Here is a 57,384-nt window from a genome sequence, read left to right as displayed (position 1 = left end):
GGTGGTACGACGTGACGACGAGCCGCGCCGGGCTCTGCTGACCGGCGAAGCGCGGGTATCCTGCACGAGCCACCCGACGCATTGAGGAACAGCCATGAGTTTACGGTTTGCCTTGCAGTTGAACCCGAACCCGGTGAACCCGACGCGGCGGGCCGAGATCATGGCCGACCCCGGCTTCGGCCGGCATTTCACCGACCACATGGCGCGGGCGGTGTGGACGCCGGACGGCGGCTGGCAGGATTCCGAGATCATCCCGTTCGGCCCGATACCCATGCATCCGGCGGCGGCGGTCTTGCACTACGCGCAGGAGATCTTCGAGGGGATGAAGGCGTACCGGCACGCTGACGGGTCGATCTGGTCGTTCCGGCCGGCGGCCAATGGCGAGCGCTTCGCCCGCTCGGCGCAGCGGCTGGCATTGCCGGAGCTGCCGGTGCCCGACTTCATGGCGGCGATCGAAGGGCTCGTCGCCGCCGATCAGGTCTGGGTTCCGCAGGAGGGTGAGAACAGCCTCTACCTGCGGCCCTTCATGTTCGCGTCCGAGCCGTTCCTGGGCGTCCGCCCCGCCAACGAGGTCACCTTCATGGTGATCGCCTGCCCGGTGGGCGCGTACTTTTCCGGCGGGGTCAAGCCCGTCTCGATCTGGCTTTCCTCGACGTACACCCGAGCCGCGCGCGGGGGGACCGGCGAGGCCAAGTGCGGCGGCAACTACGCCGCCAGTCTGGCTCCGATGATCGAGGCGGCCGCGCATCAGTGCGAGCAGGTCTGTTTCCTGGACGCCGCGGAGGGCCGGTACGTCGAGGAACTCGGCGGCATGAATCTCTTCTTCGTGACCGCTGACGGCCGGATCGTCACGCCCGAGCTCGGCACGATCCTTGAGGGCGTCACCCGTGGGTCGATCCTCATCCTCGCCAAGGAGCTGGGGCTGGAGGTCGAGGAACGCCCGGTGGCCATCTCGGAGTGGCAGGAGGGCGCGGCCACCGGCGCGATCACCGAGGTCTTCGCCTGCGGCACCGGCGCCGTGGTGACCCCGGTTGGCCGGCTGGTCTGGGAGGGTGGCGAGGTGACCGCGCCGATGACCGGCGCCGACGACTCGGTGGCGATGCGGGTGCGTCGCCAGCTGATGGACATCCAGTACGGTCGGGCCGCCGATCCGTACGGCTGGATGACCCGCCTCGCCTGACCGCCTGCCGGCGCCCAGTCGACCGGCGCTGCGCCTCCACGGCGGAGGGCCCACGGCGGATGTCTCCGCCGCAGGCCCTCCCACCAGCGGGGTTACTCAGTTCGGCGCGTGGATGTGATCGGCGCCCCAGTCCCTCGTCGCACCTCGGACGAAGAGCTGCGTGGCGGAGTTGCCCGAGAAGTACTGCTGGATCGAGCCGTTGAACGGTGTGCTGGAGACGTTGCGGCCGTACGCGTCGGTGTACACCGTGCTCGGGCCGCTGTTCTGCACCACGAAGAAGCCCGGCCGGAACTCCCGCAGGGTGCCCTTGAACGGCGAGCGCGAGTCGTCCCAGGCGAGCTGCTGCCCGGTCTGCTGAGTGACCCGCCGAGCCTGGTCACAGTAGTCGCCACCCGCGAGGTCCGTGTAGCACAGGTCCACGATCCGCCCCAGCCGGTCGGGCTTGGCCGGGTCGTAGTAGCGCGCCGGGTTGACCACGTAGAACAGCGGTGCAAGGCGGAAGTTCAGCCCGGAACCGGTGACCTGGAAGTCGGAGAACCAGAAGTCGTCCATGTCGGACACCGTGAACGGCACCGGGTTGGGGTAGAGCGGATCGCGGTGGGTACGGCCCTCCCGGATCGCCTGCACGCAACCCGGCTCGGTGATCAGACGGCCGAGCGACCGGCTCTCCGACGGCGAGTCCGCCGGCACCGCGGGCCCGACGTTGATGAACTGGCCGCCGAAGCCCGGGCATTCGCTGGGACTGAACCCGCCGGCCCGGCCGATCGGAATCATCAGGCTGAACCTGGCCTCGGTGACCGCCCCGCCGTTGCTCTGCTGGCACCGGCTGTTGTAGATCAGCTCGTGGATGTTGTTGGTGAAGGCGTCCTTCGAGTGGGTGCCCTGGTGGAACTTGAGTAGCACGTCGCAGACGGCGATGGTGGTGCCCTGCGGTGGGAAGAAGCTGGTGCCGTTGTCACCCTGGATGACATTGACGTTGTTGACCGTCAGCACCTTGTGCCCGACGTGGTCCTCGTGCCGCTGACTGCTCGCGGGGAGCGTCGACGCCATCACCTCGCTGGTGTAGCCGAAGGCCGGCCACCCGGCGGTGGAGAACAGGTCGGACGGTCGCGGGTCGTCACCGTGCTCGTGCCCGAAGTTGCACCCGCTCGAGTCGCGGGTCGGGTGCCAGGTGGGGTAGACCTTCCCGTCGGGACCGTACGTCCAGTAGCGCGCGTGGATGTCCGTCGAGCACTCGCCGCTGCGCGGCGTGTAGTCGGTCCCGTTGCGGATCCGGTCGTACGCCTGGCTGGTCTGCGCCCCCGCCGGCGGCAGCCCCTGTCCCCAGTTCGGGTTGCCCGGCGGGTTGCTGGGCGGTGGGGTGCTGGGCGGCGGATTGGTGGGGGGCGGGGTGCTGGGCGGCGGATTGGTGGGGGTCGGGGTCGGATTGCCGGTCGACGGCGCGCCCGTGCAGGTCGTGCCGTTCATGGCGAAGCTGGCCGGCACCGGGTTGCTGCCGTTCCACGTCCCGTTGAAGCCGAACGAGGCGCTCGCCCCGGTGGCGAGGCTTCCGTTGTGGCTGACGCTGCGTGCGGTGACCTGGCTGCCGCTCTGCGAAACGGTCGAGTTCCAGGCCTGACTGACCTGCTGGCCACTGGCGAACGTCCAGGTCAGCGTCCATGAGCTGACCGGATCCCCGAGATTGGTCAGCGTCACGTTTCCGGTGAAGCCGCCCGACCACTGGGCGTCGACCGAGTAGGTGACGCCGCAACCGGTGGCGGCGTGTGCGGGGGTGAGTGAGACGGCCATACCCCCGGTCACGGCGAGCACGGTCACCGCCGCGGCCGATAACAGCCGCGATCGATAGCGATTGATGCGCATGATCCCTCCAGGCGGAGTCGGTGGGTTACTCCGGCGGAGCTGCCTGATCCTGCCAGGTCACATACAGCACACCCGGACGAAACTCACTGCCACACACGGGCGGGATCACGTTGAGGCCGCCCTCAGCCTCGACGTCCAGCTCTGTCATTGACGATTATGAATCGGAATACGCCAGCGTGGCAACCGTACTTTGTCGGTTCCCACTCTTCGCCTCGACGCACCGGCGGGCCGCCTCAGGGCCGGAACGCGGCGGCGTGCGCGGCCGCCCACTGGGCGAAGGTGCGCCCGGGCCGGCCGGTCACCTCTTCCACGGCCGGCGACACCGTGCGTCCCTCGACGGGAGTATCGGTGAACCACGCGACCATGAAGTCGATGAGTTCCTCGGCGTAGCCCGACGCCCGCCACCGCTGACGCGCCTCTTCCTCGGTCAACTCGATGAACGGGATGTGCCGGTCGAGCGTCGCGCCGATCGTACGGATCATCTCGCGGGGGGACAGCACCTCCGGTCCGGTCAGGGTGTAGCTCCTGCCGGCGTGACCCCCGTCGACCAGGGCGATCGCGGCGACCTCGGCGATGTCGGCCTCGTGGAGCACGGCGCTCGGCCGGTCGGCGAAGGGCTCTCGGACCACCCCGTCGGCGCGGATGGACTCGGCCGCCCACTCCAGCACGTTCGTCATGATCTCCTGGGGCAGCAGGCGGGTCCACTCGACGTCACTGTGCTCGGCCGCGTGTTCCACCGGTCCGGGGTCGCCGCTGGTCAGCAGGGTGACCCGGCGGGCGCCGGCCCGGCTGATCAGGTCGACCACCGCTGGCGGGGTCTGCCCGCCGTGGTAGTCGTCACCGCCCAACGTGTCCTCGATGAAGTCGCGTGTGATCAGGTGCACGGCGGTCACGCCGCGCAGGGCCGGACCGAGTCCGTCCGGGTCGGCGAGATCGCCTCCGACCACCTCGACACCGGCCGGCAGCCGCGCCGTCTCCGGGAAGCGGGTCAACGCGCGTACCGGCTCGCCCCGGCGCAGCAGCGCGACGATCAGCTCGCGGCCGACGTGTCCGGTCGCCCCGGTCACCAGGATCGTCACCGCTTCGTCCTCTCCTCGTAGGCGGCCGGTTCGGGCTGGTCGGCGGCGTGGCCAGCCGACGCCTCACCGAGCGGGCGTACGTGGCGCAGCAGCGTCACCGTCAGCCCGGCCAGGATGATCAGCAGTACCGCGCTCACCCCGGCGGCGACGTTGAATCCGCTGGTGAAGGCCGCGCGAGCGGTGTCGAGCACGTCGGCTCCCAGCGAGCCGGGTAGCTGTTCGGCCGCCGACATCGCACCGGCGAGGCTGTCCCGCGCGGACTCCGCCGCTGCCGGCGGCAGCTCGGCCGGGAGGCTGTCCGACACCTGGTTGCGGTAGACGACGGTCCCGAGGCTACCCAGGGTGGCGACCCCCACGGCGATGCCGAACTCGCCGCTCGTCTCGGGCAGGGCTGCCGCCGAGCCGGCCTTCTCCGGCGGCGCGGTGGCGATGACCATGTCGGTGGTGAGCACCATCATCGGCGCGGTGCCCAGGAAGACCACGACCATGCCGGAGAGCAGCAGCCCGAGGCCCGGTGCGCTGTCGACCTGGGTGAGGACCAGCAGGCCAGCGGCCATGGCGAGCAGCCCGGCCGCCACCAGATACGGGGGCGGCAGCCGGCGGGCCACCAGTGGGATGAGGACGGAGACGGTCATCTCGATCAGGGCGGCGGGCATGAGGGTCAGTCCGGCGCGCAGCGGCGACAGGCCCGCGACGAGTTGCAGGTACTGGGTGACGAACAGATAGACCCCGCCGATGCTCGCCATGCCGATCAGCACGATCGCCAGCGCGGTGCTGAACGAGCGGTTGGTGAACAGCCGCAGGTCCAGCAACGGGTCGGCGAGGCTCAGCTGGCGCCGGACGAACACCAGCCCGAACCCGACACCGAGGATGACGAACAGGATCGGTACGGCGGCGAAGCCATCCTTGGCCAGCTCCTTGAAGCCGTACATGAACGGCAGGATCGCCGCCAACGAGAGCAGCACGCTGCGCAGGTCCACGGTCCCGGCCTGCGGGTGGCGATACTCCGGCAGCAGCACCGGCCCCAGCGCCAGCAGCAGGACCATGACGGGCACTCCGAGCAGGAACACCGAGCCCCACCAGAACCACTCGAGCAGCGCTCCGCCGACCACCGGGCCGAGGATGGCGCCACCGGAGAACGCCGCCATCCAGACGCCGATGGCGAAGGCACGTTGCTTGCGGTCGGTGAACATGACGCTGAGCAGCGCGAGGCTGGAAGGCATCAGGGTGGCGGCGCTGATCCCCAGCAGCGCCCGGGTCACGATGAGCATCGTCGCGCTGGTGGAGTAGGCCGCGGCAAGCGAGGCGAGGCCGAAGGCGACCGCCCCGACGAGGAGCAGCCGGCGGCGGCCGATCCGGTCGCCGAGCGTACCGAAGGTGATCAGGAATCCGGCCATCATGAAGCCGTAGATGTCCATGATCCACAACATCTCTGCCCCGTCGGGCAGGAGATCCGCGCTCAGGTGCGGTAGTGCCAGGAACAGGACGGTGTTGTCCAGCGCCAACAGCAGTACCGGCAGGAACAGGACGCCCAGACCGAGCCATTCCCGCTTCCCGGCACGGCCGCCAGGTGTGGGCGGGCTGGTCACCGACATGTCGGACTCCTTCGACTCGGCAGCTCGTGACAGCCTCGTCCGGGGTCCTGCGGGACGACTGTGGTGTCGCTGCCGGTCCGCTGTTGGTCCTGGCGGCAGGCTCGGTCGTGGCGGTCAGCCGGGCTCGGTCCTGGCGGCCGCCGGGCTCGGTTAGCGTGACAGCCATGCGCTTCGGAATCCTCGGTCCGCTGGCGGTGTGGACCGATGCCGGAGACCTGGTCACGGTGCCCGAACTCAAGACCCGGGCGCTCTTGGCCGACCTGCTGGTCCACGCCGGCCGGGCGGTACCCGCGGAACGCCTGATCGACGATCTGTGGGGCGAGCGGTTGCCGGACAATCCCGCCAACGCCCTGCAGGGGAGAGTGTCCGCGCTGCGGCGCGCGCTGGAGGCGGCCGAGCCCGGCGGGCGGGCGCTGGTGGCCTACCGGCCGCCGGGGTACGTGCTCCAGATAGCCGCCGAACAACTCGACGCCAGCCGGTTCCAGGACCTGCTCGCGGAGGCCCAGGCGACTGGCGCTGCGAGGGCCAGGGCCGGCCTGCTCGCCGACGCCCTCGCGCTGTGGCGAGGGTCGGCGCTGGCCGACTTCGCCGACGCGACGTTCGTCCGGTCACAGGTGATCAGCCTGGCGGAGCAGCGGTTGGTCGCCCTGGAGGAGCGGGCCGAGGTCCGGCTGGAGCTGGGTGAAGACCTCCTGCTGGTGGGCGAGCTGAGCGACCTGGTGGACCGGTACCCGTTGCGGGAGCGGCTGCGGGCGCTGCACATGCGTGCCCTGTATCGGACCGGCCGGCAGAGCGAGGCCCTGGCCAGCTACCGCGACCTGGGGCAACGGTTACGCGACGAGCTCGGCATCGATCCCGGCGCGCAGGTCGCCGCGCTGCACCAGGCGATCCTGCGGCAGGACCCGGCGCTGGAGCCAGCGCCGGCACCGGCATCCGCACCGGCACCGGCGGTGCGTGGCACGTCGTTGCCCGCGCCGGTCACCGCGCTGGTCGGTCGCTCCTCGGCGGTCGAGGAGGTGGCCGCGCTGCTGCGGGCGAACCGGCTGGTCACGCTCACCGGGCCGGGCGGGGTCGGGAAGACCCGCCTGGCGCTGGAGGTCGCCGCCCGGCTGGCCACGAGCGTGGCCGACGGCGTACGGCTGGTGGAGCTGGCCCTCGCCGACCAGCCGGCACAGGGCGACCAGCGGGCCCAGGGCGGCCAGCCGACCGGCGGTGGCCAGGCCAGCGTGCCCGAGCTGATGACCACCGCGCTGGACATCCGCGACGATGCCCGATCGACCGGCCCGAGCGGGCGGGGGCATACCGGCCCGAGCGAGCGGCTCGTCGGTGCGCTAAGCGACCGGCAGCTGCTGCTCGTCCTCGACAACTGCGAGCACGTGGTCGGGCCGGTCGCCGAGCTGGCCGACCGGCTCCTGGCCGCCGCACCCGAGTTACGCATCCTGGCCACCAGCCAGGAGCCGCTGCGGGTCGATGGCGAGGTGGTGTGGTCGGTGCCGCCGTTGGGCGCGCCCCTCGACCCGACGGAGGTGGACCCGGCGACGCTCGGACGGTACGCGGCCGTGCGGCTCTTCGTCGCCCGAGCGGCGGCGGCCGCGCCCGGATTCGCACTCGACCGGGGCAACGCGGAAGCGGTGGCGACGATCTGCCGGCGTCTGGACGGCATCCCGCTGGGGTTGGAGCTCGCCGCCGCCCGGGTTCCCGCGCTCGGCGTCCACGAGCTGGCCGCCCGGCTCGACGACCGGTTCCGGCTGCTGACCGCAGGCCGCCGGCACGCCCCACCGCGCCAGCAGACGCTCCGGGCGATGATCGACTGGAGCTGGGAGCTGCTGGAGCGCGGCGAGCGCGTGCTCCTGCGCCGGCTCGCAGCGCAGGCAGGGAGCAGCACCCTGGCCGCGATCGAAGCCATCTGCGCGGATGACCGCATCGAGCCGGGTGACATTCCCGAACTGGTGGCACGGTTGGTGGACCGTTCCCTGGTCATGGTGGTCGACGGGCCGCGGGGCCAGCGCGGGTTCAAGCTGCTGGAGTCCGTCCAGGCGTACTGCCTGGAGCGGCTCCAGGAGGCCGGGGAACTCCTCGCCACCCGCGCCCGGCAGCTGCGCTTCTACACCGGGCTGGCCGAGCGCGCCGATCAGCACCTGCGTGGACCCGAGCAGCGCGAGTGGCTGGACCGTCTGGACGGCGAGACCGCCAACCTCCGGGCCGCGCTCGACGGCGCGGCGCTGCTACCGGACGCGACCCGGGCGCTACGGCTGGGTAACGCGCTGACCTGGTACTGGGTCCTGCGCGGCCGGCTCGGTGAGTTGCACCGGTCGCTGGGCGCCGCGCTGGCGGTCCCGGGCCCCGCGCCGGCCGTCCTCCGCGCCCGGGCGGTCGTGTGGCGCGCCGCGCTCGCCTTCGGAACGGGTGACCAGACCGACTGGGAAACCCAGCGCGGCACGGTGCTCTCCGCGCTCGACGCGCTCGACGACCCACTCGACCGGGCCCGCAGCGAGTGGACGCTGGGCTACTGCCTGACCAGCGTCGGCACCGGCGCGGAGACCGCCGGCGCCGACCTGATCGAGCGCTCGCTGTCGGCGTTCCGGGCCCTCGGCGACCGGTGGGGGATGGCGGCGGCGCTGGCCGTCCGCGGCTCCCAGGCGCACCGGCGTAAGGACATCGCGGGGGCCACGCGGGACAGCGAGCAGAGCATGGCGTGGTTCCGCGAGTTGGGGGACCAGTGGGGTCAGTCGATGGCCGCCAGCAACCTCGGTGATCTGGCCATCCTGACCGGAGACTACGCGCAGGCGGACCGGCTGCACCGGACGGCGCTGGGCATAGCCGAGGAGATGGGGCTGTGGGTGGACGCGTCGTTTGTCCTGTCCGGCCTCGGCCGGATCGCGCTGCTGACCGGTGACGACGCCTCGGCGAGGGGCTACTTCGACCGGGCGCTGCGGCTGGCCACCGACCACTTCGTCACGGTGGCGATGGAGCTTGCCGAGGTCGGGCTGGGGTGCGTCGCCCGCCGGGAGGCCGACCTCGACCGGGCCGAGGAGCATCTGCGCAGTTGGCTGGAGTGGAACCGCGGCAGCCGGGCGTACGACCGGGTGGCGGTGATCCTGACCGAACTCGGCGCCGTCGCGGGCCAGCGCGGTCACGCCGAGGCCGCGCTGCACCTGTGCCACGACGGCCTCGCCGCGGCCCGCGCCAGCGGGAACCGGTGGCTGGTGGCGCTGGCCACGGAGCGACTGGCGGCTGCGTACGCGCTGGCCGGCCGGTACGGCCACGCGGCTCGGGCCCTCGGGGCGGCCGATGGCGTACGGGCGTCGGTGGGCGTGCCGGCGCCACCGAGCGAGCAGCACGAGCTGGCACTGGTCACCGCCGCCGTGCGCACTGCGCTGGGTGACGACGGGTTCGCCGCCGAGTTCGCCCGCGCCGAGGTGGTAGCGCCCGAACTCCGCTGAGCGAGCGCAGCGGGCGAATCATCAGCCGCCGTTACCGTCAGTCGAGGTCTGTCGTGGCCGTCGTCGGGGTGGCGTCGATGGTGAACCGCGCCGTGCGGTCGCCGACGGAGAGCGTGTAGTCGCCGAGGAACCCTTCCACGGTGACGGTGCCGTCGGTGCCGGTACGCATGGCGGTGGGTGGCAGCCACCACTCGCCGTTGACGAGTGCGTCGAGCGCGTCGTACGACGGCTTGGGGCTGCCGTCGGCGCGGAGCAGGCCGGCGGGGGCGCCGAGCCATGCGCCGTTGTCGGTGATTCCCCAGTAGTTGATCGACTGGACCGCCGGGTGGGCGATCAGGGACCGGTAGTGCCGTACCACCTCGTCGGCCTGCCGGGCCTCGCCCTCGGCGGTCGTCGGCCACTCCGGGATCTGGTAGTCGTTGAGATCCTCGATCTCGGGTGGCATGAGGTGGCCGGAGACCAGCGTGGTCTCGGTCAGGTGCAGCGGCAGGCCGTAGCGGGCGAACCGGTCGAGCACGTCCTGCATGTACTCCTCGCCCCGATACCCCTGGTGCATGTGGGTCTGCAACCCGATCGCGTCGATCCGGATGCCGGCTTCGAGCACACCCTCGATCAGGCATTCGTACGCCGAGCTGAGGTCGAAGTCGTTGAGCACCAGGGTCGCCGCCGGGTTGGCCGCGCGGGCCTCCTCGAACGCCAGCCGCACCATGTGGATGCGGCCCCGGGCGCGGGCGAGCCGGGTGATCGCGTTGTCCCCGTTGGCGAAGATGGGCATGATCACGGCCTCGTTGATCGCGTCCCAGACGTCGATGACGCCGGCGAACCCGCCGACGAGGTCACGGATGCGGGCACGCAGCAGCAGTTCGACCTCGTCGAGGTCGAGGTCGAGCAGCCACGACGGCTGCACGGTGTGCCAGACGAGCGGATGCCCCTTGACCGTGACGCCACGGTCGGCGAACCATCGCGCCGTCCTGGTCAGGCGCTCGACGTCGGTGGCGCCGCGCTGCGGCTCGTAGCTGCCCCAGTAGAACGGCAGGGTCGCGGTGTTGAAGAGGTCGAGCCACAGACCGCCGAAGCGCTCGACGTCGACGGACCCCTCGGCAGCGGGGCCGCCCACCAGGTCGACGAAGTCGAAGCCGATGTTTCCGAAGGCGAAGGCGTGCCGCTGCTGGGCAACCGTCACGACCTGGTCGGCGAGTGCCCGCTGGTCGGGCCCCCGGACGACGAGCGTGATCTTCCCCTTGCGGTGCCGCAGGCTGCTGTCAGACATGACGCCTCTCCTCTGCCGAGCCCTGACCGTCAACGGCCTCCATGATCGCGCGACCCGCCCGACCCGTCACCCAGCACATACTGATCGTGCATACGGCCGCACGGAGGGTGAGGAGAGGGAGGGTCTCGTACCGAACGGTTCCTGGTCCTCAGCGCGGGTCGTTGATAGCCGGGAGAGGTTCCAGCCAGGCCAGGTGGCCGTCGGCGACGGCGATGGTCCGGCGTCCGGTCGCATCGGTCGCGGTCAGCCCGTAGCCCGGCCGTCCGGAGGGTGCGACGCGCTGATCGTCCTCGAGCGCCAGATGCAGCATCGGACCGTCCGTGCCGAAGGCGGCCACCGCGGCGTCGAAGGCCGGGCGTTCCTCGGCCGGCACGTGGATGCGGGTTGCGGTGTGTACGACCAGCCGGGGCAGCCCGGGCGGGAGCGTGGCCGCGGCCTCGGGGCCGATCTCGATGGCGTTCCCGGCCAGGATCCGCGGCGGGTCGGCCGCCACGACGTCCATCGCCGCCCGCAACTGCGCCGCCTGGTGCCGGTTCTCCGGCCACACGAGGGCGCGCAGCCATGCCCTGTCCTCCTCGTCGGTGAGGTCGGGCGGGGCGAGGTCGATGCCGACCGCGTCCGCGATCTCGGGTAGCTGATCCAGATCGGGCAGCAGGTCGGCCTCCGGCACCTCGACCCCGATGTGGACCGGCGAGGTGCGGTCGCCGTAGCTCGCGCCGCCGACGGTGAAGGCGTAACGATCGGCGCGTAGGTTCAGGCCCGCACTGCAGCCCACCTCGACGACGCACACCGGCCCCGGCGTCGTACGGCGCAGGAGCGCCAGGCCGAGCCGTGGCACCACGGCGCGCTGCACGTGGTTGGTCTGCACGAGGCGCGTGCCGAGCAGCGACGCGATCTGGCCGGCGTACGCCGCGCAGAAGCGCGCGAAGGCGGGGCCGGTCTCCTCGTCGACCGGGCGGGCGGAGTCGCCGACCACCGACGGGTAGTACGCGGCCAGCGGGTCGGGCACGCCGCCTAGCAGCAGGTGGTGGACGGCGCCGAAGAGCGCGAACGTCGGCTGCTGGCCGTGCCGCGTCCGCGCCGCCAGGTGGAGCAGTGCCTCGTCCTCGGCGACCACCGCGAGCAGTCGGCTGTACAGCGCAGAGCTGCCGAACCCACGCGCCGTACGGAACGTCTCCGCCACCTTCTCGATGTCACGCATCACGCGACACTAGCGGCGTCCGTCCCGAGCGGACCGACCGCGACACCGCCGCCAGCCTCGACCGCGACACCGCCGTCAGCCGCGAGCGCGGTCGAGGCCGTCGAAGAGCAGGTCGAGGGTGAACTCGAACTCGGTCTGGCTGTCGCACCAGCCGAGCGTGGGGTCGGCGGCGTCGTGCACCTCGGCGGCGACCATCGCCGTCAGGTGGGGCAGGTGCGCCGCCATCGCGGCCAGTTCCGCCTCCGCGGCGTCGACGTCGGTCTCCCCGCCCGCCGCCGCCGGCTGGAAGACCTCCTGGGCGAAGCCGAGCGCCAGGCTCCCGAACGCGTGCAGCGCCCGGTGCGCGATCCGGTACGAGAATCCGCCGTCGAGCAGGGTGGCGATGATCCCGTCGTAGTAGCCGTACACCCCGGCGGGGACGTTCGGCCGCGAGCTGAGCAGCCCGGGCGCCCACGGGTGGCGCAGCATCACCGCGCGGGCGGCGAGGAAGCGTTGCCGCAGACGGGTACGCCAGTCTCCGCCGGCCGTGTTCGCCTCGGCCCGGCCGGCCGCCGCCGCCTCGATCTCGGCGACGACGGCTTCGGCGAGGCCGTCGAGCAGGCCCTCCTTGCCGGGCAGGTGGTGGTAGAGCGACATCGCCTCGACGCCGAGCCCGGCGGCGAGCCGGCGCATCGTCAGCGCCGGCAGCCCCTCCGCGTCCACCAGCGCGATCGCGGCGGTCAGCGCCCGGTCACGACTCAACGGCTCCCGAGGCTTCTTCGCTCCCATGCGGCTTCCCATCTTCCTTTACCTTACATCGTATGGTTGCCTTACGTCGTAAGGCGCGTCTTTCCCGAACCGTCGTCGGGGCGCGCCGGTGCCGACCCCACCGAAGGAGCCGCCATGCACCCCCTGACCCGCACCGCCCGCACGACCGGGCTGTTCTACCTCGCTCTCGCCGTCACCGGGGCACTGGGATTCCTCACCGTCCGCCCCCAGCTCTTCGTGGCCGGCGACGCCGGCGCGACCCTCGGCAACCTCGTCGCCCACGAGTCGCTGGCGCGCGTCGGGATCGCCCTGGAACTGCTCATCGTCCTCACCCAGACGCTCACCGCCGTCTGGTTCTTCCGCCTGTTCCGCACGGTCGACGCCATCGCCGCCGGCAGCATCGCCGCCTTCGGCATGGTCAACGCCATCGCCATCCTGGGCAGCGCCGCCCTGCTCGCCACCGCGACCGAGGTGGCGACCGGCCCGCTCGGCGGTGCCGCCGACACCGTCCAGCTGCTCTACCTCGTCAGCGGCAACCTGTGGATCGTGGGCGGGCTGTTCTTCGGCCTCTGGCTCGTACCGATGGGCTGGTGCGTGCTCCGGTCGGGGTGGCTGCCCCGGCCCCTCGGCTGGATCCTCGTCGCCGGTGGCGCCGGCTACGTGCTCAGCGCCTTCGTCGCGTACCTCGCTCCCGGGGCCGGGATCGTCGCCGACCTGCTGGTGGTCCCGGCCTCGGTGGGCGAGTTCTGGATTCTCGGCTACCTGATCATCTTCGGGGTCCGGAAGCCCCGCCCTGTCGTTGATCCGGTTGTGCCCGCCGCCCGCCGGTGACCACGGTGGGGGCGCCGAGAGTCCGGGAGGGACGCCGATGACCAACCAACGCGAGACCGTCGAGGTCGACCCCGCCCTGTTCCAGGCCGTCTACGACTCGCCCGCCTCGCTGCCGGGCCGGCACCGCTGGACCACACCCGAGTCCGATGTACGACGGATCGAGAAGCTGCTCAACATGCCACCGCGCACCATCGGCGCCCCGCTCTGGGTCAGCGGTGACCAGCCGGACTGCCCGAAGTGCGGTCGCCGGATCACCTGGTACGACATCGTCTCCTCGGCCCTGAAGGGCGTGCACGACCCGATGATGATCGCCACGGTGATCCTCGGTGACCGCCGTTACGTCAACACCGGTCTACCCGACGCCATCCCGGGGGTGCGCTGCGCCGACTGTCGCTCACCGATCGAGGGCCTGCGCAGCTTCAAGTGCCACAACTGGGCGTACGCCTTCGAGGAGCTGGCCGCCGTGCGGCAGCGGATGTCCGGCGGGTCAGTCCTCGGCGACCAGGGTGAGCACGTGCCGCAGCCCGGGGCGCCCGTCCAGTGACACCCCGCCGGCCGGGATGAACCCGACGCGCCGCAGCACCGCCAGCGAGGCGGCGTTGTCCATGGTGGTCGCGGCGGTCAGCCGGCGCAGCCCGTACGCCTCGCGGGCGAGGGTCGCCACCCGCCGTACGCCGTCGGTGGCGACCCCGCGCCCGGCGGCCCGGCGGGCCACCCGGTAGCCCAGCTCGGCCTCCCCCGCCGCCACGTCGACCAGGTTGAACCGGCCGATCACCTGCCCGTCGTCGAGCAGGAGGTGGAAGTGGCACCGGCCGGTGGCCTGCTCGGTGAGGAGCGCGGCGTGCCGGGCGGCGAACTCGGCGAAGTAGTCGTCGCCCCGATCCGGCACCGAGCGCGCGAACCATTCGCGGTTCTCCCGCTCGAACGCGAGCAGGGCGTCGGCATGCTCGGCGGCAAGCCGTTCCAGCTCAGGCACCCGCACACCCTAGCGCCGCACACCGTTGACCGGGCCCGCACACCACGGCCTCAGCGGCGGGCGGGGCGGCGGCCGGGCGGGGAGGGAGGCTCGGGACCGGGGTCGGGTACCCGAGGCATGGGACGGGTTGTCGGCTCGCCGGCGGTCACCCGGAGCCGCTCGCCGTGGTGCCACAGCTCGATGGCGGTGCCGGGCCCGGCGTCGGGCAGCTCGTAGCGGGCCTCGTCGGCGGTCAGCGTGACCAGCAGTCGGTGACCGTGCCAGCGCACACTGAACGCGAGCCGGTCGATCCGGCCGGGCAGCCGGGGGTCGAACGACAGCAGTTCACGGTCGTCACGCAGCCCGCCGAAGCCCTGCGCCAGGGCCAGCCAGGCCCCGCCCAGCGAGGCCAGGTGCAACCCGTCGCCGGTCTTGTCGCCGAGATCCTCGAGATCCTGCAACACCGACTCGGCAAACAGGTCGTACGCCAGGTCGAGGTGACCCAGTTCGGCGGCGAGCACCCCCTGCGGGGCGGCGGACAGCGACGAGTCGCGGACGGTCCGCGCCTCGTAGTAGGCGAAGTTGGCCGCCTTCTCCTCGGCGGTGAACTCGCCCGGGCAGCGCAGCATGGCCAGCACCAGGTCGGCCTGCTTGACCACCTGGTGGCGGTACAGCTCCAGGTAGGGGAAGTGCAGCAGCAGCGGGTAGTCCTCGTCGCCGGTGCCGGCGAAGTCCCACTCCGGCTGGGCCGTGAAGCCGGCTGCCTGCTGGTGCACCCCGCGCTTCGGGTCGTACGGCACGGTCATCGCGGCCGCCGCGGCCCGCCAGCCGGCCGCCTCGACCGGATCGACGCCCAGCCGGTCGGCCGCCGCGGGGTGCCGCTCGACGGCGTCGGCCGCGCCGCGCAGGTTCCGCCGGGCCATCAGGTTGGTGAACAGATTGTCGTCGACCAGCGCCGCGTACTCGTCGGGGCCGGTGACGCCGACGATGTGGAACGCGCCGTCGTCGGCGAAGTGCCCGAAGCCGTGCCAGAGCCGGGCGGTGGCCACCAGCAGGTCCAGCCCTTCACCGGCGAGGAAGTCCTCGTCGCCGGTGGCGCCCACGTAGCGCAGCACCGCGTCGGCGATGTCGGCATTGACGTGCAGCGCGGCCGTGCCGGCCGGCCAGTAGCCGGAGCATTCCCGGCCGCCGATGGTTCGCCACGGGAAGGTCGCGCCGGTCAGCCGCAGCTCCGCCGCGCGTGCGAGCGCCTCGGGCAGGTGCGCGTGGCGCCAGCGCAGGGCCGACCGGGCCACCTCGGGGGCGACGTACGTCAGCACCGGCAGCACGTACTCCTCGGTGTCCCAGAGCACGTGCCCGTCGTAACCGTTGCCGGTCAGCCCCTTGGCGGGGATGGCCCGGTCGCCGTCCGCACGGCCCGCCTGGATCAGGTGGAACATCGCGAACCGGATCGCCAGCTGCAACTCGTCGTCGCCGTCGAGCAGCACGTCCGCGGTGCGCCAGGCGGCGTCGAGGGCGGCACGCTGCGCGGCGAGCAGGGCCTCGAATCCCTCCGTACGCGCGGCGTCCACCTCGGCCAGCACCTCCCCGGCCAGCGCGTCGGGCGACGGGCCGTCGACGGGTGCCCACTCGTACGCCACGAACTTGGTGAGCCGTACCCGCTCGCCCGGCCGCAGCGACCCGGCGAGGGTGAGCCGGATCCGGTCCGGGGTGACGTCCCAGGTGGCGTCCTGTTCGGCGGCGAAGTGCTCCGGAACCGTCGGCCGGTGCGCGACGGCGACGGCGACCCGCTGCCCGCTGCGCTCGGTGCGGTGCACCAGCACCCCGTCGGCGCCGTCGACGCGGTGCAGCTCCGCGATCAGCGGCTCGTGGATCAGCGAGGCGGCGCGCGGGTCGTCGGCGCGTTCCGGTACGCGCTCGTTGGCCAGCAGGTCCGCGTGGATCCGCACCTCGACCGGGCCGTCCAGGGGTTCCACCGTCCAGTCGACGGCGGCCACCCGGCGGCGGGGCAGCGACACCAGCCGGGTGCTGCGTACCCGCACCCCGTGCCCGGCCGGTGAAATCCATTCGGTGAGCCGTTCGACCACCCCGGCCCGCATGTCCAGCACCTGCTCGTGCAGGCGCAGCGTGCCGGTCCGCAGGTCCAGCGGCTCACCGCCGACCACGAGCCGGACGAGCGTGGCGTTCGGCGGGCTGATCACCGTGTCGCTGAGCTGCGGGAAGGCGTAGCCGTCCTCGGGATAGGTCAGCTCCCGGCGTTCGTGCAACCCGTTGAGGTAGCTGCCCGGCATGTCGATCGGCTCCCCCTCGTCGAGGGTGCCGCGCCAGCCCAGCCAGCCGTTGCTCAACGCGAAGACCGACTCGGTCTCGCCGAGCCGGTCCAGGTCGTCCCGGGTCCGCCGGATCCGCCAACGCTCGTCGTGACCGGGCTCGTCCGGGTGCCGCTCGGCCGGGTGCGGCGACGGCCGGTCTGGGGTGCGGTGCACGGTGCCTCCAGCGGAATCAGGTACCTCGGCAGCGAGATTTCCCCGCCGCAGCGGCCCGCACACCCCGGCGGAGCGGCACCGCACCTCCCTCCGCTCAGCGGACGAGCAGGAGGGCGGCAACCGTGCCGAGCACCAGGTACGGGCCGAACGGCAGGTGGGTCGACCAGCCGGCCCGCCGGGTGACCAGCAGCCCGAGGGCAACCAGACCGGACAGCGTCAACGCCAGCAGCAACCCGAGCACGGGCACGCTCCAGCCGTACCAGCCCAGCAGCGCGCCGGCGCTCAACGCCAGCTTGGCATCGCCGATGCCGAAGCCCCGCGCGCCGAGCAGCAGGGTGGTGGCGGCGAAGAAGAGGGCCAGTCCGAGCCCGGCGGCGATGGCGCGCAGCCACGGCGCCGACCCGGCGCCGGTCAGCGCGGCCACCCCGAGCAGCAGCCAGGTGCCGACCGCCGCCGGCCAGGTGAGCCGGTCGGGCAGCCGGTGCACGGCGATGTCGACGAAGAGCAGCGGCACCGCGAAGGCCAGCCACCAGGCGGCGGCGCCCAGCTCGACGGCGGGTGGTCCGGCCAGCAGCACGCCCACGGCCGCCACAGCGGCCAGCTCGACGGTGGCCGGTGGCGCGCCGACGCGGGCGCCGCACCCGCCGCAGCGCGCGGTCGGGCCGAGCGCCGGCCACGGGTGGGCCGGGCCGATCGGCGCGCCGCAGGTGTCGCAGCCGGTCCGGCGGTCGGTTCCCGGGGGTACGCCGTGCCGGGCGACGGCGTACCGCAGCAGCGGGGTGAGCGTCAGCACGGCCAGGACGCGGGGCCACGGTCGAGAGTGCGCCGGAGCGGCCCCCGGTGCCGGGACAGCCCCCGGCGGTAGGGCGATCTTTGGCGCCGGAGCGCCCTCCCCGGCCCGGTCCCGCACCCACCCCGGCGGGTCGGCCCGGCTCACGCCGGCCGCTCCGCGCGATGCGCCATCACGGAGAGTAGTGTGCCCGGTCGGTTCGGGTGGCGGGCCGAACGTCCGGAGCGGGCCCGCGCACCGCCGGTCGGGTCTTGGCGCGAATGCACCGAGTGGGCATATGGAATTCCCACCGAACGCAATTGACGGCCGATATTCCCACGTTCCGGAGGGGACGGATCGGACCCATTGCCATTTCCTACCCCATCACGACCGCCCACCCGATTGCCCGACCGACGGTGAAGTTTCCCGTGCGACCCGCCACCTCCGCCCAGCGCCCACCCCGCGTCGACCGGCCCTCGCAACCTTCCGGTAACCATCCGGCTTTACCACCATTCATAACTCAGAGTGTTTCCGTGAATTGCCTCTGTTGCATCGGTCGGCGTCAGCCTATGCTCGCCCCTTGGATGTGACGCAACCCACGTCCGAGACCCACGGCCAGCCACGGCAGTGCATTTTTAGAAGATCCATATAGGTGAATGCGGCTGCGTATTGGACAGGGCCGGCGGAATCCGCCCGGTCGCGCCGCCGCACGCCCGAATACACCGGCGACGGCGGTCGCCGGTCGGCACCGAGGAGGGCACGAGGTGCGAGCACGGCAGCTGAGCCGATGGACGGCCGGCCTGGTCGCGGCGGCCACCGTCGGCACGACCACCGCCTGCGGCGGCGCTCAGGAGGCGTCCACCACCACCGCGCCCGAACGGGGCAGACCCGTCGGCGCCCAGCGGGCCGCCGACGAGGCGGCGGCGGAGAAGGCGGCGCTGGCGGCCTACTCCGGCTACCTCACCGCGTCCGGCACGGCCAGCCGTCGCAGTGACCCGCAGGCACCGGAGCTGACCCGCTTCCTCGCCGACCCGCTGCTGACCAGCGTCCGGTTCAACCTGCGACAGGCCCGCGAGCACGGCGCGGTCAGCGCCGGCACGCTGCGCTCCGAAGACCCCACCGTGGTCTCGATGAACCTGGACGCCACACCGCCCACCGTGGAAATCCAGGACTGCGTCGACGCCAGCGGCTACCGGATGGTCTACCTCGCCGACGACAAGGTGGTGCCCGGCACCCGGGGCTCCCGCCACCTGGTCACCGCCACGGCCATCCGCTATCCCGACGGCCGCTGGCGGATCAACGCCGGCGCGGCCCACCAGGACCAGCCGTGCTGACCCGGCGGACCGGCACCGCCCGCCGGGCCCTGCTCGGCGGCGCGCTGGCGGTGCTGCTGGCGACCGCCGGGGCGGTGCCCGCGACCGCCGCCGACCCCGGAGCCGAGTGCCCACCGGCCCAGCCGAACTGCAACGTCTGGGACGACGACCCGGGCACCCCCGGTGGCGGCGGCAACGGCGGCGACAACGGCAGCGGTGGCAACAACGGTGGCGGCGGCGGTGGCGTCTGCCAGTGGGAGGGGCGCACCATCCCCTGCTACGACGACCTGCTCGGCTGGTTCAACAGCGGCGACGGCTGCTACTACAAGCTCGCCGAGTCGCCGCCCACCGAGCCGCCCGAGGGCCAGCAGTGGTACCTGAAAACCTGCAGCGGCGGCGCCCTGGGTGACCAGACCCTAGAGCTGCGGGACGCGCCGCCGCCGGGCTTCGGTGCCCCGCCGGACCCGGAGGAACTGGCCCGCCGGGCGTTCGCCTCGATCACCCTGCTGGCGCCCCGCGCCTCGGTCGCGCCCCGCAAGGACATCGGCCCCGGCCTGGTCGGCCTGCCGGTCTGGATGTGGGCCGAGACGGGTGCCAGCCAGTTCGGCCCGCTGAGCGCCGCCGCCTCGGATCGCGGCCTGACCGTCACGATCCGGGCCGAGGTCGCCCGGGTCGTCTGGGACATGGGCAACGGCGACGAGGTCGTATGCACCGGCCCCGGCACCCGGTACCGCGCCGACGGCCCACACGCGGGGCGGCGCTCCCCCGACTGCGGCTACCACAACGGCTACCCAACGGCCGGGACGTATCAGGTCCAGGCGACCACACATTGGTCCGTGACCTGGACCAGCACCGGTGGTGACAGCGGAAGCATCGACGGCGTCACCCGCACCACCGGCCCGGTCACCATCCAGATCAACGAGCTTCAGGTGGTGGCCCGGTGAGCGCGAGGAGTGAGCCGATCCTGCGAGCCCCGCAGTCACGAACGAAAGGTAGGCCCCGATGAGCGTGGCGACCCGTGACGGAACCCCGCCGGTGGACGCACCGGTCGCCCCGCCCCGGGTGGTCCGGCAACGCCGGGTGCGGCCCGGCCTGCTCGGCCTGGCCGTCCTGCTGATCGCCCTCGGCGGGCTGGGCTCGGCGTTCGCGGTCACCTCGGTCCGCGCGACCGGCAGCTACCTGGCGGTGGCCCGGGCCGTCGAGGTCGGCAGCGTGGTCGCCGCTGCTGACCTGGTGACGGTGCAGGTGGCCGGCGGGCAGGGGCTCGATCCGGTACCCGCCGGACGGCTCGCCGACGTGATCGGCATGCGCGCCGCCGTCTCGCTCGCCCCCGGCACGCTGCTGACCATGGGCCAGCTCACCGACGAACCGCTGCTCGGCCCCGGGCAACAGCAGCTCGCCCTCGGGCTCAGAGCCGCCCAGGTGCCGGCGCCGAAGCTGCGCCCCGGCGACCAGGTCCTGCTGGTCAGCACCCCGAGCAACGACAACAGCCGTCCGGCCTCCGGCGCCACCCGGTTCACCGCGACCGTCACCGACGCCGTCTCCACCGAGGGCCGGGACCAGGTCGTGGTCTACCTCGCACTCGCCGTCCGGGACGTGCCGGCCGTGGTGGCGCTGGCCGCGCAGGACCGGATCGCGGTCGTGCTGACCAGGGCGGCCTGAGTATGGCGATCATCGCGCTGGTCTCGGCCAAGGGTTCGCCGGGCGTCACCACCACGGCGTTGGCCTGCGCGTTGAGCTGGCATCGGCGGCTGATCCTCGCCGAGTGCGACCCGGCCGGCGGCTCGGTCCTCGCCGGCTATCTCGGCGGCGCGCTCGACGGCCCGCGCGGCATCGGCGAGCTGGCCGTCGGCGAGTTGCGCGACGGCAGCCTGGAGACCGCGTTCTGGTCACAGCTGGTCGACCTGGACGCGCCGCGCCGTGAACGGCTCCTGCTGCCCGGGGTGATCGACCCCGCCCAGGCGGGCAGCGTCACCCCGCTGTGGCAGCGGTTCGCCGACTTCTTCGCCGGGCTGGAACGCGGCGACCCGCCGTACGACGTGATCGTCGACTGTGGACGGCTGCACGTCGTCGGCCCACCCTGGCCACTGCTACGCGCCGCCTCGGTGGTGCTGGTGGTGTCCCGGGCGCAGCTGCCCGACCTGTCCGGCACCCGCGCCCTGCTCCAGAGCATCCAGCGCGACTTCGCCGAGCACCGGGTGCCGCCCGGCACGCTGCGCCTACTGCTGGTCGGCGACGGCCACGGCAAGAGCGAGATCAGCAAGGCACTCCAGATGCCGGTGATCGCCCGGCTGCCGCACGACCCGCGTACCGCCGAGGTGCTGGGCCTGGGCGGCACCGTGCGCGCCGGACGGCCGTTGCTGCGCGCGGCCCGTGGGCTGGAGGTGCCGGTCGGCGCGCTGCTGGAACGGCGGCGGGCGCGGTTGGCGTGGCCCGTCTCCCAGGGGGTTCCGGATGCGATTTGAAGCGGTCTCGTCGGATCCGCGCCGGCAACCACCGGGCGCCACCTCCACCGCACCGCCGCTGCCGCCCGTCAACGGCCGGCACCATCCGCCGCTGCCGGTACCGGTCGCGGCGCCGCCACCGGCACCACCGCCCCGGCCCCGGGTGGACTTCCAGGTGGTCCGCGAGCTGCGCCGGCAGCTGAGCGAGCGGCTCACCCGGTGGCAGCGCGGCCGGGAGTTCAGCGTCGACGAGGAGGACATCGAGCGCGCCCGGCTGGCGGTCGAACTGGTCGCCGAGTACGCCGACTCGGTGCGCCGGGCCGGCACGCCGATGGCCGCCGGCGAGGAGCGTCTACTGCTGGACCAGGTCACCGCCGAGCTGGCCGGTCTCGGTCGGCTCCAGACGCTGCTGGTCGACGACACCATCGAGGAGGTGCACATCCTCGGCTGCGACCAGGTCCGCATCACCCGGCACGGCGGCGGCGTCGACTGGGTCGAACCCATCGCCGACAGCGACGACGAGCTGGTGGAGATCCTCCAGGCGGCGGCCCGACGGGCCGGCGCGACGGAACGCTCCCTGTCCACCTCGAAGCCCACGCTCGACCTGCAACTGCCCGACGGCAGCCGGCTGGCCGCCGTGTTCCTGGTCAGCCACCGCCCGTACGCGGTGATCCGCAAGCACAACACCCTCGACGTGACCCTGGACGACCTGGCCGGTAGCCGGGGCGACCTGGACGAGATGGTAGACCCGCTGCTGCGCGACTTCCTCCGGGCATCGATGCGGGCCGGGCTGAACATCATGGTCGCCGGGCTGGCCGGTGCCGGTAAGACCACCGTGATCCGGGCGCTGATGAGCGAGATCCCGCCCGACGAGCCGTACGTGCTGCTGGAGGAGAGCCGGGAACTGCTGCCGGCCCGGCGGGGTGACCGGCACCGGGCGGTGATGAGCTTCGAGGCCCGGGAGGGGCACGGCGAGCGTGGGCCGGACGGCCGCCCGGCCGGCGAGGTGAGCATCGCCGACCTGATCCCGGTTTCGCTGCGGATGGGCGTGCTGCGGATCATCGTCGGTGAGGTGCGGTCCCGGGAGATCGTGCCGATGCTCCAGGCGATGACCACCAGCCGGGGCTCGATGTGCACGATCCACGCCCGTACCCCGGCCGGGGTGAGCGAGCGGATCATCGAGCTGGCGCTGGCCCACGGCCGGGAGATGACGGTCGACCAGGCCCGCCGGATGGCCGGCAACGCGCTCGACCTGATCGTCTACGTCACCGTCGACGACGAGACCGGCATCGGCGGGCGCAAGCACCGCTTCGTCTCGCACGTCGAGGAGGTGCTGGGCGTCGGCGAGGGCAGCCGGATCATCACCACGCAGGTGTTCGGCCCAGGGCCGGACGGGCGCGCGGTGCCCCGGCACCTGCCCGAGCGGGTCCGGGACCAGCTGTTGCGGGTGGGCTACGACGCTCGGCTGCTGAGCCGCTGGATCGAGGCCGGCCAGGGCGCCTGGCGCCGGCCCCGGCAGACCCGACTCGGTCGGCGGTGAGGCGGGCGTGCGTACGAACATCGAGCTGATCGCCGTGGTCTCCGGTGCCGCCTGCGTGGCCGGCCTGGTGCTGGCGATCGTCGCGCTCGTCGGCACCCGCCGGCCGCCCGGCCCGGCACCCGGGGCGAGCCCGGGGCTCGGGCGGCTCTGGCGCGGCTCCGGCACCACCGCCCGCGAACAGCGGGCGCACCAGGCGCTGCTGATCGGCGCGGTGGTGGCCGGCGCACTGGCCTTCCTGCTGACCGGCCTGCCCGTGGTCGGTCTGCTGGTCGCGGTGGCGGTGCCCGGCGCACCGTGGCTGTTCTCGGTCGGCCGGGCCGAGCAGCGGGCGATCGCCCGGATCGAGGCGGTCGGCGAGTGGACCCGCCGGCTCAAGGACGTCTCCGCCACCGGGCAGGGGCTCCAGCAGGCGATCATCGGCACGGTCAACACCGCACCGGAGGAGATCCAGGAGGAGGTACGCCTGCTCGCGGCCCGGCTCCAGGCCGGCTGGCTGGCCCGCTCCGCCCTGCTGGCCTTCGCCGACGAGATCGGCGACCCGGTCTGCGACCAGGTGGTCGCGGCGCTCATCCTGCACCTGACCGACCGGGGCGAGCGGCTCGGCGACGTGCTCGGCTCCATCGCCTCGGCCGCCGCCGCCGAGGTGGCGACCCGGCGGGAGATCGAGGCCAAGCGCACCCAGCCCCGGTTCGCGGTCCGCTTCCTCACCGGGATGACGCTGGCCACCATCGCGTACGGGCTGCTGAACCGCGAGTACGTCCAGCCGTACGGCACGCCGTTCGGGCAGGTGGTGATGGCCGTGCTCGGCGCCGCCTTCGTGGCCCTGCTGGCCTGGGTGCGGTCGATGAGTCAACCGCCCCGGCCGGCGCGGTTCCTGCCCGCTCCCGATCCCGGCGAGGTGGTGGCGTGAACCTGCATCTCACCCTCGCCGTCGTGGCCGGGGCCACGGTCGGGCTGGGCATGTTCCTGGTGATCCGCGAGCTGGTGCCGGCGACCCCCGCGCTCGGCCCGGCGTTGCGCCGGCTGCACCAGCCGCCGGGAGCCGCCCGGACCGGTCCCGCGGATCGGCGTCTGGACTGGCTCACCGGGCTGACCCGCTGGCTACGCCCACCGCACCGGCAGCTGGCCCTGCTCGACCGCACGCCCGAGCAGTACGCGCTCTCCGTGCTGCTGTCGGCCCTGATCGGCCTGTCCGCACCGGCCCTGCTGAGCGTCACGTTCCTCGCGGTCGGCATCTCCCTGCCGCTGGCCGTGCCGGTCCTGGGCAGTCTCGGTCTGGCGCTGCTCTGCGCGCTGGTGGCGCACCGGGCGGTGCTGACCAAGGCCGACGCCGCGCGGGACGAGTTCCGCCAGGCGGTCTGCACCTACCTCGACCTGGTCGCGTTGCAGCTCTCCGCCGCGCACGGGCCGGTGCAGTCGCTGGAGCGGGCCGCCGCGATCTGCGAGGGCTGGGTCTTCGACCGAATCTCGGAAGCGCTGCGGATGGCCCAGATGCAGATGCACTCCCCCTGGGACGAGCTGCGCGACCTCGCCGACCGGATCGGCATCCCGGAGCTGGGCGACGTCGGCGCGATCATGCGCTCCTCCGGCAGCGAGGGCGCGCAGGTGCACGAGACGTTGCGCAGCCGCGCCGACTCGCTGCGCGACCAGATCCGCACCGACAACCTGGCCCGGGCCGAGGGGGTGACCAGCCGGCTCGACATCCCCGGCGCGCTGCTGGTCTTCGTCCTGCTCGGCTTCGCCATCTACCCGTTCCTGGCCCGCCTCTGAGTCCCGACCCCGACCGAAGGAGTACCGATGCCCGTCCTCACCCACCTGCATGGCGCGCTGGGCGCGCGGCTGACCCACCTGCACGTCGCGCTGCGAACGCGGCTGGCCGAGTTGCGCGGCGACCGTGGTGACAGTCCGGTGCCGACCGCTGTGATCATTTTCGGCCTGGTGGCCGTGGCGATGGCGGTGACCGCCGCCGCCCTCGGTGCGGCCAACGACTGGATGGACAACATCCCGACGCACCAAGACCCGACGGCTCCCTGACCCATGCACCGAGTCCTGTCGACCGGAGTGTGCCGGGTGGCGGCAGCCGCCCGGCACCACCGGCGGCATGCCCCGGACGGCCGGGCACGGTCGCCCGACGACCGGGAACGGGGCGGCAACCCGGTCGAGCTGGCGGTGGCGCTACCGGCGATCCTGCTGATGCTGTTCGCCTCGGTGCAGGTCGCCGCCGTGTTCATGGCCCGCTCGACCGCGCTCAACGCCGCGCAGATCGGGGTCAACGCCCAGCGGCTCCACCAGGCTCCGGTGGGCGCCGGTGCGGAGCGGGCCACGACCTTCCTCCACCAGGCCGGTGACTGGCTGGTCGACTGGAACGACCCGGGGCCGAGTTGCGTCGCGACGGCCACCGACCCGCCCGGCGAGCCGGTCGGCGTGACGTGCACGGTGACCGGCCGGTCCCTGTCGGTGGTGCCGGGCGTCAGCTTCTCCGTGCGGCAGACCGCACACGGGACGGTGGAACGATGGACCGCACCATGAGCCGGGGCTCGGTCTCGATCGAGGTGGCCGTCCTGGCGCCCGCCTTCGTGGCGATGATGGTGCTGGCCGGGGTCGCCGGGCGTACCGCGGTGGCCAGCGAGGCGTTGGAGGCCGCCGCGCACGACGCCGCCCGGGCCGCGTCCATCTCCCGGGACGCCGCCACCGCCCGCGGGGAGGCCCGGGACGCGGCCCGCGACCAGCTCGACTGGCGGGGAGTGGCCTGCACCGGCGCCCCCGTGGTGACCTTCCGCGGCTCGGTCGGCGGCAACTCCACCACCTTCGATGCGGCCTTCCGCAGCCAGGTCGGGCAGGACGCCACGGTGACCGTCGAGATCACCTGCACCGTCTCCTACTCCGACATCAGGCTGCCGGCCCTGACGATGCCGAGCGGAAACCGGATCACCGCCTCGTTCACCTCGCCACTGGACCGTTACCGGAGCCGGGGATGACGGCGGGCCGTGGCGACGCCGGGCGGGTGAGCATCTTCCTCGCCATCGCCCTCGTCGGGGTCCTCGCCATCATCGGCATGACGTTCGACGGCGCGGGCCAGCTCCGTACGCTGCAACGCGCCGAGAACCTGGCGGCCGAGGCGGCTCGCGCGGGCGGCCAGGCCATCGACCTCGCCACCGCGATCGAGGGCGGGCCCAAGCGGATCGACCAGCTCCAGGCCCGCCGTGCCGTCCGGGACTACCTCGCCGCCGCCGGGGCCAGCGACCACGAGGTGAGCTTTCCGGTGGTCGACGGCGAAACCCTGATCCGGGTACGCGTGTGGGTCACCTACGACCGGGCCATGCTCGGCCTCTTCAACTTCTCCAACACCGTCACCGTCTCCGGCGAGGCGACCGCGCGGGCGCTCACCGGAGTCACCTAGGGAAGGAAGGTTGCCATGGCCGCATCGGGTGGTACCGCCGTACGGCGGGTCGGTCACCTGCTGACCGGGTTCGGTGCGCTGGTCGCGCTGGTCGGCCTGCTGGTCGGCGGGCCGATCGCGCTGCTGGCCTTCGCCGGCAACCCGCTCCCCGACCACCTACCCACGCTCGCGGAGGTCGGCGCCACGCTGACCAGCCGCGACGACGGGCAGCTCTTCCTGCGGGCGCTGGCGATAGCCGGCTGGTTCGGCTGGGCCACGTTCGCCCTCTCCGTGCTGGTGGAGCTGGGCGCGCAGGCGCTGGACCGGCCGGCGCCCCGACTGCCGGGCCTGGGCCGCCAGCAACGGGCCGCCGCCGCGCTGGTCGGGTCCGTCGCGCTCATCCTCGCCGCCAGCCCCGCCGCCACCGCCGCCACCACGGCCCACACCGCCCCGGCGTACGCGACAGGACCGGCGGCCACGGCGGCCCTCGCCCCGGCGACGGCACCCGCGATGTCGGCGCATGCGGCGACCGGACCGGCAACGGCGACCACGATGTCGGTGCCCACGGCACGGTCGGTGTCGGCGGCGACCGGACCAGCGACGGCGGCCGGTCCTGCGGCAGCCGCGCGGGCGGATCGGGACGGCGCCGCCGACACACCGGTCTACCGGGTCGCCAGGGGCGACTACCTGGGCGGGGTCGCCGACCGGTACCTCGACGACTTCGACGACTACCGCAGGCTGGCCGCGCTCAACGAACTGCGCGATCCAGACCTGATCCGCCCCGGCCAGCTGATCAAGCTTCCGGCCGAGGCGCGGGACCAGGGCTCCCGGTCACACGCCACCGGTCGCCTGGTCGCCCCGAAGGCCCGCCCCACACCCGGACCGGCCACACCCGATCGGGCCGAGCGCGAGCGCCCGACGCCCCCGACGCCGGGCGGCGCGGTCGATCAGCCCGGAAGCAGGGTCGATCAGCCCGGCAGCGCCGTGGAGCAGCCGGGCGGCACCGTGGAGCAGCCGGGCGGCGCGGTGCAGCAGCCCGGCGGCGCGGCGGGGCAGCCCGGCGGCACCGTGGAGCAGCCCGGTGTGGCGACCCCCGCACCGACCGGGACCACCCCGGAGGGGGCGCAGCCACCGGCACGCGGCGATACCTCGGCGGAACACTCGCCGGTGGTGACGGTGGGCGCGGCCCGAGCCGGCGAACCGGACCGGGTGAACCGCCCGCTCGCCGTCTCCGCCGTGCTGGCCGTGGCCAGCATCGTCGGCGCGCAGATCGGCGCGGTGCTGGGCCTGCGCCGCAGGCCAGCGGTGGCCCGCGCCGGTCGGCCCGCGCTGGACCGCGCTGCCGCGCGGCGCCCACCGGCCAGCCCTCCTCGCGAACTGCCGGTGGGCCGTCACCGCAAGGACTGACGGCAGACCGCCGTGGCCGGCAACTGCGCCCGTCGAACCTCCCCCGTGCGGTTCGCCGCGCGATCGGACGGCCCGCCAAGCCGGACGCGGTGCACCAGCGCCGGGCAACCAGGGTGACCACCAGCCAGGCCAGCCCCCGCGCGGTTCACGCCGAATGGCTCCCTGCGTAGGCCGTGCCCGTGTCGCGCTGACAGCACGCTGACCACCAGCCAGAGGCCCGTCCCGCGCCGGTTCGGGCCGAAGGGCTTCCTGCATAGGCCGCGTCCGGGTCGAGCTGACAGCACAGCTGACCACCAGCCAGGCCCGCCCCGCGGTTCACGCCGACGGATCCCGGTGTGGGCCGCCGCGCCTGTCGAGCTGATAGCACAGGTGAATCGCGTCACGGACGGGCGAGGGTGAGAGCACAGACGGTTCAGCTCGACAGGGCGCGAGGAGAGTAACCCTCGCCCGACCGCCCGGCCCTACCGGGCCCGTCGCGCGCGGCCCGCACCGGGGTCAGGGCAGCCTGGCCTCCAGCACGCCGTTCACCACTCGGGTCGGCAGGATCTGCTGGTCGTTCGAGGACGGCCCGTGCACGACCTCGCCACCGTTGAGGCGGAACGTGCTGCCGTGCCACGGGCACACCACGCACGCGTGCCCGTCGATCTCGCGTACCTCGCCCTCGCCGAGGGGGCCGCTCTGGTGCGGGCAGCGCTCAAGCATGACGGTCACGTCGTCGCCGTGCCGGTAGAGGACCAGCGATACGTCGTCCACCTGGCGGGTGACCAGTTCCCGCTGCGGAAGGGCGGCCATCTCGGCGAGCGAGTGCCAGCCGTCGCTGATCAGATGCAGGTCGGAGACGCTCACGTTCACCTGGGCACCCTGTTTGTACGCCAGGTGCCCGCCGAGATACGCCCCGGCGCCGACGGCACCGAGCCCGAGCCAGCCCAGGGCGCGGCCGAGCCCATGCCGACCGGAGAGCCGCGCGGCCAGCGAACCGCCGTACAGCGCCAGCCCGACGGTGTTGGACGCGGCGTGCACCAGGCCGACGCGGCGCTGGTCGCGGGCGAGCGCCGCCCAGTCGTTGAGCCCGGCCACCGCCGCCGGCACGGCGCTGAGCGTGCCGACCGCGGTCAGTGTGGTGGCTGCCCGCCGCTGGCCGGGCATCAGGTCCAGCACGGCCGCGCTCATCCAGGCGCCGACCGGCACCTGCACCATCGCCGGGTGCAGCGGATGGCCCAGCCAGACCCCGTGCAGCAGGTCCCGGACCCGTTGCCCACGAAGGGTTCCCTGGACAACCTGCTGCACCCGGTCACCGAACCGGTCCAGGCCGGAGGCTTGCTCGATCTTCGTCAACAACGCTCGCACGAGTAGCGACTTCCCGCCGTACGCCGTCGCAAACCGGTCGTCGAGGACGAATAGCCAGCCAGGCCCCGGCAGGGCATGCTGACAAGATGGCGGTACGGGTGGAGCGCGACGGGCCGGTGACCACGGTGATCCTGGACCGGCCGGCGGTGCGCAACGCGGTCGACGGGCCGACCGCGCGGGCGCTGGCCGACGCGTTCCGGGCCTTCGACGCCGACCCGGACGCGGCGGTCGCGGTGCTCTGGGGAGCCGGCGGCACGTTCTGCGCGGGCGCCGACCTCAAGGCGATCGGTACGCCCAGCGGCAACCGGGTCGAGCCGGATGGCGACGGCCCGATGGGTCCGACGCGGATGGTGCTCGGCAAGCCGGTGATCGCCGCGATCTCCGGGTACGCGGTGGCCGGTGGGCTGGAGCTGGCGCTCTGGTGCGACCTACGGGTCGCCGAGGCCGACGCGGTGCTCGGGGTCTTCTGCCGGCGGTGGGGAGTGCCGTTGATCGACGGCGGGACGGTGCGGCTGCCCCGGCTGATCGGCGAGAGCCGGGCCATGGACCTCATCCTCACCGGGCGTGCGGTGCCCGCCGATGAGGCGTACGTGATGGGGTTGGTGAACCGGCTCGTCGGCCCGGGTGAGTCCCGGGCGGCGGCCGAGCGGCTGGCCGCCGAGATCGCCCGCCACCCGCAGACCTGCCTGCGCAACGACCGCGCCTCGGTGCTGGCCACCGCCACCCACCCCGAACCGGAGGCCCTGGCCACCGAGCTGGCATACGGCATGCACTCCCTGGCCGCCGACGCCGCGACCGGCGCCGCCCTCTTCACCGCCGGCGCCGGCCGCCACGGCCACCCCACCCCCTGAACCCCACCCCCACCCGCGATGCGTCGCGGGCTAAGGGGTGGGTGAGGGTGGGGTGGGGTTAGTTGCGGGTGATGGTGAAGGTGGAGGTGGTGTTGCGGATGTCCTGGTGGTTGTTGGTCAGGCGCAGGTTGTTGAAGGTGACGGAGCCGACCGGGGGGCCCTGGCCTGGCTCGGGCATCTCGTTGGCCCAGATGCCGAAGCCCGACTTGGCGTCGAAGGCGTCACCGCTGCGCTGCGCGCCGGAGATCGACACGTTGGTGAAGACCGTGTCGGTGATCGGGTTCTCCGGTTGGCTGCCGGTGTACTTGGTCTGGAACATGATGCCCGAGTAGGTCGGGTCCACGATGTCCACGTCGCTGACGCGGATGCCGCGGAACTCCTTCGACGCGGAGAACACCCAGATCGCCGGGAAGGTCTGCGCGCCCCAGAAGTGACCGCCGGTCCGGATCAGCGAGATGTTCTCGAACCGGGTCGGCGGGCTGGCCCCGAACCCGATGAACGGGTAGCCGAAGTCCAGCGAGCTGATCGTGATGCCGGAGTAGGTCAGCGTGTCCGCGATGTAGAGGTTGCGGAACACGTTGTCGTGGCCGCCGTACACCGCGACTCCGGCCGCCCGCCAGGTCAGCGTGGCGGTCAGGTTCTCGAACACGTTGCCGTGGTTGCCGGTCGACGCGCCCTGGTCGGTGGCGGAGAAGAGCGCGAACGCGTCGTCGCCGTTGGAGCGGCCCTCCGAGTTGCTGATCAGGTTGTTGGTGCTGCCGTTGGTCAGGTTCACCGCGTCGGCGAAGGTGTTCCGGAACCGACTGTTGGTGATCTTCAGGCCGCTGACACTGACGCCCCAGTACGCGCAGACCGTGTGCTCGACCCAGACGTTGTCCAGGGTCAGGTTGTCGACGTCCTTCAGCTCACCCCAGACCTTGCCCGGTCCGTCCTGGCGGACGGTGTAGTTGCCGAAGAAGGCGAGGTGTTCGAAGGACGACCCGCTGGCGCTGGGCTCCACCCGGAAACCGGCGTCGGTGTTCTGCTGCGACGCCGGAGTCTGGAACCGGGTGAACCACATGCCGGCACCGACCACCTTCACCGCCTTGCCGTACACCTGGAACTTCTGGGCGGTCTCGTAGGTGCCGGCGGGTAGGTAGACGCCGACCAGGTTGCCGGTGGTGTCCATCCGGACCGCGTCCAACGCGCTCTGCACGTCGGCGTGGCTGAACCCGTTGGGCACCCGGTAGCGCGCCGGGTCCGGGTTCTCCTGGGGAGTCACCTGCTCCAGGTTGATGAAGTCGATGGCGTACGTGGTGGAGTTCGCCGGGTCCTTCTGCAACCGGATCCGGCTGCCCGCCGGGATGGTGGAGTTGAGTAGCACGTTCGCCTCGTCGTAGATGTGCCGGGGCGGTCCGGCGCTCGGCGAGTCACTCGGGCTGGCCTCGGGGCCGTACAGCCAGATGTGCTTCGAGGTGAGGCTGATCGGCTTGTGCAGCACGCCGTTGACGTAGATGTTCAGCGTCGAGTTGATCCCACCGCCGTTCGGGGCGTCCGGGATGGAGAAGCGGGTGACCAGGGCGTTGGCCGCCGCCTTGGTGGTCCACTCGACGTACGCGCCGGTGGTGTTGAGGGTCACCGCCCGGCGGCCGGACGCCTCGCCGGCCAGGTCGCCGATGGTCCGGTTCGGCCCGACCACCTGCGCCCCGCCGCCGACCGTGCCCTCCTCGGCCTCGTACATGTCGTACGGCAGGTTGGCGCCACGTCCCACGAACAGCGGCCGCTCGCTGGTGTTGTTGGCCCGCTTCACCGGCAACTCGTTGGCGTCGGCGGCGATCACCACCCGGACGGTGTACCGGCCGTTGGCCGCCGTCCAGGTGCCCAGGTTGACCGGGCCGGCCATGGCACCGGCGCCGATGGTGCCGGTGTACGAGCCGGTGAGGGTCCGTACCACCGTGCCGGCGTCGTTGAGCACGGTGAGGGTGATGCCGTGCGCGCCACCCGCCGAGGCGATGGTGCCCTGGTTGCGTAGGGTCACCGAGAAGGTGACCGTGGCGCCCGCGCTCGGCGTGCCGGGTGACCAGGTGACCGCCGAGGCGACCAGGTCCGAGCTGGCCACCGGGCTGACCACCAGGGCGCTCGCCGCGGTCCGGCCGTTGTTCGACTCGTCCTGCTCGATGACGGTGTTCGCCGGGTCGACCGTGGCGCTGAGCTGGTAGCTGCCGGCGTCCCGGGCGGCGATGGTGGTCGACACGGTGGTCGACGCGCCGGCCGCCAGGGCGCCGACGTTCGCCTGGCCCACCTTCGTCCCGTCCAGGGCGAAGTCGACGGTGGTCGCGCCGGAGGCCAGCGTGCCAGCATTACGCACGGTGGCGGTGAGCGTGATCTGGTCGGTCTCCACCGGCGCGGCCGGCGCGAAGGTCAGGTTGGTGACGGTGAGGTCCGGGTTCGGCGCCGGGGTGCCGATCACCTGGAGTTCGGCGACCTGCCCGTTGGACGACCCGGTGTTGGCGGTGAACTGGAGCCGGACGTCGGCGGCGGTCGCCGACACCGGGATGGTCACCGTGTTGCTGCCGGCCGGGCTGAACGAGTGGTTCGCCGAGCCGACCAGCGTGCTGAAGCCGGAGGCCGACTGCTCCCGCCCGAGGACCGAGAAGGTCTGCGTACGCGGGCCCCAGGCCGGATCCGGGTTCAGCTTGACCACGATCGCGCTGATGCTCGCGTTGGCGCCGAGCGCGACGGTCAGCGTGCTCGGGTACGCACCCGGCGCGCCCTCCCAGTAGGTGGTGACGTCGTTGTCGACGGCGTTGGCCGCGGCGAAGACGTGCACGGTCGAGGAGGCGGTGGCCGGCTTGCCGGCGGCGAGGTTGGTGCCGCCCGGCGTGCTGCCCGCCCGGGTCACCGTGTTGCTGTTCGCGGAGACGTTGCCGGCCGCGTCCTTCGCCCGCACGTGGTACGACACGGTGGCGCTCGCCGGCTGGGTGTCGGTGTACGTCAACGTCGCACCGGAAACACTGGCTCGCAGTGACCCGTTGGCGTACACGTCGTAGCCGGTCACTCCGACGTTGTCCGTCGACGCGGACCAGGTCAGCCGGATCTGTCCGCTTCCCGGCTCGGTGAACGCCAGGTTCGTCGGGGCGGTGGGCGGCTGGGTGTCGCCGGTGGCCGGGCCGTACACCTCCAGTTCGGACAGTTGGCCGGCGGGCCAGGCGGTGTTCGCGGTGATCAGCAGCCGGATGTGGCGGGTCGACGTCGCGCCGACGGTGACGGTCACCGTGTTGTTGGCCGCCGGGGTGAAGGCGTACCCGGCGGAGGCGACCAGGGTGCTGAAGCTCGACCCGTTGGTGCTGCCCTGCACGGTCAGCGTCTGGGTTCGCGCACCCCAGCCGCCGGGCAGCTTGAGCACCAGCCGGTCGACGGTGACCGTGGCGCCGAGGTCCACCTGGATCCACTGCGGGAAGGCGTTGTTGGTGCTCTCCCAGTAGCTGCCCTGGTTGCCGTCATTGGCGTTCGCGGCGACGTAGACGTCGGAGTGGCCGCTGCTGGACATGCTCCGGCCCGCCGCCAGGTTGGTCGACGACGAGCCGGTCGCGCCGTACACCTCCAGTTCGGCGAGTTGGGCGGCCGGCCAGCCGGTGTTCGCGGTGATGGCGATCCGGACGTAGCGGGTGGTGGTGGCCGGGAAGTCGAGGGTGACGGTGTTGCCGCCGCCCGGGGCGAAGGCGCGGCCGGCCGAGGCGACGATGGTGCTGAAGCTCGACCCGTTGGTGCTGCCCTGCACCGACAGCGTCTGGGTGCGGGCCTCCCAGCCCGCCGGCAGCCTCAGCCTGACCTGGTCGATGGACTGGCCCGAGCCCAGGTCGACCTGGACCCACTGCGGGAGGGCGCCGCTGCTCTCCCAGTAGCTGCCGGCGTTGCCGTCGGTGACGTTGGCCGCGGCGTACGGGCCGTTGACGCTGCTGGCGGTGGCGGTACGACCGGCGGCGAGGTTGGGGCCGCCGGCCGCGCCGGCCGGCGGCGCGGGCGCCGCGGTGAGGGCGAGGCCGACCGTGGCGAGTACGGCGGTCAACCGGGTGCGGAATCTGGACATGGGGGATCGACACCTTCTTCCGGGACGTGGAGAGGCGTTGCGGGGTGTGGTGCTCTTGCGGCGTGGGTGGGCCCCGATCGGCAGCCGGGGCCCACCCACGAGTCAGGAGGCGTGCACCTCGAACTCGGCGACCTGGCCCGCCGGCCAGCCGGTGTTGCCGGTGACGTTCAACCGCACGAACCGGCGTTCACCGGCGGGCAGACTGATCGACACGGTGTTGCCGGTGGCCGGGTCGAAGGTGCGCCCGGCCGATCCGGCGAGGGTGCTCCAGGAGTTGCCGTCGGTGGAGCCGAGCACCGACAGCGTCTGGGTACGGGTCTGCCAGGCCGGCGACGGTGGCAGCTTCAGCACGACCCGACCCACCTGCCGGGCGGTGCCCAGGTCCACGGTGAGGGTCTGCGGGAAGGCGTTGTTGACGCTCTCCCAGTAGGTGTTCGCGTTGCCGTCCACCGCGTTGCCGGCCGCGTACACGTCGACGTGGCTGGTGGCCGTGACCGGGCGACCGAGCGCCAGGTTGCCGGCCGGGGGCGGGGTGGTGGGCGGCGGGGTGGTGGGTGGCGGGGTGCTGCCGCCGTACACCTCGAACTCGGCGACCTGGCCCGCCGGCCAGCCGGTGTTGCCGGTGATGCTGAGCCGCACGAACCGGCGCTCCCCGGCGGGCACGTTGATCGAGACGCTGTTGCCGCTGGCCGGGTCGAAGACCCGTCCCGCCGAACCGGCGAGCGTGCTCCACGAGTTGCCGTCGGTGGAGCCGAGCACCGCGAGCGTCTGGGTGCGCCGCTCCCACCCGGCGGGCAGCCTCAGCACCACCCGGTCGACGGAACGGGCCGTACCCAGGTCGACGGTCAGCGTCTGCGGGAAGGCGTTGTTGACGCTCTCCCAGTACGTGCTTGCGTTGCCGTCGACCGCGTTGGCCGCCAGGTAGGTCTGGTGGTGGCTGGACGCGACGACCGGTCGGCCCTGGGCCAGGTTCCCGCCGGCCGGCGGCGGCGTGGTCGGTGGGGGCGTGGTGGGTGGCGGCGTCGTCGGTGGCGGGGTGGTGGGCGGGGGCGAGGTGGGCGGCGGGCTGGTCGGGCCACCACCCCACTGCGGCTCCGGCCACGGCCCGCAGTACGGGTTGGCGGTGTACCAGCCCGAGTTGCCGGCACCCTGGGTGATCTGGAAGCCGCTGCCCACGCAGTTGTGGATCGGGTTGGCCTGCGCGATCCCGGTGGCCCGGACGTTGGTGAACGAGACCTGGCTGGGCGCCTGCACCTGGAGGGCGTACGTGCCGGCGCCGTCGATGCGTACGTTGGTGAAGCTGATCCCGCTGGTGGCGCCCTCGATCCAGTGCAGCGCCGCGTAGGAGCTGTCCAGGATGTCGGTGTCGGTGACCACGATCGAGGCGTTCTGGATCGGCTCGTTCAACGCGGAGAACCAGATCGCGCCGACGCCGAACTGCCAGTTGTAGTCGGAGTTGCCGTTGCGGATCAGCGTGTTGCGGGCGACCGTGATGGTGCCGGCGACGGTGGTCGGTCCGTTAACCCCGGTGTACCGGTTGGCCACGTGGATGCCGCCACCGTTGGTGACCGAGTCGGCGGTCACGTTGTCGGTGATCCGGATGTCCCGTCCGCCGTAGGTGACCAGGTGGTTGGCGAGGATGGTCACGCCGATGGTGTTGTGGGTGAACGAGTTGCCCACGTTCGGGACGGTGTCCGCCCACATGGCCAGCGCGTCGTCGCCGGTGTTGCGGACGAAGGTGTTGGTCACCGTGGAGTTGGTGACACCCCAGTGGAAGTTCACCCCGTCCGCGGTCTGGTCCAGGATCCGGCTGTTGCGGATGGTGAAGTTGTTCATCGGGCCGTCCATCCAGGCACCGACCTTGGTGTGCTGGAGCCAGAGGTTGTCCACCACGGAGTCCGACATCGCCCCGCCGATGGCGTTGACCTGGTCCTCGTCGACCCGTTCCCGGATGTCACCGATGATGGCGAAGTCCCGCAGCACCACGTTGCGGCTGGGCCCGCCGGCCTCGTGCGGCCGGATCTCGCCCCGGTAACCGCCGCCGTTGACGTACTTGCCGTAGATGCCGGCGGCGCGCTTGCGGTCGGTGGGATGCCGGCCGCCGAGCACCGAATGCCACGGACCGGCGCCGCGCAGGGTCACCCCGTCGACGACCACGTGGTCCCAGAGGGTGAAGGTGCCCGGCGGAATCCAGACCGTACGCCCCTGGGCCCGGCCGGCGTCCACGGCGGCCTGGAACCGGGCGGTGGAGTCGGTGGCGCCGGTCGGGTCGGCACTGAAGTCGGTCACCACGTCCAGCACGTTCGCCGGCTTGGCGATCGGCGCGGCGACCACCTCGAAGTCGGCCAGGTCGATGGTGAAGGTCGGCGACTGCGCGGTCGACGAGACCTGGAGCCGGATCTTCGTGCCGATCGGGTACGTGGTGCCGAAGAGCGTCCGGGCCTCGTCGTAGAAGTGGTGCGGGTTGATGTCGCCCGGGTTGTTGTTGAACGGGTAGCCGCCGTAGTACCAGCCGTACTTCGAGGTCACCGGCACCGCCTTGACCAGCGTGCCGTTCGCCCGCAGGTCGATGGTGGCGTCCCGGCCGGTGCCGGCGGCGTTGTCCGGGATGCTGTAGCGGAAGGTGATCGCGTTCGCCGGGGCGGTCAGGGTGAACTCGACGTACTCCCCGACCGCGTCGAGGGTGACCGCCTCCCGGCCGCTGGCCTCGGACGGCAGGGTGCCGTAGCGCCGGTCCGGGCCGATCCGGGTGCCGTTGTGCGCGGCGTTCTCGGCCTCGTGCTCGATGAACGGGACGGTGGCGCCCCGACCGACGATGTCGAACGGCGAGAGCCCGGCGGCGTGGGCCGGGGTCGCGGTGGTGGTGAGGGTGACGACCGAGATCGAGGCGGCGACGAGCGCGGTGCCGGTGAGCGCGGCGAGCGTCGTACGGATCCGGTTTCCGGGTGGGTGATGGTGCGGGGCGGCGTGGTCGGCCATGAGCGGGCTCTCCCTTTCCTCAGGTGGCCAGTTCCCCCGTGGGTGCGGCGTGCCGGTGGTGCGGGTACCTCCTTGTCGGTGCGGGCGGGCAGGGTCGGCGGGCGGGTCGGCGGCGCGGTGCCGGCGGCGGGACGGAGCCGCCGGCACCGCGCCGGGCTATGCGGGTTCGTCCGGCGTACGCAGCCAGACGGCGGTGTCCGGGGGCAGCCGGTCGTCGTCGAGTGGGCCGCTGGCCAGCAGTTGCCCGGTGTGCGGCGGCAGCGGCACCGTCGCGCCGGAGAGGTTGACCAGGCAGGTGAAGCCGGGTTCCCGCCGGAACGCCAGCACGCTCTCCGGTGCGGGCAGCCAGGTCAGCCCGCCGTCGCCGAGCGCCGCCTCGGTACGCCGGATGGCGATCGCCGCCCGGTACAGCTCCAGCATCGAGTGCGGGTCGCCGGCCTGCGCCCGGGCCGTCCGGTCCTTCCAGTCGGCCGGCTGGGGCAGCCACGGCGGGGCGCTCGCGCCGTCCGGGCTGAAGCCGAACGGCGGCACGTCACCGGCCCACGGCAGCGGCACCCGGCAGCCGTCCCGGCCGGGATCGATCCCGCCGGACCGGACGAACATCGGGTCCTGGCGGAGCGCGCGGGGGATGTCCTCGACCTCCCAGAGGCCCAGCTCCTCGCCCTGGTAGACGTAGGCGGCGCCGGGCAGCGACAGCGACAGCAGCGCGGCGGCCCGCGCCCGGCGGGTGCCCAGTTCCAGGTCGGTGGGGACACCCTCGCGCTTGGCCGCGAAGCTGAACGTGGTGTCCGCCCGGCCGTAGCGGGTGACGTGCCGGGTGACGTCGTGGTTGGAGAGCACCCAGGTGGCGGGCGCGCCGACGGGCGCGTGGGCGTTCAGCGTGCCGTCGATGCTCTCGCGCAGCGCCGCCGCGTCCCAGGCGCAGCCGAGGAAGTCGAAGTTGAACGCGGCGTGCAGCTCGTCCGGGCGCAGGTAGTTGGCGAACCGCTGCCGGTCCGGCAGCCACACCTCACCGATCAGGGCCCGGTCGCCGGGGTACGCGTCGGCGACCCGCCGCCAGCTCCGGTAGATCTCGTGCACCCCGTCGAGGTCGTGGAACGGGTGCGGCCGCTCCGCCACGATCTCGGGCAGCGTGGCGTCCTTGACCAGCAGGCCGGCCGAGTCGATGCGGATGCCGTCCACCCCCCGGTCGAACCAGAACCGCAGGATGTCCTCGAACTCGGCGCGTACCCGGGGGTGGTCCCAGTTGAAGTCCGGCTGCTCGGGGGCGAAGAGGTGCAGGTACCAGTCTCCGGGGGTGCCGTCCGGGTTGGTGGTCCGGGTCCAGGTCGGGCCGCCGAACTCGCCGATCCAGTCGGTGGGGCGCTGGTCGCCGTCGGGGCCCCGGCCGGGACGGAACCAGAAGAGGTCCCGCTCGGGCGCGTCCGGACCGCCGGCCAGGGCCGCCTGGAACCAGGGGTGCGCGTCGGAGCAGTGGTTCGGCACCACGTCGACGATCGTCCTGATGCCGAGCGCGTGCGCCTCCGCGATCAGCGCCTCCGCCTCGGCGAGGCTGCCGAACACCGGGTCGATGTCGCGATGGTCGGCCACGTCGTAGCCGGCGTCCGCCATCGGAGACGGGTACCAGGGGCTGAACCAGATCGCGTCGATGCCGAGCGCGGACAGGTAGCTCAGCCGGGACCGGATGCCGGCGATGTCGCCGGTCCCGTCGCCGTCGCCGTCGGCGAAGCTGCGCGGGTAGACCTGGTAGATCACCGCTCCACGCCACCACGGACCACTGTCTGTTGTGGACACGAGCACCTGCTTTCTGGGTTTGAGGGTCATCCCTTGAGGCCGCCGGTGGTCAGGCCGGACATGATGTTCCGCTGGAAGATCAGGAAGATGATGACGGTCGGTATCGCGGCGATCACCGATGCGGCGATCACCACGTTCATGGGCGTACCGCCGGCGAAGGCGTAGATGCCGACGCTGACCGTCCGGGTCTCGGGCGACGGCATGACCAGCTTCGGCCAGAGGAAGTCCTTCCAGACCGCGGTCACCGCGAAGATCGAGACCACGCCGAGGATCGGGCGCGACATCGGCAGGACGATCGACCAGAGGGTCCGCAGCGGGCTCGCCCCGTCCATCAGCGCCGCCGCCATCAGGTCCTCCGGGATCGAGTCGAAGAACCGCTTGAGCAGGAAGATGTTGAACGCGTTGGCGACCAGCGGCAGCCAGATGGCGAACGGCGAGTCGAGCAGGCTGATGTGCAGGATCGGCAGGTCGATCACGGTCACGTACTGCGGGACGATGAGCACCATCGCCGGGATCATCAGCGTCGCCAGCATCAGGCCGAGGATGACGTTGCCCAGCACCGGGCGGAGCTTCGACAGGGAGTACGCCGCGGCGGTGTCGAAGACCAGCTGGAACAGCACCGCTCCGGTGGCGTAGTAGAAGGTGTTGAACAGCAGCTTGGCCAGCGCAAGGTTGTGCCACGCGTCGGCGTAGTTCTGCCACTGCGGATCCTGCGGGAACAGCGACGGTGGCGTCTGCGCGATCTCCTGGCCGGACTTGAGCGCGCCGGTGACCATCCAGTAGAGCGGGCCGAGGAAGACCAGCGTGAAACCGACGACCACGACGGCGAGCACCGTCCAGTAGAGCGCCCGGCCGGGGCCGCGCCGCAGCTGCGCCTGGGAGATGAGGGTCCGGGTCCCGTAATCCTGTGCCATGGGCGTCCGTCCTAGTCCTGTCTCGCGGTCAGCCGCAGGTAGACGGCGGAGAAGCCGGCGAGGACCACGAGCATGATCACGCCGAGCGCCGCGGCGCCGTTGAGGTCGTTCTGGAAGAACCCGTGCTGATAGATGAGGTACGCGACCGAGGTCGCCGAGTCCTCCGCGCCCGCGCCGTTGGCCAGGATCAGCGGCTCGATGAAGAGCTGCATGGTGGCGACGATCTGAAGCATCGCCAGCAGCGCGAGGATCAGCCGGGTCTGCGGGATGGTCACGTGCAGGATCCGCCGCCAGATCCCGGCGCCGTCCAGCTCGGCCGCCTCGTAGAGCTCACCGGGGATGTTCTGCAACGCGGCCAGGTAGATCAACACCGCGCTGCCCATGTTCATCCAGGTCGACGCGATCACCATGGCCGGCATGGTCATCTCGGGCGACTGCATCCACTGCGAGGTGGGCAGGCCCACCGCCTTGAGGATCGCGTTGAACAGCCCGGCGTCGCTGGGGTCGTACGCGTAGAACTTGAACAGGAAGAGCGCGGAGGCGGGCGGCAGCATCACCGGCAGGTAGACCAGGATCCGCAGGTACCCCTTGGCGTGCCGGAACTCGTTGAGCAGGATCGCCACGAAGAACGGCACCGCGTACCCGAGGACGAGCGCGAGCACCGTGAAGTAGAAGGTGTTCTTCCAGGCGGTCCAGAAGCTGGGGTCGTCGAGGATCCGGAGGTAGTTGTCCCAGCCGACCCAGGTGGTCTCGCCGCGTCGGGTGCGCTGGAAGCTCATCACGACGCCGCGCACCATCGGGTACCAGGAGAAGAGCGCGAAGCAGAGCACCGCACCGATCAGGAACGCGTGCCCGGTGAGATTGTCCCGTACCTTGCGGCCCAGGCTCGCCCGCCGTTGTCCGGCCGGGGGCGGCGGTGCGGGGCGACCCGCTGCTCTGGCGGCAGCCGGGGCGGAGGTGATCGCCAAGGCAACTCCTGGTGACGTCGGTGACCGGACGGTTGCGGGGCCGGGGGTGGGGGTCGGCGCGGCGACCCCCACCCGCTCGGCTCAGCTCTGCGCGGCGAGGAGCTGGTTGACCTTGTCCTCGGCCGTCTTGAGCAGCGCGTCGATGTTCGCGTTCGGGTTGGTCAGCACCCCGGACATCGCCGCGTCGAGCACCGCGTAGATCGCCTGCGCGTTGCGCGGCTCACCCTTGATCGGGACCGGGTTCGCCTCGAAGACCGCGAAGTTCGCGGTGTCGACGTTCGCGTTGGCCTTGCGCAGCTCCAGCTCCTGCTGCTGCGCGTCGCTGCCGTTGGTGAACAGCAGCGGCTGCGGCAGACCGACCGGGTAGTTCTGCGGCTTGGCCCGGACGTAGTCGAACTGGCCCTTGCCCGGGGTCAGCTTCTGGTACGCGATCCACTTCAGACCCGCCCTGACCTGATCCGGGGTCAGGTCCTTCTTGAAGAAGTAACCCTCGCCACCACCGAGCGTCCCCTTTGCCGGGCCGTCCTGACCGGGCAGCGGACCCATCGCCCAGTCCTCGAACTTCCCCTGGAACTGGCTGACGATCGCCTGGGTGGTATCCGGCGCGCCGATGAACATGCCGACCTTGCCGGCGCCCGCGTTGGTCAGCAGGTCACCCCACTGGAGCAGCTGACGGTCGCCCATGCTGTCGTCGCCGTACCGCATGTCCTTGAGGTTCTGCAGCACCTGCCGGCCCAGGGCGTTGTTGAAGTCGGCCTTCGTGCCGTCCTCGGTCAGCACCCGGCCGCCCTGCGAGTAGAGCAGGGAGGTGAAGTGCCAACCGCCGGTGTTGCCGGCGCTGTACTCCGCGTAGCCGGCGATGCCGTTGCCGAGCGCCGCGATCTTCTTGGCGGCGTCCCGGACCTCGGGCCACGTCTTGGGCGGGTTGTTCACGTCGAGCCCGGCCTGCTGGAACAGCACCTTGTTGTAGACCAGGCCCATCGAGTAGTTCTTCACCGGGATGGCGTAGAGCTTGCCGCCGTCGGTGAAGACCTCCTTGAGTGCCGGGTCGACGCTGTCCCAGGTGGGGATCGTCTCCGCGGTGGCGAACTCGGTGATGTCCAGTGCCTGGCCCGAGTCGAGCACCTGCTGGACGTCGGTCATGTATCCGTAGAAGACGTCGGTCACCGTGCCGCCGGCGAGGCGGGCGGTGAAGTCGGGCGGGTTGTTGCACTGCTCGCCGACGCTGACGCTCTTGATGACGATGTCGGAATTCTGCCGCTGGAACTCGGCGACGTCCTCGTTCCAGTTCTGCAGCAGCTCCTTCTGGGCGCCGACCGGCTGGCAGTCGACGGTGATGGTGACCTTGCCGCTCGCATCGTTACTCGCGTCGTCGCTCTTCGTGGAGCAGGCCGTGAGGCTGAGCCCCAGGCCGGCCACGAGCGTCAGCGCCGCCGCCTTCCGGTATTGCGGTACGGACATCTGTCCATCCCTTCGGGAACGGGGTGTGTCTGCATGGAGGCCAGGTGTGAGTGGGGTCACTGTAGCCAGTGCGACTCATCTCAGCAAGGTTTCGATCTGATCCTGCAAATATTCGACTGCTGGGCGGTAGATACCGACAGAGCCGCACGGCGGCCGAGCCCGCCCGACGGCAGAGCCCACGACGACCGGGCCGCCGACCGCGGGCAGCGGTCGACGGCCGGAAGGGTCGTTACGAAGTGGAAGGCCTGGCCGGGCTCAGCGCCGCGGCGTGGGCGCGGTGGATCCGCGCACCACCAGTTCGGGCTCGAAGAGCAGCTCGTCGGCGAGCACCCCGCCACCCTCGATCTGGGTGACCAGCAGGTCCACCGCCGCCTGCCCCATCGTCTCGATGGGCTGCCGCACGGTGGTCAGCGGCGGGTCGGTGCAGGTCATGAACGCGGAGTCGTCGTAGCCGACCACCGAGACGTCGTCCGGCACCGAGCGGCCGAGCCGGCGCACCGCGCGGATCGCGCCCAGGGCGAGCACGTCACTGGCGCAGATGATCCCGGAGACGCCCCGGTCGACCAGCTTGGTCGCCGCGACCCGGGCGCCCTCCATGGAGAAGCTGGAGCGGGCCACCCATTCGTCGTCGGCCGCCGCCCAGCCCGCGACCTGCCGCATCGCGTCCAGCTTGCGCCGCGACGGCACGTGGTCCTCCGGCCCGAGCACCAGGCCGATCCGCTCGTGGCCCAGCGAGTGCAGGTGCCCGTACGCCTGCTCCACCGCCACCGCGTCGTCCGTGGAGACCCGGGGGAAGCCCAGCTCGTCCACGCCGGCGTTGACCAGCACCACCGGCAGACCCCGGTCGGTCAGCCGCCGGTAGTGCTCGTGTGCGGCGTCGGCCAGCGCGTACGACCCACCGGCGAAGATGACGCCGGAGACCTGGTGGTCCAGCAGCATCTCGACGTACGCCGACTCGGAGACGCCGCCGATGGTGCGGGCACAGAGCGCCGGGGTGAACCCGCGCTGGGCCAGCGAGCCGGTGACCACCTCGGCCAGCGCCGGGAAGATCGGGTTCTGCAACTCGGGCAGGACCAGCCCCACCAGCCGGGCCCGTTCGCCGCGCAGCTTGCTGGGCCGCTCGTAACCGAGCACGTCCAGGGCGGTGAGCACCGCGGTCCGGGTCGCCTCGGCCACGCCACCGCGGCCGTTGAGCACCCGGCTCACGGTCGCCTCACTGACGCCCGCCTTGCGAGCCACCTCGGTTAGCCGTTTCGTCACGGCGCAATCGTACGTCCAACTACTGCAAAAACAGAACAGCCTTCTGTCGTCGATTGACGCTATCCGTCACTTCACTGCCCGAGATTGCGCAGCGCGTCGGAGATCGCCCGATGGAAGGTCGGGTACGCGTAGATCATGTGGCGGAGCTGGGCCAGCGGGACCGCCGCGTGCACGGCGACGGCCAGACCGGACAGCACCTCGCCCCCGGCCGGGCCGGCCGAGGTGGCCCCGACCAACACCCCCTGGTCGGCGTCGGCGACCAGCTTGATGAAGCCGACCTCGTCGGTCTGGTGGATCCACCCCCGGGTGGACGACGACAGCCGCGTGAAGCCGACCTGCACGTTGATGCCGCGTTCGCGCGCCTGCTCCTCGGTGAGGCCGACCGCGCCGATCTCCGGATCGGTGAAGGTGACCCGGGGCAGCGCCCGGTAGTCGGCGCGGGGCACCGAGCCGGCCGAGCCGCTCGACCCGGTGGTGGCCAGCGAGCTGGCCACGCCGACCGCGCCACCGACCACGCTGGCGGTGCCGCTCGGATCCGCGCCGCCCTCGGCCCGTCGCGCGTGGTCGAGCACGTCGGCGACGACGATGGACGCCTGGTACATGGCGATGTGGGTGAAGGCACCCTCGCCGGTCACGTCGCCGACCGCCCAGATGCCGTCGGTCACGTGCATCCGGTCGTCGACGGAGAGGTACCGCCCGCCCGCGTCGACGCCGACCGTCTCCAGCCCCAGCTCGTCGAGGTGGGCGCGGCGGCCGGTGACCACCAGCAGCCGCTCGGCGGCGAACTCCTCGCCGTCGGTGCCGCGCAGGGTGAAGCCGCTGGCGTCGTGCGCGACCCGGGCGGCCTTGACCCCGGTGTGGATCTCCACCCCGTCCGCCCGCAGCGCGGCGGCGGCGGCCTCCGACGCCTCCGGTTCCTCGACGGCCAGCACCCGGTCGAGCGCCTCGACGACGGTGACCCGTACGCCGAACCGGGCGAACACCTGGGCCAACTCCAGCCCGATCGCGCCGCCGCCCAGCACCAGCAGCGATCCGGGCAGCTCCTCGACCTCGATGGCCTCACGGTTCGTCCAGTACGGGGTGTCCGCCAGACCGTCGACCGGTGGCACCGACGGGCGGGTGCCGGTGCCCAGCACGATGCCGTGCCGGGCCTGGAAGACCCGGTCACCGACCCGGACCCGGCCCGGCCCGTCGACCCGGCCGCTGCCCCGCACGAAGCGCCCACCCTTGCCGGTGAGCCGCTGCACCGCGGCCCGGTCGTCCCATCCGTCGGTGGCCTCGTCCCGGATCCGCTTCGCCACCGGCGCCCAGTCCGGGCTCACCTGGGCGGTGCCGCCCAGCCCGTCGACCCGGCGCGCCTCGGCGACCGCGTTCGCCGCCCGGATCATCATCTTGCTCGGAATGCACCCCCAGTACGGGCACTCCCCGCCGACCAGGTTCCGCTCGACGCCGACCACGGTCAACCCGGCCTCGGCGAGCCGCCCGGCCACCTCCTCGCCGCCGACCCCGAGCCCGAGCACCACCACGTCCACACGTTCCGGCTCCACCATGCCGCCAGCATCGCGCACCATCGGTCCGCCGGCCAGCCAGCCCCACCCTCCGGCGCGGATCCGGCGGCCGACACGCAGACCGGACGCACCGCGAGCTGGTCCGGTCACCGGCGACCCGCGACCGGGCCCGCTCACCGCAGCCGCGGCCCCGGCACGGTGACCGGGCTGCCGGCCGGGGTGAGCAGGGCGCGGGCGGCCACCCCCAGGCGACGCCGCTGCGGCACCGTGGCCCGCCGGGCGAAGACGTCGTAGTCCTGGGCGGCCACCTCGTCGAGGATCCCGCCGTAGAGCAGGTACGCGGTGCGGATGCAGGACTGCGAGGCGCCGTCCAGCAGGACGACGCCGGGGGCGGCGGCGACGTAGTGCGCCTGGGCGCGGGTCACCTCGTACCGGATCAGGTCACGCACCGGCCCGGTGGCCCGCCCGGCGACGCGGCAGGCGGCCAGGTCGTCCCGGGTCACGCCGAAGGCGGCGAGGTCCTCGTCCGGCAGGTACGTCCGGCCCCGGGCCAGATCCTCGCCGACGTCCCGGATGAAGTTGGTCAGCTGGAACGCGAAGCCGAGCTGGCGGGCCGGCTCGCGGGCCGCCACCGGGTCGGAGCTGCCCAGGACGGGCAGCATCATGGTGCCGATGACCGCGGCCGAGCCCTCCATGTAGTCCAGCAGGTGACCGTAGCTGCGGTAGGACGTGACGGTCAGGTCCATCGCCATGCTCTTGAGGAACGAGGCGAAGTCCTCCCGGTCGAGGTCGAAGACGGCGATGGTGTGCAGCACCGCCGGGAGCAGCGGGTCGGTCACCCGCTCGCCGTGCAGCCCGGCGACGAACCGCCCACCCCAGTCATCGAGCCGCGCCGCGCGCTCGGCCGGCGGCAGGGCGTCGGTCTGGTCGACGATCTCGTCGGCGTAGCGAGTGAACCCGTAGAGGGCGTGCACATGCCGCCGTTTCCATGCGGGCAGCAGTCGGGTGGCGAGATAGTAGGTGCGGCCATGGCGTCTGTGCAGCTCACGGCACCTCTCGTAGGCAGCGGCGAGATCCAGGTCCACCGGCCCTCCTCCTAATCGACGCACCAATCGACGCAACTTGCAACATTAGGGTACGCTCGGCGGCATGGCCAGCGACGGACCAACGGGTAACCTCCTTCGCGTGGTGCCTGAACAGCCGGTCGGTGGCGACGACCCGATCGCGGAGGTTCTGGCCGCCTACACCCGGGATCTCGTCTCGGCCGTCGACGAGACCCTGGCCGACTTCCTGGCCGCCGAGGTCGACGCACTGACCTCGATCGACGCGGCGATGGGCGGCTTCGCCGCGACCGCGCGCGACTGCGTCCTGGCGGGCGGGAAGCGGGTCCGGCCGACGTTCGCCTACTGGGGATGGCGTGGGGCGGTCGGCGGCAGCGAGCCGGCCACTCCGGTGGTGCCCGCGCTGGCCACTCTGGAGTTGCTGCACACCTTCGCGCTGGTGCACGACGATGTGATGGACGCCTCCGCCACCCGCCGGGGCCGACCGACCGCGCACGTGGCGGTGGCCGCCCAGCACGCGGCGGCCGGTCGCAGCGGCGACTCCGGCCGCTTCGGCGAGGCGGTCGCAGTGCTCATCGGTGATCTCTGCATGGTCTGGGCCGACCAGTTGCTGGCCCGAGCCGATCTCCCGGCCGACCGGCTGGTCGAGGTGCGCCGCGGCTACGACCGGATGCGGGTGGAGACGGTCGCCGGGCAGTACCTCGACGTCCTCGGCGAGACCGATCCGGAGAACTGGTCGGTCGACCGGGCGCTCCGGGTGGCCCGTTACAAGACCGCCAGCTACACCGTCCAGCGACCACTGCTCTTCGGTGCCAGCCTCGCCGGCGTCGGCGACGACAGCCCGCTGGCCACCGCGTACAACCGCTACGGCCTGGCCGTCGGCGAGGCGTTCCAGCTCTGCGACGACCTGCTGGGCGTCTACGGCGATCCGACCACCACCGGCAAGCCGGCCGGCGACGACCTGCGCACCGGCAAGCCGACCGCGCTGCTCATGCTGGCCCGGGAGCTGGCCACCCCGGCGCAGCTGCGGGCGCTCGACGGCACCGACCGCCGCGCCGGCGCACCGGAGATCGCCCGGCTCGCCGAGGTCGTGGTCGACACGGGCGCGGTCGGGCGGATCGAGCGGATGATCGACGAGCGGGTCGAGGACGCGCTGGCCGCGCTCGACACGGTCGCGGTCGACGAGACCTCCCGTGCCGCGCTGGTCGGTCTCGCGATCGAAGCCACCCACCGGCCGGCATGATGGGCTCCCGGCACAGAGAGGTGGTCACCGGTGCGGACCGTTGACGGGCGTACGGATCGGGTCGTGGTCGTGGGGGCCGGCCTCGGCGGTCTGGCCTGCGCGCTGCACCTGGCCGGCAGCGGGCGGCAGGTGACCGTGCTGGAACGCGAACCGGTGCCGGGCGGGCGGGCCGGTCGGCTCAGCGTCGACGGCTACGAGTTCGACACCGGCCCGACCGTGCTCACCATGCCCGACCTCATCGCCGAGGCGCTCGCCGCGGTCGGCGAGGAGCTGACCGACTGGCTCGATCTGGTACCGCTGGATCCGGCCTACCGCGCCCACTACCCGGACGGGTCCACGCTCAACGTGATCACCGACACCGCCGCGATGGCGGCGGAGGTCTCCCGGGTGTGCGGCCCCCGGGAGGCCGACGGCTACCTGCGGTTCGTCGACTTCGCCCGGAACCTGTGGCGGCTGGAGCGGGCCGACTTCATCGAGCGCAACCTCGACGCGCCCACCGACCTGCTCACCGCCAACCTGCTCAAGCTGCTCGCCACCGGTGCCTTCCGGCGCCTGCAAACCAAGATCGACCAGTTCTTCCGGGACCCACGCACCCGGCGGATCTTCTCCTTCCAGGCGATGTACGCCGGCCTCGCCCCGCACGACGCGCTGGCCATCTACGCGGTCATCGCGTATCTCGACTCGGTGGCCGGGGTCTACTTCCCGCGCGGCGGCGTCCACGCGGTCTCGCGGGGGCTGGCGGGCGCCGCCGAGAAGCACGGCGTGAAGATCCGGTACGGCACCGAGGTGACCCGGGTGGAGACCGCGTACGGCCGGGCCACCGGGGTAGTGACCGCGGACGGCGAGTTCGTCCCCGCCGACGCGGTGGTGCTCAACCCCGACCTGCCGGTGGCCTACCGCGACCTGCTTCCGCCGACCCGTACCCGCCGCCTGACCTACTCACCCTCCTGCGTCGTCCTGCACGTCGGCTCGACCCAGGAATATCGCCGCATCGCCCACCACAACATCCACTTCGGGCGGGCCTGGAAGCGTACGTTCGACGAGGTCATCCGGCGTGGGGAGCTGATGTCCGACCCGTCCCTGCTGGTCACCAACCCGAGCCGGACGGATCCGGCGGTGGCCCCCGCCGGCCGGCACACCTACTACGTCCTGGCGCCGGTGCCCCACCTCGACCGGGCGCCGTTCGACTGGCGCGGCGACCTCACCGCCCGCTACGCCGACCAGCTCGTCACCACCCTTGAGCAACGCGGATACGTCGGCTTCGGCGCGGGCATCGACGTGCTGCGGGCGGTCACCCCGGCAGAGTGGGCCGAGCAGGGCATGGCGGCCGGCACGCCGTTCGCCTCCGCGCACACCCTGTTCCAGACCGGCCCGTTCCGGCCGTCCAACCTGCACCGGTCACTGGCCAACGTGGTGTTCGTCGGCTCGGGCACCCAGCCGGGCGTCGGCGTCCCGATGGTGCTCATCTCCGGCAAGCTCGCCGCCGCCCGGATCACCGGGGACGGCCGGGCCGCCGGCGGAGGCCGGATCACCGGGAGGAGGAGCCGGTGAGCGCAACCAGCGAGGCGCAGCGGAGCACCGTGGCCGCGAACGAAGGATGGCGCTGATGCCGCAGTCTCGGGAAGGCCACCTGGTCGAGCTGGTCGACGACGCGGGTCGACCCGTCGGCGAGGCCACGGTCGCCGACGCCCACCAGCCGCCCGGCCAGCTGCACCGGGCGTTCTCCGTACTGCTCGTGGCGCCGGACGGTCGGGTGCTGCTCCAGCGACGCGCCGCGACGAAGACCCGCTTCCCGCTGCGCTGGGCCAACTCCTGCTGCGGGCATCCACAGCCAGGTGAGGCACTGGCCGAGGCCGCCAACCGGCGGCTGTCGGAGGAACTGGGCGTCGGCCCGGTGCCGCTGCGCGAGGTCGGCGTCTACGTCTACCGTGCCGAGGATCCGGCCACCGGGCGGATCGAGGTCGAGTACGACCACGTCCTGCGCGGCGAGTTCCGCCCGGACGGGCCGTTGCACCCGGAACCGACGGAGGTCGCCGAGCTGCGCTGGGCGGACCCGGATCAGCTGGCCACCGCGATCGAACGCGACCCCGATGGCTACGCGCCGTGGCTCGGCGGCGTGCTGGACCGGCTGCTGCACCCACCGGAACCGGCCGGGCTGCCCGCAGGCGACGCGTCGGAGCGGTCGGGTGGCCGATGAGGCGCTGAGCGCCGGCGTCGTCGCTCGGCGGCTGGGGGTCGCGGTGACCACCCTGCGCACCTGGCATCAGCGGTACGGCCTGGGGCCGAGCCAGCACGTACCGGGCCACCACCGGCGCTACACCCCCACCGACCTGGCCCGGCTGGAGGTGATGCGGCGGCTCACCGCCGAGGGGATCAGCCCTGCGGCGGCGGCCCGCTGGGCCCGGCAGGCACCCGACACCCTCCCCACCGCCGGCGTCACCCGGTCCCGCGACGGCGGCGGCACGACCATCCCGGTCGGTCGGGCGGGGCCGGCGGCCCGTGGTCTGGCCCGGGCCGCCATGCGACTGGACGCGGCGGCGATCGGCGAGACGATCTCCCGGACCATCGCCACCGACGGCGTGATCGCCACCTGGGACCGGCTGCTGCGTCCGGTGCTCGCCGGCATCGGTGAACGGCACGCCGCCACCGGCGTACTCATCGAGGTGGAGCACCTGCTGTCCCGGTGCGTCTCGGCGGCACTCACCGCGACCGCCATGGCCCACCCCACCGACGGGCCGCCCCGCATCCTGCTCTCCTGCACCGACGAGGAGCAGCACAGCCTGCCGCTGGAGGCGCTGGCGGCGGCGCTGTCCGAGGCGGGCGTCAGCTACCGGATGCTCGGTGCCCGGGTGCCGGTGGCGGCGCTGCTCGACGCGATCCACCGGACCGGTCCGGCCGTCGTGGTGCTCTGGTCGCACGCCCGGGCCACCGCCGATCCGGCACAACTCACCGCCGTACTCGCCGCGCCGCGCCGGCCGCTGCTGGTGCTCGCGGCCGGGCCGGGCTGGCCGGTCGAGACACTGCCCGCCGGGGTGGTCCGGCCGGCCGATCTGGCCGCAGCGGTCTCGCTGGCCATCGCCGTCCGGGATTCGGTGGACCGCCCGGCCGCCTCCTGACCGCCCGCCGCTTCCTGACCGCTCGGCCCACACGCAGGGCGTTCGCATCCTGACCCGCCGTCGGTCCACCCAAATCGGGTGAACTAGCGTCGGGGGGTCCGCGTACCCCGAACCCCTTCTCGGGAGCGAACGATGCGCCATCGTGCCCTGCTTGCGTCCCTCACGGGCCTGGTTGTCCTGCTCGTCACCGGTTGTGGTGCGGGCGACAGCCCGCCCGAGGCCGCCGGCCCGTCCAGCCCGCCCCCGTCGGCCGCCCTGCCGCCGGAGCCGTCGCCCGCACCCTCGCCGACCCGCACCGTGCCGCCGCTGCGGCCACTGCCGGCCAAGCTGCCGGCCGGTCTGGTCCGCACCACGGGTACCGGGAAGGTCGCCCTCACCTTCGATGACGGCCCGGACCCGGCCTGGACGCCGAAGGTGCTGGACCGCCTGAAGGCGGCCAAGGTCACCGCCACCTTCTGCGTGGTGGGTACGCAGGTCCGCAAGCACCCGGAGCTGGTCCGGCGGATCGTCCGGGAGGGCCATCAGCTCTGCAACCACAGCTGGAACCATGACCTCGATCTGGGTCGGCGTCCGGTCGCCGAGATCCGCGCCGATCTGGTCCGCACGACCCGGGAAATCCGGCGGGCGGTGCCCGATGCGGAGGTGCCGTTCTACCGGCAGCCCGGCGGCCGGTGGACCGCCGAGGTGGTGAAGGTTGCCAAGCAGCTCGACATGCGGTCGCTGCATTGGACGGTCGACCCGAAGGACTGGGCCAAGCCGACCGCGGCCACCATCGAGAAGCGGGTGAAGCGGGCCGCCCGTCCCGGCGCGGTGGTCCTGCTGCACGACGGGGGCGGTGACCGGGCCGCCACCCTCGCCGCCTGCCCGAAGTTGATCGCCGGCCTGAAGCGTGACCACGGCGTCACCAGACTCGCCTAGACCGGTCCTGACCTCGTCTTCTTCGGGGCGTTGTGGCTACGGCCATACCGGTTTTGTCGACCGGTGCCACATCACGTATGCTTTCGAAGCCTCCGGCGGGGCCGGATGGGAGCAAGTCCGTTCAACGTTGCGAGTGTGCAATGATGGCGGGGCCGCCCTCATCGTCTAGCGGCCCAGGACGCCGCCCTTTCAAGGCGGTAGCACGGGTTCGAATCCCGTTGGGGGCACGGTCCGGCTCAAGGCCGGATGCACCATCAGCAAGGTCCTGTGGAGCAGTTGGAGTGCTCGCCGCCCTGTCAAGGCGGAGGTCGCGGGTTCAAGTCCCGTCAGGACCGCAAGCGCTGACGCCGCGCACCTCGCGCGGCGTTCCGCGTATCGGGGCATGTGACCCTCCGGGCGGCGATCCCGCAGGCCGGGTAGCATGAGCCCGAGCAGCACGGCCAGGTAGCTCAGTTGGTACGAGCGTCCGACTGAAAATCGGAAGGTCGGCGGTTCGACCCCGCCCCTGGCCACATAGCCTTTCGCCGGGCTACAGAGGTCCCCGCCAGCGGAAACGCAGGTGGGGATCTTGCTTTGGTACCCAGCCGCGTCGATCGCTGTTGCCCGTGCTTGACCCCTCCTGGCCGATGATCGCCGCCACCCATCGCACGTAGATCGCACGGCGCGAGGCTGCCGCCGATCATGCTCGCCGCTCCGGTAACTTCCTGCGGCTACACCCTTCGTCCCCGGCCAGCGAACCAGGCGGACCATCTCGGTTGCAGAGGAATGACTCCAGCTCAGGGGGTTTCCGCCGAGACTGGGTTCTGCTGCTTCGGCTGCCGTCGGCGCGCGCTACAGGCAACTACCAGGGCCGCAGTGACGGGAAGCACGAAGAGACCGATGGACGCCATCGCCAGGAGATTGAGCACAGCCAGAAGCCCGGTCAACGCCCACGCGGACGGGGCGGAGCGCACCCACAGCGCGCACCCGACAAGGACAGTCGCCAGCAGCGGCACGCCGAGTACGAACGCGGCGCCGATGCCGTTCGCACCCACGATCGTGTCCGACCCATGCGTGGTCTCACCCGAGGAGGCCGACGTTGTCGCCGTGTTATAGGCCGGGGCGACGAAACCCGCGACAACGAGCGCGATCCCGTAGGCAGCGGCGAGCAACAACGCAACCGAAGCGACGCGCCCCAGGCGTGTTCCAGCCGAGGTCACGATGCTGGACCTTCTGCCGTCCATGCCCTCAATCCTCCTCCCTTGCTGACCCGTTGCCACCTAGTGTCCTGCGCCGAAGGGGAATCCTTGCCAAGGGTCGCGGGCAGTGGATGTGGCGGCGTACCTCGGTGTCCAGACGACGGTGACGAACTATCGCAAGCGGGGGGGCAGATGCCTGAGCTGTGCCCACCCCATGATGTCGGCGTTGTCGGCCTCCTCGCCGAGCGCGAGTGCGGCCCGCCTGGTCTGTGAGTGACCGGGTGCGGGAGGGTCCATGGCACTCCCGCTAGCGGCCGGATCGTCGGTCGTGCTCGGCGATCCACGCTCGGCGCTCGGCGCGCCACTGGGTCAGGATCGGCTCCGCCCAGGCACGTTGCGTGCAGCCGTCGGCCGTGCACTGCTGGCAGGTACCGCCGTCCTGGTGTCGCTCGACGATCACCGACGCCATGCCGGCGAGGAGGGACGGGCTCGCGGGGTCGTACATCGAGGTCACCGGAGGACTCCGATCAGCACGCCGAGGACAACCACCGCGAGGCACGCGATCAGCCGCGCCCGCTCCCGGAGATCGGCACGCGGCGGGCCGGGCGGATCCGGGCGTACGGGTGGGGACTGCTCGTCGACATGCTCGGCCATCGGTGCCTCCCGCAGGTAGGAGGGGTGCGGATGCCGAGGCGGGAGCGACAACGGGGGAACCGCCCCCACCCCGGCCGGGCCACCGCTGCTGACGAGAGGCCCACCTCGAAACTTAGTATGCACTGCATACTGAGTCAACACTGCATACACAGAGTGCGAACGGGCGTGTCACGATCAGAGGGCTGACGAGAGGTGGCCCCACACCATGCCCAGGCGTCCCGTGTATGAGCAGGTAATTGAGGATGTGACCGCGTCCATTCGGAACGGGCAGCTGAAGCCCGGCGACAAGCTCCCGAGCATCGCCGACCTCTGCGTCCAGTACCGGGCATCGACGACCCCGATCCGCTACGCGCTGCGGATTCTCGATGAGCGGGGCTGGATCGAGACTCACCAGGGCAAGGGGAGCTTCGTGGCCGCGAAACCTCCGGCGTGAGGTAGCCGGCGAGACGGGCGGGCATCGACGGAAGCTGCACACCCGGGCATGAGCCGGTATGGTCCGGGCCTATGGGACAGGGGATGGCCGATCCTACCGACATCCAGCAGGATCACGAGCGGTTCGCGCTCCGCAGCATCCTGCTCGTCCCCGCGTCCGCCGAGCAGGCGTACGAGGTGTTCACCGAGCGGCTCGCCGACTGGTGGGTGATGGAATACACCTGGTCCGGGCCCACGCTCCTGGCCGAGTTGGGCATGGAGCCCCATGCCGGCGGGATGCTCTACGAGATCGGCCCCTACGGCTTCCGCAACGACTGGGGGCGGGTGCTGACCTGGGATCCGCCCCGCCGGCTGGTCTTCACCTGGCAGATCGGCGCGGACCGCGCGCCGGTGCCCGACCCGGCACTGGCCAGCGAGGTCGAGGTGCTGTTCACCCCGAGCGATCCCGGCACCCTGGTCGAGGTCGCGCACCGGCACTTCGACCGGCACGGCGCCGCCGCGGAGGGCTACCGGCAGGCGCTGACCGCCGGCTGGCACGAACTGCTCTCCCGCTACGCGGCGACGCTGGTCCACCAGGCGTCATGAGCACGCGCGTTGCCGCCTCGCGGGGGGCACGCAGCGCGACCGGCGGGAACGGTCAGGCGGCCCGATGCCGCAGCGTCGCCACGGTCGAGCCGGCCAGGGTCAGCAGGCATTCCGGCAGCAGCCCGTCGGCGGCCGCCGCACCGAAGAGCGCCCGCGCGGTGTCGAGGTCGGCGTTGGCGTACGCGCTGACGAAGCGGGCCACCCAGCGGGCGTCGTACCCGGCCTGCTCGATGTCGGGGAAGTCGAGCGCACACGCCCCCGGCGGCACTGGATCGCCGACCATCGTCGCGGCCAGGCACCACGCCACGTCGTACGCCCCGGCGAGGCCGGCCCGGTCGACGACCGCGTCGAAGGTCCCCACCACGGCGTCGGGGTCTCCGTCGAGCGCCGAGCTGAGGATGGCGGCGGCATCGGCGAACATCTGCTGTGGCGAGTCGGTCACCCACCGCACAGTAGGGGTGCCGGTCAAGGAGCCCTCGTTGGTTACTCTCCGCACATGGTGGAGGCGACCTGCGGATAGACCGACCTCCACGGTCCCGCAGCCCAGCGCGGCACGCTAGTCTGCGCAGCGGACCTTCGCCCGAGGAAGGACGACCATGCACATGTCACGCGGCTCGCGGACGGCCATCCTGGCTGTCTGCGCCACGGTCCTGCTCGCCACCAGCGCATGCGGGGATGACCAGCCCGAGGAGGCTACCGCCCAACAGGTGCGTCTCTACGGCACGGACGGCAACATGCTCAACTCGTACCCGGACGAGTTGGAGGACCGTGCCGGCCTGGTCGACGGGATGAAGGGCACCACGCCGCTCACCCCGCTGCCGGAGGACTTCAAGAACCGGCTACGGTCCGTGGACCCGAGGCTGAGCGACTACCTCTACGCCGCCGAGGCGTACGACGCGGTGGTGATCAGCGCGCTCGCGGCGCAGCTCGCCGGGACGACCGATTCCGCGGCCATCGCCAAGCAGATCGTCGGCGTCACCAACGGTGGCACCCGCTGCGCCACGGTGAACCAGTGCCTGCGCCTGGCCCGCGAGGGAACCGACATCGAGTACCGCAGCGCCTCGATCACCCGGGCCGGCTTCACCGACGCGGGCGAGCCGGCCACCGCCAGTTACGCCACGCTTCACTTCGACGGCCAGCAGCTCAACGAGGCCAAGATGGAGTTCGTCGGCGCCGGTGACGACAACGCGGCCAGCACCAAGAAGCCGCCGGCGGGTAGGCCGCAGTCCGGCACCTTCACCGATCCGGAGAGCGGCGCCCCGCTCGTGCTGGGCGGCCTGCTGCCCAAGACCGGTGACCTGGCGCTGGCCAACCCACCGATGGCGGCCGGTGCGGCGCTGGCGATCAAGGAGATCAACGCGGCCGGCGGCGTGCTGGGCGAGGACGTGGTCTGGATCGACGGCGACGACGGCACCAACCCCACGGTCGCCAAGGCGACGGTGGCCAGTCACATCGAGGCCGGGGTCCACGTGATCATCGGTGCCGGCGGCTCCGGGATCTCCACCGCCGTGCTGCCCGACGTGGTGAAGGCGGGCATTGTCCTGTTCTCCCCGTCGAACACCGCCGCGAGCCTGACCACGGCGGACGACAAGGGTCTCTACTTCCGTACGGCCCCGCCGGACGGCCTCCAGGGGCGCGCGCTGGCCGACGTGATCCTGCGGGACGGCCCGCAGAAGATCGCCATCGTGGCGCGTCAGGACTCCTACGGCGAGGGCCTCCAGGACATCGTCCGGGGGGAGCTGGAGCGGGCCGGTTTCGGTGGTGACAAGGTGAAGCTGCTCGGCTATGAGCCCGGGGAGGACGCCGAGGCCGCGCCGATCAACTTCAGCGACGGCGCGAAGCAGATCAAGGACTTCGGTGCCGACGCGGTGCTGATCATCGGCTTCGGCGAGTCCGCCGCGGTGATCCGGGCGCTCGCCGACGCCGAGGTGCCGCTGGCGGCGCTGGCCCGCTGACCCCACCCGACGCCGACGGCCGCACCGGACCCGGTGCGGCCGTCGCGGTTTCCTGACGCCTCAGCTCCCGCGCCGCCGCTGGAGGAACTCGGTCATCCGGCGGTGCTTCTCCTCGTCGGTGAAGAGCACCGCCTGACTGACCAGGTCCAGGTGCGGATGGGCGGCGGCCGGGGCGTCGACGGCGAGTTTGGTCAGCCGCAGCGCCAGCGCCGAACCCTTGGCCATCTCGTCGATCAGGCCGTGCGCGGCGGGCATCAGCTCGTCCGGGGTCGCCACCACCCGGTTGACCAGCCCGATCCGCAGCGCCTCCGCGGCGTCCACCCGTCGGCCGGTGAACAACAGCTCCTTGGCGATGGTCTCGCCGACCAGCGCCGGCAGCCGGTGGGTCGCGCCGGCGCCGGCCAGGATGCCGAGCCGCACCTCCGGCTGGCCGAAGACCGCCCGCGCCGAGCAGACCCGAAGATCGCAGGCGTACGCCAACTCGGCGCCGCCGCCCAGCGCCGGGCCGTCGATCGCCGCCACGGTCGGCATCGGCAGCGCCCGGATCCGGGCGAAGGCCGCCGAGTTGATCGCGGCCAGCGCGTCCAACCGGCCCCGCTCGCGCAGCTGGGCGATGTCGGCACCGCCGGCGAAGATCCCGTCGGTGCCGCCGGTCAGCAGCAGCATCCGGGGGCGGGCCTCCAGTTCGGCGCAGACCTCGTGCAGCGCGGCGATCAGATCGGTGTCGATGGCGTTGCGCTTCTCCGGCCGGTCCAGCGTGACCACCAGCCGGTCCGGCCGCTCCTCGACGCGCAGCCCGCTCATCGTGCCGCCCCCGCCGCCGGCCCGGTGCCGTCCGAGCGGACGCCGTCGGTCCACCGGTAGAAGCCGTGCCCGGACTTCTTGCCCAGCCGGCCGGCGGCGACCAGTTCCACCAGCAGCGGTGGCGGGGCGAACCGGTCCCCGTACGCGGCCTGGAGGGTGCGCGCGATGTCGAGCCGCACGTCCAGGCCGACCAGGTCGGTCAGTTCCAGCGGCCCGACGGGGTGCCGGTAGCCGAGCACCATTGCCTTGTCGATGTCGGCGGGGCTGGCCACCCCGTCGGCGAGCATCCGGATCGCCTCCAGTCCGAGGGTCACGCCGAGCCGCGACGTGGCGAAGCCCGGCATGTCGCGTACCACGACGGGGTCCTTGCCCAGCCGGCCGGCGAGCGCGACGGCCGCGTCCGTGGTCCCCGGCGCGGTGGCCGGCCCGACCACGATCTCCAGCAGCGCCATCGCCCAGACCGGGTTGAAGAAGTGCAGCCCGCAGAAGCGCTCCGGACGCGCCAGCTCCGCCGCGAGTTCGGCGATCGGGATGCTGGAGGTGTTGCTGCCCAGCAGCGCCGGTCGCAGCGCCTCCGCCTCGGCCAGCACGGCCCGCTTGAGGTCGGGTCGTTCCGGTACCGCCTCCACGATCACGTCCGGCGCCTCGGCGACCTCGGCGAGCCCCGCCCGCAGGGTGATCAGCGCGCGGTTGGCGGCGGCCTGCTCGGCGGTGAGCCGACCGCGCTGCACGGCCCGCTCCCAGAGCTGGGCGAGCCGGCGTACCGCCGCGTCGCCGCGTTCCCGGTC

Annotated in this window: 50 protein-coding genes and 3 tRNA genes (1 of these 53 only partly in view); 28 read left to right on the top strand and 25 right to left on the bottom strand. The window is 72.4% G+C overall.

Annotated elements, in window-relative coordinates:
• Positions 1-94: 94 nt before the first annotated feature.
• Positions 95-1,180: a branched-chain amino acid aminotransferase gene (locus O7615_RS13870; protein ID WP_278177923.1), complete on the top strand. Its 1,086-nt coding sequence runs from the start codon at positions 95-97 to the stop codon at positions 1,178-1,180.
• 96 nt (positions 1,181-1,276) lie between these two features.
• Here the strand turns inward: O7615_RS13870 and O7615_RS13865 are convergent, their stop codons facing one another.
• The 3 genes from O7615_RS13865 to O7615_RS13855 all read right to left on the bottom strand — a co-directional run bounded on the left by O7615_RS13865 (position 1,277) and on the right by O7615_RS13855 (position 5,714).
• Entirely contained in the window at positions 1,277-2,980 is a 1,704-nt protein-coding gene (locus tag O7615_RS13865; RefSeq protein WP_278177922.1) for a cellulose-binding domain-containing protein, read from the bottom strand.
• Between the two features lie 293 nt (positions 2,981-3,273).
• On the bottom strand, positions 3,274-4,119 hold the full coding sequence (locus tag O7615_RS13860) for an NAD(P)H-binding protein (protein WP_278177921.1): 846 nt from the start codon (positions 4,117-4,119) through the stop codon (positions 3,274-3,276).
• On the bottom strand, positions 4,116-5,714 hold the full coding sequence (locus tag O7615_RS13855; protein WP_278177920.1) for an MFS transporter: 1,599 nt from the start codon (positions 5,712-5,714) through the stop codon (positions 4,116-4,118). The genes O7615_RS13860 and O7615_RS13855 overlap by 4 nt, the downstream gene beginning before the upstream one ends.
• Positions 5,715-5,878: 164 nt before the next feature.
• Between O7615_RS13855 and O7615_RS13850 the strand changes: the two genes are divergently transcribed.
• Positions 5,879-9,157, top strand: a complete 3,279-nt coding sequence (locus O7615_RS13850) for a BTAD domain-containing putative transcriptional regulator (protein ID WP_278177919.1) — start codon at positions 5,879-5,881, stop codon at positions 9,155-9,157.
• A gap of 37 nt (positions 9,158-9,194) precedes the next feature.
• Here the strand turns inward: O7615_RS13850 and O7615_RS13845 are convergent, their stop codons facing one another.
• From O7615_RS13845 to O7615_RS13835, 3 genes are all read right to left on the bottom strand, one after another.
• Complete coding sequence (locus O7615_RS13845; protein WP_278177918.1) at positions 9,195-10,427, bottom strand: endo-1,4-beta-xylanase; 1,233 nt, start codon at positions 10,425-10,427, stop codon at positions 9,195-9,197.
• A gap of 148 nt (positions 10,428-10,575) precedes the next feature.
• The gene (locus O7615_RS13840) at positions 10,576-11,628 is read right to left on the bottom strand and encodes a DUF2332 domain-containing protein (protein WP_278177917.1); all 1,053 of its coding nucleotides are present in this window, start codon (positions 11,626-11,628) and stop codon (positions 10,576-10,578) included.
• Positions 11,629-11,703: 75 nt separating this feature from the next.
• Positions 11,704-12,408, bottom strand: a complete 705-nt coding sequence (locus O7615_RS13835; RefSeq protein WP_278177916.1) for a TetR/AcrR family transcriptional regulator C-terminal domain-containing protein — start codon at positions 12,406-12,408, stop codon at positions 11,704-11,706.
• Between the two features lie 102 nt (positions 12,409-12,510).
• Between O7615_RS13835 and O7615_RS13830 the strand changes: the two genes are divergently transcribed.
• Together O7615_RS13830 and O7615_RS13825 are read left to right on the top strand one after the other, a co-directional pair.
• Positions 12,511-13,206, top strand: a complete 696-nt coding sequence (locus O7615_RS13830) for a DUF4386 domain-containing protein (protein ID WP_278177915.1) — start codon at positions 12,511-12,513, stop codon at positions 13,204-13,206.
• 37 nt (positions 13,207-13,243) lie between these two features.
• Entirely contained in the window at positions 13,244-13,750 is a 507-nt protein-coding gene (locus tag O7615_RS13825) for a hypothetical protein (protein WP_278177914.1), read from the top strand.
• Here the strand turns inward: O7615_RS13825 and O7615_RS13820 are convergent.
• The 3 genes from O7615_RS13820 to O7615_RS13810 form a co-directional block, all read right to left on the bottom strand.
• Complete coding sequence (locus O7615_RS13820) at positions 13,694-14,182, bottom strand: GNAT family N-acetyltransferase (protein ID WP_278177913.1); 489 nt, start codon at positions 14,180-14,182, stop codon at positions 13,694-13,696. The two genes, O7615_RS13825 and O7615_RS13820, sit on opposite strands and share 57 nt — an antisense overlap.
• A 50-nt stretch (positions 14,183-14,232) precedes the next feature.
• Entirely contained in the window at positions 14,233-16,566 is a 2,334-nt protein-coding gene (locus O7615_RS13815) for a glycosyl hydrolase family 65 protein (RefSeq protein ID WP_278182096.1), read from the bottom strand.
• 175 nt (positions 16,567-16,741) lie between these two features.
• Positions 16,742-17,446 (bottom strand): A24 family peptidase, encoded by a 705-nt coding sequence (locus tag O7615_RS13810; protein WP_278182095.1) that lies wholly within the window; start codon positions 17,444-17,446, stop codon positions 16,742-16,744.
• A gap of 734 nt (positions 17,447-18,180) precedes the next feature.
• Between O7615_RS13810 and O7615_RS13805 the strand changes: the two genes are divergently transcribed.
• The 12 genes from O7615_RS13805 to O7615_RS13750 are packed head-to-tail and all read left to right on the top strand — an operon-like array spanning position 18,181 to position 27,499.
• Positions 18,181-18,750: a hypothetical protein gene (locus O7615_RS13805; RefSeq protein ID WP_278177912.1), complete on the top strand. Its 570-nt coding sequence runs from the start codon at positions 18,181-18,183 to the stop codon at positions 18,748-18,750.
• A complete protein-coding gene (locus tag O7615_RS13800; RefSeq protein WP_278182094.1) occupies positions 18,747-19,673 on the top strand; it encodes a hypothetical protein in 927 nt (308 codons plus the stop codon). Before O7615_RS13805 ends, O7615_RS13800 begins: the two co-directional genes overlap by 4 nt.
• 58 nt (positions 19,674-19,731) lie before the next feature.
• On the top strand, positions 19,732-20,391 hold the full coding sequence (locus tag O7615_RS13795; RefSeq protein WP_278177911.1) for an SAF domain-containing protein: 660 nt from the start codon (positions 19,732-19,734) through the stop codon (positions 20,389-20,391).
• A 2-nt stretch (positions 20,392-20,393) separates the two neighbouring features.
• Positions 20,394-21,194 carry a ParA family protein gene (locus O7615_RS13790; RefSeq protein ID WP_278177910.1) on the top strand — a complete coding sequence of 267 codons (801 nt, stop codon included), beginning with the start codon at positions 20,394-20,396 and terminating at the stop codon, positions 21,192-21,194.
• A complete protein-coding gene (locus O7615_RS13785) occupies positions 21,184-22,713 on the top strand; it encodes a CpaF/VirB11 family protein (protein ID WP_278177909.1) in 1,530 nt (509 codons plus the stop codon). Before O7615_RS13790 ends, O7615_RS13785 begins: the two co-directional genes overlap by 11 nt.
• A gap of 7 nt (positions 22,714-22,720) precedes the next feature.
• Positions 22,721-23,623, top strand: a complete 903-nt coding sequence (locus O7615_RS13780; RefSeq protein ID WP_278177908.1) for a type II secretion system F family protein — start codon at positions 22,721-22,723, stop codon at positions 23,621-23,623.
• A gap of 50 nt (positions 23,624-23,673) precedes the next feature.
• Positions 23,674-24,483 (top strand): type II secretion system F family protein, encoded by an 810-nt coding sequence (locus O7615_RS13775; protein WP_278182093.1) that lies wholly within the window; start codon positions 23,674-23,676, stop codon positions 24,481-24,483.
• Positions 24,484-24,510: 27 nt separating this feature from the next.
• Complete coding sequence (locus O7615_RS13770) at positions 24,511-24,747, top strand: hypothetical protein (RefSeq protein ID WP_278177907.1); 237 nt, start codon at positions 24,511-24,513, stop codon at positions 24,745-24,747.
• A gap of 36 nt (positions 24,748-24,783) precedes the next feature.
• Positions 24,784-25,242: a TadE family protein gene (locus O7615_RS13765; protein WP_278177906.1), complete on the top strand. Its 459-nt coding sequence runs from the start codon at positions 24,784-24,786 to the stop codon at positions 25,240-25,242.
• Positions 25,227-25,691, top strand: coding sequence for a TadE/TadG family type IV pilus assembly protein (locus O7615_RS13760; RefSeq protein ID WP_278177905.1), 465 nt, complete (start codon positions 25,227-25,229; stop codon positions 25,689-25,691). Before O7615_RS13765 ends, O7615_RS13760 begins: the two co-directional genes overlap by 16 nt.
• The gene (locus tag O7615_RS13755; RefSeq protein WP_278177904.1) at positions 25,688-26,113 is read left to right on the top strand and encodes a pilus assembly protein TadG-related protein; all 426 of its coding nucleotides are present in this window, start codon (positions 25,688-25,690) and stop codon (positions 26,111-26,113) included. Before O7615_RS13760 ends, O7615_RS13755 begins: the two co-directional genes overlap by 4 nt.
• Before the next feature lie 15 nt (positions 26,114-26,128).
• Positions 26,129-27,499: a LysM peptidoglycan-binding domain-containing protein gene (locus tag O7615_RS13750; protein WP_278177903.1), complete on the top strand. Its 1,371-nt coding sequence runs from the start codon at positions 26,129-26,131 to the stop codon at positions 27,497-27,499.
• 495 nt (positions 27,500-27,994) lie between these two features.
• Here O7615_RS13750 and O7615_RS13745 read toward each other — a convergent pair whose 3' ends face one another.
• Positions 27,995-28,846, bottom strand: coding sequence for a Rieske 2Fe-2S domain-containing protein (locus tag O7615_RS13745; protein WP_278177901.1), 852 nt, complete (start codon positions 28,844-28,846; stop codon positions 27,995-27,997).
• Between the two features lie 86 nt (positions 28,847-28,932).
• Here O7615_RS13745 and O7615_RS13740 point away from each other — a divergent pair, with 86 nt between their 5' ends.
• The gene (locus O7615_RS13740; RefSeq protein WP_278177900.1) at positions 28,933-29,697 is read left to right on the top strand and encodes a crotonase/enoyl-CoA hydratase family protein; all 765 of its coding nucleotides are present in this window, start codon (positions 28,933-28,935) and stop codon (positions 29,695-29,697) included.
• A gap of 58 nt (positions 29,698-29,755) precedes the next feature.
• Here O7615_RS13740 and O7615_RS13735 read toward each other — a convergent pair whose 3' ends face one another.
• The 9 genes from O7615_RS13735 to O7615_RS13695 all read right to left on the bottom strand — a co-directional run bounded on the left by O7615_RS13735 (position 29,756) and on the right by O7615_RS13695 (position 45,735).
• The gene (locus O7615_RS13735; protein WP_278177899.1) at positions 29,756-33,766 is read right to left on the bottom strand and encodes a discoidin domain-containing protein; all 4,011 of its coding nucleotides are present in this window, start codon (positions 33,764-33,766) and stop codon (positions 29,756-29,758) included.
• A 102-nt stretch (positions 33,767-33,868) separates the two neighbouring features.
• Positions 33,869-36,745 (bottom strand): discoidin domain-containing protein, encoded by a 2,877-nt coding sequence (locus O7615_RS13730; RefSeq protein WP_278177898.1) that lies wholly within the window; start codon positions 36,743-36,745, stop codon positions 33,869-33,871.
• 156 nt (positions 36,746-36,901) lie between these two features.
• Complete coding sequence (locus tag O7615_RS13725; RefSeq protein WP_278177897.1) at positions 36,902-38,569, bottom strand: glycoside hydrolase family 13 protein; 1,668 nt, start codon at positions 38,567-38,569, stop codon at positions 36,902-36,904.
• On the bottom strand, positions 38,566-39,453 hold the full coding sequence (locus tag O7615_RS13720; RefSeq protein WP_278177896.1) for a carbohydrate ABC transporter permease: 888 nt from the start codon (positions 39,451-39,453) through the stop codon (positions 38,566-38,568). Before O7615_RS13720 ends, O7615_RS13725 begins: the two co-directional genes overlap by 4 nt.
• An 11-nt stretch (positions 39,454-39,464) precedes the next feature.
• Positions 39,465-40,421, bottom strand: coding sequence for a sugar ABC transporter permease (locus O7615_RS13715; RefSeq protein WP_278177895.1), 957 nt, complete (start codon positions 40,419-40,421; stop codon positions 39,465-39,467).
• An 81-nt stretch (positions 40,422-40,502) separates the two neighbouring features.
• Positions 40,503-41,882, bottom strand: a complete 1,380-nt coding sequence (locus O7615_RS13710) for an extracellular solute-binding protein (protein ID WP_278177894.1) — start codon at positions 41,880-41,882, stop codon at positions 40,503-40,505.
• A 255-nt stretch (positions 41,883-42,137) separates the two neighbouring features.
• Positions 42,138-43,142: a LacI family DNA-binding transcriptional regulator gene (locus O7615_RS13705; RefSeq protein WP_278177893.1), complete on the bottom strand. Its 1,005-nt coding sequence runs from the start codon at positions 43,140-43,142 to the stop codon at positions 42,138-42,140.
• A 71-nt stretch (positions 43,143-43,213) separates the two neighbouring features.
• The gene (locus O7615_RS13700) at positions 43,214-44,689 is read right to left on the bottom strand and encodes an NAD(P)/FAD-dependent oxidoreductase (RefSeq protein WP_278182092.1); all 1,476 of its coding nucleotides are present in this window, start codon (positions 44,687-44,689) and stop codon (positions 43,214-43,216) included.
• Between the two features lie 134 nt (positions 44,690-44,823).
• Positions 44,824-45,735 (bottom strand): phytoene/squalene synthase family protein, encoded by a 912-nt coding sequence (locus O7615_RS13695; RefSeq protein ID WP_278177892.1) that lies wholly within the window; start codon positions 45,733-45,735, stop codon positions 44,824-44,826.
• Between the two features lie 64 nt (positions 45,736-45,799).
• Between O7615_RS13695 and O7615_RS13690 the strand changes: the two genes are divergently transcribed.
• The 8 genes from O7615_RS13690 to O7615_RS13655 all read left to right on the top strand — a co-directional run bounded on the left by O7615_RS13690 (position 45,800) and on the right by O7615_RS13655 (position 51,500).
• Positions 45,800-46,954, top strand: coding sequence for a polyprenyl synthetase family protein (locus O7615_RS13690; protein WP_278177891.1), 1,155 nt, complete (start codon positions 45,800-45,802; stop codon positions 46,952-46,954).
• A gap of 30 nt (positions 46,955-46,984) precedes the next feature.
• Positions 46,985-48,505 carry a phytoene desaturase family protein gene (crtI, locus tag O7615_RS13685; protein WP_278177890.1) on the top strand — a complete coding sequence of 507 codons (1,521 nt, stop codon included), beginning with the start codon at positions 46,985-46,987 and terminating at the stop codon, positions 48,503-48,505.
• A 55-nt stretch (positions 48,506-48,560) separates the two neighbouring features.
• Positions 48,561-49,151, top strand: a complete 591-nt coding sequence (idi, locus tag O7615_RS13680) for an isopentenyl-diphosphate Delta-isomerase (RefSeq protein WP_278177889.1) — start codon at positions 48,561-48,563, stop codon at positions 49,149-49,151.
• Positions 49,141-50,070, top strand: coding sequence for a MerR family transcriptional regulator (locus tag O7615_RS13675; RefSeq protein WP_278177888.1), 930 nt, complete (start codon positions 49,141-49,143; stop codon positions 50,068-50,070). Before idi ends, O7615_RS13675 begins: the two co-directional genes overlap by 11 nt.
• Before the next feature lie 132 nt (positions 50,071-50,202).
• Positions 50,203-50,988 (top strand): polysaccharide deacetylase family protein, encoded by a 786-nt coding sequence (locus tag O7615_RS13670; RefSeq protein WP_278177887.1) that lies wholly within the window; start codon positions 50,203-50,205, stop codon positions 50,986-50,988.
• A gap of 154 nt (positions 50,989-51,142) precedes the next feature.
• Positions 51,143-51,215, top strand: a tRNA-Glu gene (locus tag O7615_RS13665).
• 34 nt (positions 51,216-51,249) lie between these two features.
• Positions 51,250-51,323 (top strand) — tRNA-Asp (locus O7615_RS13660).
• 103 nt (positions 51,324-51,426) lie between these two features.
• Positions 51,427-51,500 (top strand) — tRNA-Phe (locus tag O7615_RS13655).
• A 264-nt stretch (positions 51,501-51,764) separates the two neighbouring features.
• On the opposite strand, the gene O7615_RS13650 is transcribed toward O7615_RS13655, so the two are convergent.
• The 3 genes from O7615_RS13650 to O7615_RS13640 all read right to left on the bottom strand — a co-directional run bounded on the left by O7615_RS13650 (position 51,765) and on the right by O7615_RS13640 (position 52,820).
• Positions 51,765-52,211, bottom strand: a complete 447-nt coding sequence (locus tag O7615_RS13650; protein ID WP_278177886.1) for a hypothetical protein — start codon at positions 52,209-52,211, stop codon at positions 51,765-51,767.
• A 262-nt stretch (positions 52,212-52,473) separates the two neighbouring features.
• Positions 52,474-52,680 (bottom strand): hypothetical protein, encoded by a 207-nt coding sequence (locus O7615_RS13645; protein WP_278177885.1) that lies wholly within the window; start codon positions 52,678-52,680, stop codon positions 52,474-52,476.
• A complete protein-coding gene (locus O7615_RS13640) occupies positions 52,677-52,820 on the bottom strand; it encodes a hypothetical protein (RefSeq protein ID WP_278177884.1) in 144 nt (47 codons plus the stop codon). The genes O7615_RS13645 and O7615_RS13640 overlap by 4 nt, the downstream gene beginning before the upstream one ends.
• Positions 52,821-53,025: 205 nt before the next feature.
• Between O7615_RS13640 and O7615_RS13635 the strand changes: the two genes are divergently transcribed.
• Complete coding sequence (locus O7615_RS13635) at positions 53,026-53,253, top strand: winged helix-turn-helix domain-containing protein (RefSeq protein WP_278177883.1); 228 nt, start codon at positions 53,026-53,028, stop codon at positions 53,251-53,253.
• Positions 53,254-53,324: 71 nt separating this feature from the next.
• Entirely contained in the window at positions 53,325-53,837 is a 513-nt protein-coding gene (locus tag O7615_RS13630) for an SRPBCC family protein (protein ID WP_278177882.1), read from the top strand.
• A gap of 52 nt (positions 53,838-53,889) precedes the next feature.
• On the opposite strand, the gene O7615_RS13625 is transcribed toward O7615_RS13630, so the two are convergent.
• Positions 53,890-54,279: a hypothetical protein gene (locus O7615_RS13625; RefSeq protein WP_278177881.1), complete on the bottom strand. Its 390-nt coding sequence runs from the start codon at positions 54,277-54,279 to the stop codon at positions 53,890-53,892.
• A gap of 154 nt (positions 54,280-54,433) precedes the next feature.
• Between O7615_RS13625 and O7615_RS13620 the strand changes: the two genes are divergently transcribed.
• A complete protein-coding gene (locus O7615_RS13620) occupies positions 54,434-55,792 on the top strand; it encodes an ABC transporter substrate-binding protein (RefSeq protein WP_278177880.1) in 1,359 nt (452 codons plus the stop codon).
• 60 nt (positions 55,793-55,852) lie between these two features.
• Here O7615_RS13620 and O7615_RS13615 read toward each other — a convergent pair whose 3' ends face one another.
• Positions 55,853-56,596: an enoyl-CoA hydratase/isomerase family protein gene (locus O7615_RS13615; RefSeq protein WP_278177879.1), complete on the bottom strand. Its 744-nt coding sequence runs from the start codon at positions 56,594-56,596 to the stop codon at positions 55,853-55,855.
• Positions 56,593-57,384: the 3' portion of a 3-hydroxyacyl-CoA dehydrogenase family protein gene (locus tag O7615_RS13610; protein WP_278177878.1), read on the bottom strand. 99 nt of this gene lie beyond the right edge of the window; only the last 792 of its 891 coding nucleotides appear in the window; its start codon lies beyond the right edge, outside the window; it ends in the stop codon at positions 56,593-56,595. The genes O7615_RS13615 and O7615_RS13610 overlap by 4 nt, the downstream gene beginning before the upstream one ends.

This window comes from Micromonospora sp. WMMD1082, from assembly GCF_029626175.1.
Classification (GTDB): domain Bacteria; phylum Actinomycetota; class Actinomycetes; order Mycobacteriales; family Micromonosporaceae; genus Micromonospora.
The sequence above is the reverse complement of the archived record's forward strand: the minus strand, read 5'-3'. Positions and strand labels throughout refer to the sequence as shown.

Excerpts from the sequence above, each read along its gene's own strand:
- O7615_RS13785 (WP_278177909.1), top strand. The coding sequence starts at position 21,184 with ATGCGATTTGAAGCGGTCTCGTCGGATCCGCGCCGGCAACCACCGGGC.
- O7615_RS13690 (WP_278177891.1), top strand. The coding sequence starts at position 45,800 with ATGGCCAGCGACGGACCAACGGGTAACCTCCTTCGCGTGGTGCCTGAA.
- O7615_RS13620 (WP_278177880.1), top strand. The coding sequence starts at position 54,434 with ATGCACATGTCACGCGGCTCGCGGACGGCCATCCTGGCTGTCTGCGCC.
- O7615_RS13850 (WP_278177919.1), top strand. The coding sequence starts at position 5,879 with ATGCGCTTCGGAATCCTCGGTCCGCTGGCGGTGTGGACCGATGCCGGA.
- O7615_RS13720 (WP_278177896.1), bottom strand. The coding sequence starts at position 39,453 with ATGGCACAGGATTACGGGACCCGGACCCTCATCTCCCAGGCGCAGCTG.
- O7615_RS13840 (WP_278177917.1), bottom strand. The coding sequence starts at position 11,628 with ATGCGTGACATCGAGAAGGTGGCGGAGACGTTCCGTACGGCGCGTGGG.
- idi (WP_278177889.1), top strand. The coding sequence starts at position 48,561 with ATGCCGCAGTCTCGGGAAGGCCACCTGGTCGAGCTGGTCGACGACGCG.
- O7615_RS13730 (WP_278177898.1), bottom strand. The coding sequence starts at position 36,745 with ATGGCCGACCACGCCGCCCCGCACCATCACCCACCCGGAAACCGGATC.
- O7615_RS13735 (WP_278177899.1), bottom strand. The coding sequence starts at position 33,766 with ATGTCCAGATTCCGCACCCGGTTGACCGCCGTACTCGCCACGGTCGGC.
- O7615_RS13750 (WP_278177903.1), top strand. The coding sequence starts at position 26,129 with ATGGCCGCATCGGGTGGTACCGCCGTACGGCGGGTCGGTCACCTGCTG.
- O7615_RS13835 (WP_278177916.1), bottom strand. The coding sequence starts at position 12,408 with ATGGGAAGCCGCATGGGAGCGAAGAAGCCTCGGGAGCCGTTGAGTCGT.
- O7615_RS13795 (WP_278177911.1), top strand. The coding sequence starts at position 19,732 with ATGAGCGTGGCGACCCGTGACGGAACCCCGCCGGTGGACGCACCGGTC.
- O7615_RS13825 (WP_278177914.1), top strand. The coding sequence starts at position 13,244 with ATGACCAACCAACGCGAGACCGTCGAGGTCGACCCCGCCCTGTTCCAG.
- O7615_RS13725 (WP_278177897.1), bottom strand. The coding sequence starts at position 38,569 with ATGACCCTCAAACCCAGAAAGCAGGTGCTCGTGTCCACAACAGACAGT.
- O7615_RS13830 (WP_278177915.1), top strand. The coding sequence starts at position 12,511 with ATGCACCCCCTGACCCGCACCGCCCGCACGACCGGGCTGTTCTACCTC.
- O7615_RS13770 (WP_278177907.1), top strand. The coding sequence starts at position 24,511 with ATGCCCGTCCTCACCCACCTGCATGGCGCGCTGGGCGCGCGGCTGACC.
- O7615_RS13710 (WP_278177894.1), bottom strand. The coding sequence starts at position 41,882 with ATGTCCGTACCGCAATACCGGAAGGCGGCGGCGCTGACGCTCGTGGCC.
- O7615_RS13790 (WP_278177910.1), top strand. The coding sequence starts at position 20,394 with ATGGCGATCATCGCGCTGGTCTCGGCCAAGGGTTCGCCGGGCGTCACC.
- O7615_RS13870 (WP_278177923.1), top strand. The coding sequence starts at position 95 with ATGAGTTTACGGTTTGCCTTGCAGTTGAACCCGAACCCGGTGAACCCG.
- O7615_RS13650 (WP_278177886.1), bottom strand. The coding sequence starts at position 52,211 with ATGGACGGCAGAAGGTCCAGCATCGTGACCTCGGCTGGAACACGCCTG.
- O7615_RS13845 (WP_278177918.1), bottom strand. The coding sequence starts at position 10,427 with ATGTCTGACAGCAGCCTGCGGCACCGCAAGGGGAAGATCACGCTCGTC.
- O7615_RS13740 (WP_278177900.1), top strand. The coding sequence starts at position 28,933 with ATGGCGGTACGGGTGGAGCGCGACGGGCCGGTGACCACGGTGATCCTG.
- O7615_RS13640 (WP_278177884.1), bottom strand. The coding sequence starts at position 52,820 with ATGGCCGAGCATGTCGACGAGCAGTCCCCACCCGTACGCCCGGATCCG.
- O7615_RS13615 (WP_278177879.1), bottom strand. The coding sequence starts at position 56,596 with ATGAGCGGGCTGCGCGTCGAGGAGCGGCCGGACCGGCTGGTGGTCACG.
- O7615_RS13635 (WP_278177883.1), top strand. The coding sequence starts at position 53,026 with ATGCCCAGGCGTCCCGTGTATGAGCAGGTAATTGAGGATGTGACCGCG.
- O7615_RS13670 (WP_278177887.1), top strand. The coding sequence starts at position 50,203 with ATGCGCCATCGTGCCCTGCTTGCGTCCCTCACGGGCCTGGTTGTCCTG.
- O7615_RS13755 (WP_278177904.1), top strand. The coding sequence starts at position 25,688 with ATGACGGCGGGCCGTGGCGACGCCGGGCGGGTGAGCATCTTCCTCGCC.
- O7615_RS13855 (WP_278177920.1), bottom strand. The coding sequence starts at position 5,714 with ATGTCGGTGACCAGCCCGCCCACACCTGGCGGCCGTGCCGGGAAGCGG.
- O7615_RS13630 (WP_278177882.1), top strand. The coding sequence starts at position 53,325 with ATGGGACAGGGGATGGCCGATCCTACCGACATCCAGCAGGATCACGAG.
- O7615_RS13775 (WP_278182093.1), top strand. The coding sequence starts at position 23,674 with ATGTTCCTGGTGATCCGCGAGCTGGTGCCGGCGACCCCCGCGCTCGGC.
- O7615_RS13760 (WP_278177905.1), top strand. The coding sequence starts at position 25,227 with ATGGACCGCACCATGAGCCGGGGCTCGGTCTCGATCGAGGTGGCCGTC.